Below are 49,349 nucleotides of genomic sequence, written 5' to 3'. Positions count from 1 at the left end.
TACTTAGGTTGACATTTATAGATGAAAGATAAAGAGACTTAAAAGCTGTGACTCTTTTGTTTTTTTAAAAATAAAATTCAATAAAATTTTACAAAATTTAAACTTGATGCAATTTTTAAAAAATAAAATTGTGTCAAGTTTCCATATAATGAAATTATCAAGAGAGAGAGGAAGATGGGGAAAGATGAAAAAGATCAAAAAAAATATTACAAATGTGGCACTTACAACAGGTCTTGTAGCTAGCGTATTTAATCCGATGTCGATTACACACAATGTTCATGCACAACCAGTTTCAAGAGTGGAGCAAGTATTATCAGCACTTACACCAGCTCAACGCGAGTCTATTAAACAATTAAAAGTTAGTGACAAGGAAGGGCTTCAAGTATCTCCTGACTTAGATCTAACAAGTGACGCTCCAACTTCTGTTATAGTTGAATTTAAGGACAAGCCAGCACAAACAGCGGTTATGGTAGCAGAAACAGAAGGAACTACAATTTCTGAAGCAGACGCACAAGCAAAAGTGGACACTTCACACGAATCGTTTAATCAAGACTTAAAAACGATTTTTAGTAAAGAGTTAAAAGAAAAGAAAAATCCTTACAAGATTAAGCGTTCTTACAAAAAAACATTTAATGGAGTTGCTTTGACACTCCCTGCTAATAAAGTAAAAGCATTGCTTAAATCTAGTGCCGTTCAAACAGTATGGAGTGATTTGAAAGTTCAACTAGATGATCCAACTACTAAAGAAGTAGTGTCCGGGCAACAAGCTGCAACTCACAATATGGTAACGTTCCCTGGTATTGAAAAACTTCATCAAGAAGGCTATACAGGAAAAGGCGTAAAGATTGGTATTCTTGATACTGGAATTGATTACAATCACCCAGACTTAAAAGGCGCGTTTAAAGGTGGTTACGACTTCGTTGATAATGACAATGACCCAATGGAAACAACATATGCAGATTGGAAGAAGTCTGGTTTACCTGAAACGGCTAATGGAGAAGCTTTTTATACTGAGCATGGAACGCATGTGGCTGGAATTATTGCCGGACAAGGAAAAAACAATGCAGACTATTCGGTAACAGGTGTTGCACCGGATGCTGATATTTATTCTTATCGTGTTCTAGGTCAATATGGATCTGGTTCAACTTCAGCAATATTAGCAGGTATTGATAAAGCAGTTTCAGACGGAATGGACATTATTAGCATGTCACTTGGAGCAAACTATAACGACCCATTATATCCTACGGCAATTGCAGTTAATAATGCCGTACTTTCAGGGGTAACAGCAGTCGTTGCAGCAGGGAATTCTGGAAATAAAATGTATACACTAGGTTCACCAGGAAATGCTCCATTAGCAATCACTGTTGGAGCAAGTGATACTTCTGTTACGATTCCACAATTTACTTCAACAGCGCATCTATCAACTGGGGATTCACCAACTGATCTGAAGCTAGCTGCCCAAGGATATTCTGATAATATAGCGGATTTTCAAGGTCAAACATTGAAAGTAGTAAACGTAGGATCTGGTTCAGATACTGCTTATTATAAACGTGACTCGAATGGTGGTTATACTATACCAATAGATGTAAATGGAAAAATTGTTATCGCACAACGTGGTAACCTAGGCATAGCTGATATCGTGAGTACAGCTAAAAAGCACGGAGCAAAGGCTGTATTTTTAACAAATACACCTGGAGATACATTACAAGATGTATTTTTAGGTAACACGTATGGATATATTCCAACGTTTTTACTAAACAACACTCAAGGTACTGCTATTACAAGTAAACTACTTCTAACAGAAGCTATGAAAGGAAATTCAATCGACTTTACATTCGGTAATATGAGTCAAACTGTAACAACAGGTAATAAACTAGCAGACTTTAGTTCGCGAGGTCCATCACGTGTCCTATATGATATTAAACCAGAAGTAACAGCACCAGGTGTCTCTGTATTCTCAACCGTACCTTCTTATATGCATAAAGATGATAATGGTAATGTTTTAACTGATTATAAAGATGCATATGAGCGCTTATCTGGCACTTCAATGGCTACGCCAAATGTATCTGGAGTAGCAGCATTGTTAAAGCAAGCTCATCCAGACATGACACCAGCAGATATTAAGTCATCTCTTATGAATACAGCTGATCCTTTAAATGATAAATATAGTGTATATGAAGTAGGGGCGGGTCTTGTAAATCCATACAAAGCCGTTCATGCACAAACGGAAATTCAAGTGAAAGACAAGACGAAGACGTATAGCGGTAATAGTAATTCAGAAGGTACGATTACGCTTGCAAGTAAAGGAATCAAAACAATTAAAAACATTACTGGTGCTTTAAGCTTTGGTGAACAAGCTATTGATGGCAAAAATCTGACAGATTCACGTTCAATGACTTTATTTAATAAAAGTTCAGAAGATAAAACTTTTGATGTAAAAGTTCAATTCCAGACATTGGATGGTCGATTTACAAATGACTCTAGAGCAGACCAAGATGCTGCAGCTAATGGCGTTACATTAGATGTTAAATCAACAGTTAAAGTGAAACGTTACAGCAGTGCGAATATGGATGCTATGATCAAAGTTCCTAAAACTGCAAAACTTGGAACGTATGAAGGGTATGTTGTCTATACAAATCAAATAAATCCTGATGAAACGTATAAAGTTCCGTTTGCTATTCATACAGTAAAAGAAGGAATTGATTATGTTAAGGGAGCTCCAGAAGCATTTACACTACCATATGAAGCGGGAAGTAATGCAACAAGATGGTCGATTGGCGTAAACTTTAAGCTAAACTCTCATATGCGTAACTTTGATTTCTTCCTTGTAGATCCAAAAACAAACGAAGAGATCGGTTACCTTGGTTCATCTGATGGAATGGGTGCGGATGAAAATATTGAATACTATTTCCAAGGTGTATTGAATAATGGTCAGTATTATCCGTTAACTGGAAATCCTGATAACCCAATTACATTTGATTATAAGGAAGTTGACCCAGGATTATGGAAAATTAGATTAGTAGGTACAAATGATAATGGTGAAACCTTCTCTAGTGATGCACCTGTTTATTATGGTGAGAAAGAGCCAAAGGTTACGATGAACTATGAAGCAGGTCAAATTGTTGAAACAGCTAATTCAACTGACAAAACTGTTTCAGTAACAGGTAATGCATTTGATAAAAACATTGCTGAAATGCAAGCAGCGGGCATTACTGCTTCACAAGGCGACAATAAAATGTATTATTATAATCCGAATAATTCGAATGAAATAAACATTCCTGTAGATCAAAATGGGAACTTCAATTCGACAATACCTCTGGCTACAGCTGGTCCAACAACATTGCCAATTACAGAGTATGACTTCTATGACAGAGATAAATCAACTGTAGAAAATTACGGAAGTTTTAGGGACGTATACTTTGTGAAAAAAGGTACTGCTTATACTTCAGCAATTGCTGATAAACAAAGAATCAACATGGGAGATTCAAATACAGTAACGTTCTCAACAAAAAATGTAACGACAAAAGTGAAAAAAGCTGAATACTCTTTCATATATCCAGCTAATTTCCTAGATGTTACGAGTGTCAAACCACACGGATCGTATAACGGAAACCTAGATGTTAAATATACAACAACACCTTTTAATGGTTCTTTCAATAAAATGACAATCACAGCAACAGCGCTTGGTGACCTTGCGACTACTGGAATTACTGGAGATACTTCTTTAGTAGACTTGACATTTAAAGCAAAAGACCAATACTACAAGGGTCCAATGACGTTTGAAGATCCAACAGGTACAACTAGATTCTTTAATGCTGTTTATACAAATGTGGATGATAGTACTGTAACAACTCAAGGAATTCAACCTTATTTCTATATTACTCCTACTTATTCTCTTATGAGGGGTTCAGTTCAGCCGGAAGGATTAGTTACAGGAATTGGTACTGCAGGAGTAATTGTTGCGAAAAAGATTGACTTTAATAAAGCTGGCTCAAAAATTAGTGTGAAATATTCAAATGGGAAAGAATATGGAGTATCTGATCCTTTAGGATATAGTGTAACTGCTCCAAATGGATTTACAACTAAATTACCGATTACAGATAAGCCGTTTACATTATCAATTGACGTACCAGGTCATTTCACATTCAAGAAAGATTTTACAATTGGCTTGAAAGAAGACGGTAAAGTTACCGCTGGATCTAAACCAGTTGATTATAGCTATATCCCTGGTGGAGATGTAAATAAAGATAATGTAATTGATGTAAAAGATGCTCTATACATCCAAACGTATTGGGGCACAAATAAGCGTGACGCAGATATCAACTATGATGGTGTAGTTGATGAGCAAGATATGCAGTATGTAATTAATAATTACTTTATGCAAAATCCATGGAATGACAATGCTGGGAAGCCAGTTAATAAATATAAAGGTGAAACTTTAGATGATGTTTTAACGGATCTTGGTTTAGAGTAATTGCACAAAAGATGTATAGTAAAAATCGGTGACGATCAAATATCGTTACCGATTTTTTTGTGTAAACTCATTATCATGAGCGTAGTGTAGGGGGATTCGCTGTTGAACTAGGACTAAGTAGACGGCAACTGGGGCTGCGGTCACTAGAACAGCAGGACAGGGGTATGTTCAAGGATCAGCTTCTATTACACTATTTAACAGTAAAATTCAATAAGAAAAAGTAATAAAAAAGTCTTTTCATTAATAATCAATTTGGAATATTTGTGACATCTGTAGGTTGCGGGCCAAAAGCCAAATGGTTGAAGGGATTGAGCTTCGAAATGTTAGTAAATCGAGAGGGCTGATGCCTTACGCATAGCAGAAAGCAACATTTACCTTTCGTTAAGGAAAGAAGGGTAAAGCCTCTCCGGTGTCAGAGACCATGGAATGTAACACATTGATAAAATCTTTAATACATATTCCTCAAAAGATTGCTCATTGATTTATGAGTGATCTTTTTTGACATGCTAAAAAAGTTATCAAACGCATTTTGATTGGATTTTACTTTCAAAAGGAATCAGGTATCAGTACAAAGGCACAATTAGGTCAAATCAAGAAGAATTCAATAGCACTTTAAAGGTCGATTTCCATACGTGGGAATCGACTTATTTGTTCCTTAAAAATGAACGGTGTCAAATCTTAGTGTCATATTAACGGAGTAATTTAAGATGAAATATGGTACGCAAGGGTTTCTACGTTGATACAAATAGAGAAATTAAAAGGAGGATAGTGTGATTAGGTTCTTACAAGGGCTGATTTTTGTTTAAAAATAGATTAGTAATGGGAAAGAAGTGGGTGTCCTGACCACTGATTACCATTTTTGAGAGTGCCTTGCTACAACAAGTCACCTAGAATAATTTCTTCTATTGATCTATTCATTTTACTTTTTACGCTTTAAATTCGTCCTTAAGGAAAGATCGGGAACTTAGAGGCTACAAAGGAAGCTTTAAATGGTCCAGAGTAAGTAGTAGTTTTCACGGTGTCCTGTGCTTTGAAAAAGTATCGGAAATACATAGTGGATGATCAGGTAGCATGGTCTATCGTTTCAATGCCACTGAAAATTTGAAGAAAGTTTAATTGAACAATTAGGAAAATTTTATACCAAGATGGCAAGTCCGTTAATCAGAATAATGCATTTTACACAGAAAATTGGCGAAGAAATAAAGGAAAGTGTTTTCTTCTACAACTACTATGGTAGTACGATATAAACTTCCATTCACTGTGGTGAATCTGAGGCTTGAGGATTCATGGATGGCTAATGTAGAAGGTTAGCTTAAGTATTATTTCATTTAACCATTTAAAATGCACCATTTTAAAGTCTATCAGCGGAACCTGTGTACTAATTTCTGTAGAATAGGTCCATTAGTGGTGCATTATTTAGAAAGTCAGCGGAACCTGTGTACTAATTTCTGTAGAATGGGTCTATTAGTGGTGCATTATTTGTAGAGTCAGCGGAACCTGTATACTAATTTCTGTAGAATGGGTCTATTAGTGGTGCATTATTTGTAGAGTCAGCGGAACCTGTATACCTAGGGAAACATTGGTACATCGACAGTTTTTTACTTTTCATGAGCTAATTTAATAAAATAATACATCGTTCTCTCAGTGATATTGTTGAATAAACAGCGGAACCTGTGTACGAGAAATGCACCACTGACACAGTTGTATCAGCGGAACCTGTTTAGTAATCTTTTAGAGAGAATCCTTGAAACGATTGATAGGACAGGGTTTCTTCTATTTTTATAAAAATTATCTTTTATCAAAATTGGTTCATTTTCTGCTTTTTTGGTGCAAAATCTCAGCGGAACCCGCATGGAAAAAATCTTTTCAACTTTTTCTAAACCTCTTGTGGCTCTAAGCTTCAAGAGGTTTATTTATTTTGGTGCATTTTGCTTAGAGAGCACACTTTTTCAAAAAACGATTTCGATATACTTATTTCAACAAATTATTCTAGCATTCTTATATATATTTAAAGGAGGTATACGCAATGGAAGTGCATGAATTAGATCATAAATTAAGAAGTGTTATTTCACCAGTTGAAATCATGCAATTCATGACCCATAACAGCCTGCATTTATATAAGAAAAAAGGATCTCGTGCGCCATTTGATAGAGTTGTAGCTTACGAGAAAGTTGAAAAGAATAATCCGTACCGTAAAGGGGCGGTATTCGTGTCGCCTTCTAAAGAAGACCTTATTAATGGTAAAGGCTATGTTGTTACTTCTTATGAAGCGTTGCAGGACCGTTATCAGCAATTGTCACACTGGACACCGAACACCTACCGAGGTGGTTCATATTACGATTTCAAAAATCGAGTGATTAAGGGGCACACACGTGAAAATCTTAAACAGATTAATGTCATTGGGTTTGACATCGACACTAAAAACGTCGATTTGTATGCCCTTTATTTAGGCTGTGAAGAATTAGGACTACCACGCCCAAATCTCTTATTGGAAACTCCAAGGGGATTTCAAGCTTTTTTTGTCCTGGACACTCCATTTTATATCCATATAAACAAAGATTACAAGGCAATCCGAATAGCAGAGCGTTTATCAGAAAATATACGGAAAGCATTAAGTAAGTATGTCCCAATTGATACAGCGTGTGTACCGTTTGGTTTTTATCGTATACCAAGAGAGGATAATACACTTGATTTTTACGAGGTACCGACAAGCACGAATCAATTGCTTTCATGGTCAAAAAAGTTTGATGAACAAGAAAATAGGTCCTTCTTGCGTGTTGTTTACAATAAGTATACATCTGCATTCGATCAAACGTCTTCAGACTGGTATCATGCACTTATCCGTGCAACGGATATTGAAAAAGGGCATCATGGAGCCAGCCGTAATAATGCTCTTCTGACGATGGCAATTGCCAATTATGCTAGTGAAAGAGAGTTTGAAGAGGCATATGATGAACTGGACCAATTTAATAGTAATTTAGAGCAACCTTTATCAAAAAGTGAATTTGAGCGTACATTAAAAAGTGCGTATTCTGGGAAGTATAAAGGTGCAAAACGTTCTTATGTTGAGGGGTTACTTGAATTATGGACAGATGGACAAGCTCAATTTTCTGGAAGAGAAGGTTGGTATAAGTTTAAAAAACCCCGCGAGGAGCGAGTACGTTCTCATTATAACGAATGGGAAGAAGATATCGTTGCCTTTTTAGATGCTAGGACAAGCCCCGAAAAGCCATTTTTAGAGGGCTCATTTAAGATGCTTGCTGAAACCTTCGGAATGGCAGTATCATCTCTAAAAGAAGTTCTGAAGCGTTCTAGTAAACTAAAAAAATATACAATTGGCCAAGGGCGGGGTGCGATCACGAAAGTGGCTAGCCGATCTATGCTCTTTAAAAGACTGTTACTACTACGTAAGGAACAAGTTAGAAATGCCCAATTAACATTTGCTGAGTTATTTCCTGAAGTCAATCTGTTTAAACATGCACTTGCCATACCGTCTGTAGAAGTTGATCTACTTTGGGAAGAGCTGAATCTGATTTATCGTTCTGGAGCATCTCCACCTGAACAAAATACCGGTTAGAATTATTAAGCCAGTCTGCCATTACATATCTATACTCTCCTTTTGTCCGGTGTTGGTTGCTTGATTTTACTTTTGGAGGTTCTTAGTTTTGGAAATTCTGTTTGGTTTTATTTTAAAGCGTAGAGTGAAGTACAGTTACTTTCGAAAAGATACTTCGAAGGGATAGTTTTAAGATTATAACTAGAATAGGTGAAGTCCGGTAAATGAAATTGTTAGTATTTCAGAGGAAGAAATTTAAGATATCCTATAATTTTTGGTCATGGCTATGCATGATTTTATTCATTGTTAATATGGATGGTTTGAGGTAAATAGATAGTTTTTATACTAATTAATTTAATTGTGTAAAAAGTGATCTGTATTACCAAATCAGAATTAATTTAGAACTATGTGGGGTTTTAAGCTAAGCTTTTGAGGCATTTACGTAGTTAAAAAGGAAATTTATAGGAGGTTCTTCTTACTTTAACTTTCTTTACATGGGCATAGGGAACGAATTTACTTGATTGGAATTGTCAAACAGATGTACGTATTGTAAAATGTTGGGAACTTAGAATTTTCGCAATTTATATAGCTTTCAATACGTAATCCTAAAGAAAACGAATGTTTGTATTCTTTGTGGTTAGGTTTTGAGAACTTTTCCACTCATACAAAGGCAGGATTGGCTCCTGTTTATATTCGTAACCAGCAGAAGACCTCGCCTATACAACGTAAACATAGCCGAGGTCTTCTGCTACTCTATAAAGCCGGAGCCAATCCAAGTATGAGTGGGATGGTTTAGTTAAAAATTTAAAGGGTAGTGTGAATGGAGGAGGGGAGTTTAAGTAAAAAGATAAGTGACTAAGTTCAAGGTCAAGAAATAAGTTCCAGTGAAAAAGAGAAGTCAAGATCATATGCAAGTTTACGATCCAAGTAGGTTAAAAAAAGTTTAAAAATGGTTGAGATGAAGTTAGAATGTCAAATGAATGATGTAGGTTTGCTGCTTGTTTTGAGAAAGGATTTGTGTATAAAAACTATTAAGGGAAGTATATGTAATCATTAGTTTATAGAGTGTAAAGATTAAAAGAATAATGAACTTTTCAATTAGCTATTTTAGTAGTTTGATATGGGACATTGTTCTAGGTATCTATTAATTTCTTATATGTAGTTGTGATTCAAATTGCGGTATGATTTGTCTTTTTTGCTAATGGAATTGGTAACGGGTTTGGTTAACTGTTAAACAGGAAAGTGGTTCCTATATTCTATGAAAAGGGGAATGTTTCCGATGTTGAAGTACACTTCGTTAAAAGAAAAGGATTTAGAATATCTTACGTTTATTTTGAGAAATGGTATGGTTACGGCAAAGCAGATGATGTTGAAATTTCAAGAACCAAATATTCACCGTGTTTATCGACGGTTAAGAAAATTAGAAGGCAAGAATTATGTAAAGCATGAAATGATTGCTCATAAAGTTGGAGTATATTTGGGGACATTAGATGCCCGAAATTTAACGAATGTTAGTGCAACGGTTCCAACAAAGGCCTCCATTTATACAATGCAGCATGATCTTCTTTTAACTGATTTGGTTCTCTATTATGAGTTTCAAGCTATGAAGCAGGGAGTTCAATTTAAATATCGTACTGAAAGAGAAATTCGGTATTCGATGATTGGACAAGGAGATAATCAGAGTAAATTAAAGGCTTACAATGCAAATAGGGACCGAATACCTGATGCTGTTTTCTTTTTCAAGGCAACTGACGGAAAAGTTACAACGACTTGGGTTGAATTGGAACTAAATAAGAAAGAACGAAAACGATATGATGAAAAGTTTAAGCTTTTAGATGCCATGCTTTCAAGTGAACGATCAGAAGACCAATCTTACGCGTATGATCAAGTGATTTACTTTGCAGATGATGTCAAAATACACAATGTAATCAATCAAGCAAAACAACGATTCATTAATGCGAATAAAATTTCCGTGCGTAAAATTCCTTCGGTTATCTTAGAAGAGCGTTGGGAAGAGGTGATGCCAAATGAATCCAATGCTGAAAAGCCAGGAACAATCTCAACAAACTGAAACGGACCGATTGATTGGTGAAATGGTGCTATATGTCTTAATCGGGATGATTGGGTTATTATTCTTTATTCCCGCCCTACTAGGAATGCTAATTTTTGCGATGATTCATCAATTCAAAAGGGCCTGGCTATCATATGTTGCTCTTTTGGTAGGGGTTTTGCTTCTTTTATGGCAATTTCAATCAGGAAAAATTCTTACCTATTTTGGCATCATTTCTGAAATGAATATCCCTTATCTATCAACTGGCCTTGAACGTTTTTTCAATAAAGGTCATTTCATTCATGCCAATACTTCTTCATATGTAATGTTAGTATCAATCGCGTTGTTATTTTCATTTGGTTTCTTCATCTTTGCAACGTTTTTTTGGAAAAAGAAAGTGAAAACCAAATCTGGTGAAGTACGAAAGCAAAAGGCAGCACAAAAGTATAAAGGATTACGTAAAAACAGGGTTAAATTTTTGGACAAGAAGCAACAAAACTATCGAGAAAAACCGTCAAAAGAAGTTTTTATAGGGTACACCGATTTTAAAGAACGTGTATCACTGAACTCCAACGAATTAAACTACCACATGCTTGCGACCGGAGGAACCGGTACAGGCAAAACGACGTTAATTGCTTCTTTAATGGAAGCGGCATTGCAGCAAGATAAACCAATTATCTTTGTTGATGGAAAAGGCGAACGAAAATCGATGCTTGAATTTAAATCGTTATGTGAAGCATATGGGAAAAACGTTTACCTATTTTCTGAAATGGACCACCTCACTTATAACCCCATCAAGAATGGAACTCCCACAGAAACAAGAGATAAATTAATGTCGCTTTTTTCCTTTTCTTCCGAAGGAGATGGCGCCTATTACACCGATATTGCTTCACGTTATCTACAGTTGGTCGTTAAACTCATCGATGAGGCAGGCGAACCAAGAGAGATTAAAACGATTGCAAAGTTAACCAATTTTAAGGAATTGAACGAATTCTTTAAAGAACACAGTACCCAAGAAGAAATTGAAGAAGAGGTCGAAGTTGAAGTAGATGAAGAAGTTGTAGTCGGAAAGATTGACCATGCTTCTTTAGATGACGATTTAAGCGGTTTTATCACTCTTTCTGAACCAAAGATTGAGACGGTCAAGAAAACGGTTGTGGAGAAGCATAGGCGTTCAATCACAAAACTTCAAGAGGAAATGAAACACATCAAAACCATTTTAGATCAAGAATTTCCTGAAGAGATTGTGGAAGGTTGTCTGACTCGTTTGAAAATGCAATTAGGTGAGTTGTTAGAATCTGATTTGGGTCATTTGTTTATCGAAAGTGAAAAAGGAATTGACCTTCAGAAGATTACAGATAACAACGATGTTGTCATCTTCAGTATTTCTGGAAGCAGGTATGCTGATTATATTCGAAAAATTGGGAAAATGATTATCTTGGACGTAAATAGTTTGGTTGCTTACCGACAAGTAAGAGGACGAAAATCAATTTTCGGTGTATATGACGAGTTTTCAGCTTATGCGGACCGCAGAATTGTAGATATTGTGAATAAATCACGTTCGGCAGGGTTTGAATGCATTATTTCGACTCAAACATTGTCTGATATTGATGCAGTTGACCCGATTATGACCGAACAAATCATATCCAACTGTAACATACTCGCCACTGGACGTGTCAATTCATCAAAGGATGCAGAACGGATTGCAAAAGTGTTTGGAACGTATTCTGATCAAGAAGTCACACAGCAGATCCAAAAGAAATACCCACATTTGAGCTATGAAGCAGAAATGGGTACGGTACGCAATGTCGAACGATTCAAAGCCAATCCAAGTGAAATTAAAAACTTGCAAATCGGTGAAATCTTCATTAATCGAAAAATGGTTGAGGAAGAAGAGCAAGATACCTATTTCCGTCGAGTGTATGTACGAAACGCATTAGACTTAGGAGGGATTCAATGAATGTTTTCGACGCTCTTAAAAAGAATATAGATCATGGCAGAAAAAGGGTCTTAAGAGATGAAAGACGTTTAAAATCCTCTCGATTGAATGGGAGGATGGCCTTTTCCATCCTATTTTGGTTGGGGCTAGTAGGTGTTATTTTCTTCTCCTTTCAATCATGGGCTCGGACTGGGTTTTTAAACAAGAAAGTAAATGGTTATCAGGATGAAGCAGCAGCGCAGATTGCCAGTTTACATGAAGTAGGCTTTGCGAATTCCCCAGCTGGCGAAGCGTATGCCAGTCAGTTTATTGATACCTATATCAATCTATCGAATGATAAAAATAAGCGAGAAAAACGAGCAAAAACACTTCAAAGTTTCCTTGCTGAAGGGTTAACGGTTGGACAGTTAGAGAATCTTTCAGCGTTTCAAGGAAAGCGAGTTTTAAAGAGTGCGAGTCTTTATGAGGTGAAGGATGTAAAAGAGGATGCAGCTAGTTACGTGTACCATATCAAATACGAGCTTTTCAACGTCACTCCAAAAAAAGAACAAGTAGAAGTGAAAAAGAAAAATGAAGTAGGGAAAGAAGAAGTTATAAAAGAAGAAAAAGTGGCAACGGTAGTTAAAGCATTGGGGTATAAAGAAGAAATGATTGTCGTCCGACTAGGAACTGATGGAAGTTCCTTCAACGTGATTGAGCAACCTTATTATCAAACACTTCCGAGTGGAACAAGACTTACGGCCATTCAAGATCAAACAGATCAAGCGAAAAAGAATGTACAGATAGAAGATGAACTAAAACAATTTTCCTCACAATTCTTCACTTCTTATACGACAAATTCCATCCAGGAAATGTCATATTTGATGGATAATCCTGAATCTCTTAAAGATCTTTACGAGTATAAGGGATTAGAAGATTTTGTAGTATATGATGGAGAAAAAGAAGGGCAATACATTGTAAAGACGCTTGTGCTCTTACAGGAAGTAAATACGGGACTACAAACGAAACACCCATTTACCCTTGTTGTAAGTAAAGAAAAAAATAAATTTTATGTTCATAAATTAAAACACACTTTAGGAGGATGATTTCCATGCTACCAGATATTACAGGTCTAACCGATTATGTTTCAAGTCAGGTTGCTGCGATCGTATTTATCATCATGATCGTCATGATTGTTCGAGCGTTCATCTCGCAACGATGGGGACAGTTCTTCTCAAGTTTTATTTTTGCGGTTATCTGTTATGTAATTGTCGCAAATCCTGGTGAATTTGAAAGTTTAGCAACGGCTATTTGGAAACAAGTTAAAAGTGGTGGTCTTCATTGAGATCACAAGCCTACAGTTACCGAAAATTCTTCAAATATCCTTTGAAAATTTGGAAAATCGGAAAAGGTGAGAAATCTCTTGTCTTCTCCAAAGGAATTGAAATCAGACAAATAATTGTCTCCGTTCTGATTTTTGGATTTTTCTTTCTTTTTAGAGGAAGTATTAATCAAGTTTTACCGACCCCTCTACAGCTGGCTTTTTACGCGGTGTTGCCGTGGATGATCGCTGGAGCAATTTGTCGGAGTAAATTAGATGGTAAACGGCTAGATCGCTTCTTTATTGGCTATTTTCGCTATGTATTTACGAAACGATTCAGCTATAGCAACGGAAAGTGCGTTTACCAGCTCCAAATGAAAAAAGCACAGTCTTATGATCGATTCCAATAAGGTGGTGGATCCATGATACAGTTTCCGATTCAATCTTATAAAGAAAATGTCATTTATACCCATGAAATGGAGGCCTGGTCTTACTATCGTTTACATGAAAATACTGTAGGCGTGAATGAAGAGGAAGCTGAAAATCATCTTGTTAACAGACTTCAGAGGCTCGCTTGGCAGTTTGCAGCCTTTGAGGAAATTGATTATAAAATCATTCCGATTCCAATTGATATTGATAAACGGTTGAATCGTCTAGAGCAGCAGTATGAAGGCAATTATGCCGAAATTGGAAAATACTATGCAAATCGTGCAAAAGATATTTTGCGTGAAGAAGCAAAGCATGTTGTGGAGTATAAATTCTTTGTCGGTGTTAAACTCAAACGTCGTGATCTTGATGAGAGTTTGATTCATACTTTTTCCTCTTCTTTTAAAAGTATGAACCGTTATTTACAAAAGCTTGCAGGTTTTGGCGGACAAGAGGTAGATGATGGTACTATCAGTCTATTTAAAGAATCCGAAGAAGAAGCTTTTGCAACGCTTCAAAACTATTTAGGGGCTTATCGAATAAAAGAAAATGAACTACGATATCTAATCCGTCATCAGTTTGTCAGAGGTCAGAAACCACCAAATGGAGAAGGGAGTATGTATAGCCTTACAGAAGGGATACTTGACCCAGGTAAGCCTGGATATGTTCATATTAAACAGTTAGATGATGAGTCCTGGTGTGCATTTCTTTCCGTTTCTGAATTTCCAATTGATGTAACCTATAAAGAATGGGCATATATATTTCAGTCGTACGACTTTCCAGTCGAACTAAATATGAGAACCATCTACAAGAAAATGAAGGATGATGTAAACCAGACCAATACCATCAAAAAGCGTTTCCGCGATCAAGATGCCCAATTAATCGAGGCAAACGAAGACGATGACAGTTTGATTAACACGGGGCGAGAGCTGTTACATGATTTAGAGAATCAAATAAAAAATCAAGGAAAACCACTTCTAAGAACGCACATCCATTTTGTCGTCTATGGCAGGACAAGAGAAGAAGTCCGAAAAAGAGCAAGAAGGCTAAAAATCGATTTTAAAGATCGACAAATTGAACTTGTACAGCCATTGGCCGATCAATTCCTTTTATTCCATCAGTCCATACCAGGAGCCAAGGTTATAGCAGAAGATTGGGAACAAATTTTGACGCCTGAATCATTTGCAGAGTCACTGTTTTCTCTTACACGAAAAATTGGGAATACGGTAGGGTTTTACTTAGGGAAAAACATATCACACGCGGGAGAAAGTCTTGAAAGCTCTCAGTCTCTCATATTTTACCACCCATTTCTTGCTCATTTAGGGTTAAAAGGGTCTAAATACTCTTCCCCTCATGTCACCATTTCAGGACCAACTGGGATGGGGAAATCGTATCTTTTGAAAGACATCTTATTAAATTCCGTCTTTTTCGGGGCAAAAGTCCTTATGACGGATCCCAAAGATGAAGTCGAAAAGAAATTTAAACAGGCACTTACCCCTGAAATGGACTATATAGCTCCATTTTTCAAAGAGTTGATTGAAAGCTTTAACTATATCACGCTATCGAGTGAAAAGAAGGATGCAGGGAAACTTGACCCACTTACTTTTCTTGAAGGAGAAGAAGCACAGGATGCAGCTGTAGGCGTTCTTGAATATTTATCTGAACTTCAATCGAATGAACGCAATGTTAAAACAGCTATCTATAAAGGTGTCCGTTATATTATGCAACAGGAGAGTAAGCCAGGCCTTTTAAAAGTCGTTCGCTACCTGCAGACATCTGACGATCAGGATGTTAAAAATGTAGGCGACTTACTTTACGAGATTGGCACAAATGGGATTGCGAAACTCATGTTTTCAGAAGGGAATGTGGAAGGGATCAGTCTAAGTGAACAAGTCAACATCTTACAGATTCAAAATTTAAATCTTCCAGACGAAGGAGAAAAGGCTGTCACGCGGGATGAACACATTGCCGTTGCACTGATGCAGCCATTAGCGAAATTCGCAACGAAATTTGCTCGAGATGATTCAGTCGTGAAATTAACAATTTTTGAAGAAGCGTGGATGCTCATGAATACAGGTGCTGGTGATCGACTGATTAACGAATTGTTACGGACTGGCCGTTCATTACGTTCCGCTGTTTACATCATTACACAGTCTACCTATGAATATAACAAACCACAAATCAAAGAAAATATCGGAACCAAATTTGCTTTTAAAGCAAAGACGACAGAGGAAGCAGCGAATATTATTGAATTTCTTGGCATGGAGGACAATAAAGCGAATCGAGATATGCTGAAAAACCTGACAGAAGGTCAGTGTATTGTAGAAGATATGTACGGTCGTACCGCCAAAATTCAAACAGATGTATTGTTTGACGAATGGATTCATGCCTTCAATACAAAAGAAAATGATCGAGGTAGAGCAGAAATTGAGGAGGCGTTTATCTAATGAAAAAACTATTAATCTTTTTTATTACTTTGATTGCACTTTTAGCAGGGTGCAATCAGAGTGTTTCTCCTGAGGATGTGGCAAAAGTAACTTATGAGTGGGAAAGAGCAACCCTTAAAGCTGATTACGAGAGAGAACAAAAACTTTTATTTAAAGAAGGAACCTACGAAATCCATAAAGAGAGTCCTGCTAGAAACAATAATCTAAAATACAAAGATATGAAAATTGAGGTTTTTTATGATAAGAAAAATAAAAGGTACTACAGTCTATTTAGCTATACAAATCCTGAGGCAGGAAACAAAGTAGATGACAGTTATGTTGTTCGTGAAAAAAATAGAGTGTTGAAAATAGATATAGAAGGAAGTAAAGATATAGACCAAGTGAAAGTAAGAAATAATTTTGAGCGGGAAGCTTGTATTCACTGCAAATAAGGAGGGATTAGATGAACTTCCTGAAATATGGCATAGGTTTATGTCTAGCACTATTGTTTCTTCTAGTTCCAGCAGCTTCACTTGCAGAAGGTCCTTCACCAATTGTTCAAAAAAAGGAAGAAATGGTTGGACGAGTGATATTAGAGAGTAAAGAGTATCCTCTAGATCACTATAAAATGGAAGCAGACATTGGGGATGGACTAAAGGACACTGGTGATAACGCATTGCATGCCATAAATCAGGGGATGTGGGGAATTAATAAGACAATTGCTAGCTTTACCCTTTATTCTATTAATCAGCTCATGTCATTCGATTTAATTAGTACCATTGTCAGCGAAGCAGGCATTATGAGTGAACGAATCTATCAAATTATGTCAGGGACTTTCTTATCGTTGTTTGTTGTTTTTATAGGAGGAGTCGCAGCATGGCGTTATTATGTTAATCAACAAGTCGGTTATGCAGTAAAGGCAATTCTTGGCGCTTTAGCTATTATGGTTCTCACCTTTTGGTTTTACTCTGATGCAACTGGAAATATCAAATGGTTGAATGATAGAGGAGCGGAACTTGAAGGTATTGCCAGCTCAGCAAACGTACTTGTCAGTTCAGACGAATTTGATACCAATGCTGCATATGACCCAAAAGAGGGAATTGCGGTCTTAGAGAATCAATTGTTTAACCTTATGGTAAAGCGTCCATATTTGCTTCTAAATTATGGTTCTACCAAAGAGAATGAAGTAATAAGTCAGGATCCAAACCGAGTAGATAAACTATTAGAAATCTTGCCTTACACAGAGGAAGGAAAAGAAAAAAGAAGTGACGTCGTAACAGATGAGTCTAAGAATGGTAACAAGCAAATGTCACCTGATTTTAGTGGGGAACGATTTGGATATTTAATCATCACGATCATTTCTACCATTGCTCTTTCGATTCCTGTGTTGTTATTAGGAATTTTTAAGTTTTTGCTTCAGATATGGTTTTTAGCATTAGTGATTTTCACGGCAATTCCACTTGTTCTTTCATTAATTCCTTCTTACAGTGAAAGTGCATTCAATCATGGCAAGAAGTTAGTCGGTGTGCTGATGATGAAGGCAGGGTTAGTACTTTTAATCGCCGTTATAACTGGAATTGTTACTTTACTTTATGAATCGGTCAAAGTCACTAATGGGGTAGAGGGTTATGCCTTTGTCGTCTTTCTAATCTGCATTACGATGTGGGGCTTATTTAAATATCGGACTGAACTATTTGAGGTTGCTTCTGCTGGAATGATACAGGGTCAGCAAGTCGTCGAAAGAGTGACAACCAACACATTTGACAAAATGGGTGATGCAGGCGAAAAAGGATTCACTGGAGTTAAAAGAATGGTAGGTAAGGCATATAGAAACCATCAAAGGAAAAAACGTCATGAAGAGCTCCTGGGGGAAGGTGAAAGGCGGAAAACTTATTCAAATGGTTCTGTGTCGAGTGGTGGACGATCAAATCACCGAAAAGCAGTGGGGGTAAATGCTCCGCAAAAACTAGGTTCACGTAAAAATCAAGAGCAACAAACTACTGGTAAAAGTATGAAAAATGCATCCGCAGGATTGTCAGAAAGAACAGCAGCCAAACGCTCAACAGGAACAAATCATCATCAACCTTCCTCTCATCGTAAGTCGTCAGGAAGAATGGAAGGTCAAAATGAGGTAGCAGCATCTAGAGAATCGGACAAATATCTTACTAAGTGGGAAGCTCAACAACAGATAAATAAAAGAAGGCAAAATCCATCAACTGAAAAGGTTAAGCGATCAGAAAGTAGAAAACCAAAACAACGAAAATGATGTTTGGGAAAAATGTTTTGACGCAGTTACATTTCGCTTCGTGCAGAGCAAATTGTTTATTTTTGCGTTAGAATTTCGTTTTAGAAAGGAGTGCCTATGCAAGGTGTTTTGAAGAAAGGTGCAAAAGTTACTGGAACCATTGCCGTTCTTAAAAACCCTCTCACCTGGATACTTGCAGGTATCCTCCTTCTTGTCACATCCATTTTCGGAGTTGCTTTATTTCTTTCTATTAGCTTAGGCGGAGAGAATCAATTTGAATCGGGCATGTCAGGTGAAGGAGCTAAAGGAACAGCAGTAGTATCAGCTGAAGTATTGCGATATGAACCACTCATACGTAAATATGCTGAGGAATATGGAATTGGTGAGTATGTGGAGCTTATTAAGGCTCTTATCCAGCAAGAGTCAGGAGGAAAACAGTTAGATGTGATGCAATCATCGGAGTCAATCGGACTACCTCCTGGAGCTATTATGGACCCTGACTATTCGATTCAAGTCGGAGTGAAATATTTTTCGGAAATGATGAAGCAAGCCAAAGGCGATATTCGCCTCGCATTGCAAGCTTATAACTTCGGAAATGGCTTTACTCCATATGCATTGGAGCGTGGAGGCTATTCCAAAGAAGTAGCTACCCAATTCAGTCTAATGATGGCTGAAAAGCTTGGCTGGTCTAGTTACGGTGATGTAAATTATGTGGAACATGTCCTTCGCTATTACCACACCGAAAATGGCAGCGTTGTGGTTGTGGGTAACAGTACCCAACGTTTTGATGTGGAGGAAGTCCATAATAAAATGAAAGAATTTCTTGGTCTTCCATATGTATGGGGTGGTAGAACACCAGCATCAGGAGGGTTTGACTGTTCAGGATTACTTGAATATGCTTTCGCACAAGTTGGAATTGATCTATACGGGACAGCCGAGTCACAATACAACAAAACTATCCCCGTTCCTGAAAATCAAATAAAGCCAGGTGATCTAGTTTTCTTCTCTACTTATAAGATAGGACCTTCTCATGTCGGAATGTATGTAGGAGATGGAAAGTTCATTAATGCAAATAGCAGCAACGGCACTTCCTATTCTTCCGTTGAAGAATGGAAGAAGTACTATCCTTTCTTAGGCTTCAGACGGATTCCATAATGGAGGTGAGAGGTTTATGGAACCAAATCAAAAGAAAAACGTCATCTTGCTAATGTTTGGGTTTATCGCTGCGGCTATCGTGATCGTATATGCGTTCAGTTTACGAACACAGTTGCAAGAAGTCATGGCCAACCAAAAAAACTATGAAGAGAAAATTGCTTCTTTAACCTCTATCCAAAATACGGACGCATTAGAGGTAAACCGAGCATTTCTAAAAAACTTCTTCACCTACAAAACGACTGCTGAACGATATCAAAACATTAAACCATTTATGACTGATCAGGGATATAAAGCAACACACCCATCAGGTCTGAAAATTCCGAATGGGGATCAATCGGTGAAATCCTCAATCGTAGGATTAAAGCCCTTTGAATACCAATCTTCAAAGACTGAAGCTGAGTTCTTTAATGAATTTAAGTTAAATACAGAATTTAATGATGTCAGTAATACAGAAACCGTCATTGTCAAAACGTCCTTGATTTATGTGAAAGACCAAGGCTGGAAGATTGATGATGTTGAGTTTGTCGGGCAGTTGACAGGACAGAAGTAATATCAATAAGAGTTTAGGATAGGTAGTTAGATTTATTTAATATCTGACAGGAGCAAGTTACTTCACAATAACCATTCGATATGTTAGAATTTTCAGAAATATAGATGTGATGAATTTTCAAATATGTTAATAGTTTCAATCGTGAGCCAAAGGGACAGATAATCTTGATAACTTTGAAAGGGAGGAATGAAGAATGGATGTCAAATTAACATCAAAGGAAGTCATTACTCAGATCCAGAAGTTACATAATGAAGGTAATTCTCTACGTAAAAAAGAGGTAAAACAATATTACCCTGATTTAATGCGGAGTGCTTTGTATTACTACCCAAGTTGGCAACATGCCTTAGATGAAAGTAAAATAAGCTAAAATATTTAATTTCTAACAAAACAAACGAATGACATGACTCTATTAAGTCATAACCACCAGTTTAACTGGTGGTTATGATTTCTTTTAATTTCATAAAAAATTGCTCTATTTTATTTGATATTTAATAAATAGATGCAAGAAAACATTTTTAGCATACAATAGCTCACATCATTAAAGAGAACAAGAAAGTTCTCCAAAATAGAAATATCAGTGAATCAGGTGGGGCGATGTACTATAGATATCTTTCAACTTGGATTTTGTTACATTTTCTCCTCCATAAAAACGGCTAAAATATTTAGTGGTTTATTCAAATCTTATTACTTTCTTTCGTAGTGTTGTATTTCATTTTGCTTCAGCATACTGGTACTTACATTGGCAAGATAAAATAAAACACATGTTAAAAACAGGAATGCACCTGAAGTATATTAATCAATACGAGCTACAAATGAAATATAATCGTTAAATATAGTCATAGTTTTTATTTTAGTAATTTTATAAATAGATTTCTTAAAAGTTTAAAATTAAATAAATTAATGGAAAATTTGGAGGGGTTACTTATATAATAAAATTATTCTCTGAATTTCTATTAAAATATATAATGTTATAAAAGAGATTTACATAATCTTATGAATATCCGAAGGTTAACCTTTTCTTCAAAGCCACACGCGTTTTTTTTTTGTACTTTTGTAGAGATATAAAGCAACATAGTAATTGCAATAATGTGAAAGACAATGAACTCTGAAATTATAAAGATTTGGAGGTGAATTATGGCAAATCGTAGGAAACAAAAATTATTTAAGCGTTATGGATTTAAGATATTCTTAAAAATCGCTATTTTGGTAGTCGTCATAGCAGTTTCTTTTTGGTTAAAACTTAAATGGGGAAATTCAATATTTTCGTTTATTCAGGAATATAAATGGATTATTCTCGTTATAATATCAGGTATTATTTTATATATCAGTTGGGCATTCTTTGAATTCTTCAAGAAATATCGGCAAAACTTGCGTAAAACATGGTACTTCTTTTTCATTGTAGGAATTGTGTTATTACTTAATCAGAATGGTTTTGAGATAAAAGAGTGGCAACGTTATACGTTAATAGCAGGAATGTTTATTTTTGTTGATTTAGCTCTTTTCTTAACTCCAGGACTAAAGAAATTTGCAGGGGCAGAAATGGAACCTATCAACGATATGGAAAGCGTGAATGAGGAAATGAAGAAGGTTATTTCAAGAACGCAAGGTAGGATTGAGCAGTTTATTAATATATTAGATGCAATTGATAGCTCCAGATTTAAGACTGAAAATTGGTCTGATATAGAATCATATCGAAGTAGTTTAGAAGATTTCCTTGCCGTATACGGAGACACTTGTAGGCAAGAAATTACTGTTTTCAATATGGATGATACAGTGCTTTTTAAACAGGAACTTACAGGGACACTTGGAATAAAACTGACGGATGATGAAATAAAGTCATTAAAAAATAATGATGTATTGCACTTTGACGCTAAAACAACATTAATTCCTTTTATGGCAAGAATATATCCTGTTGTGATTACTGTTGATTCTGAAAAAGATGTTCTTGACATTGATCCTGATAATCTAATCAGTCTATCTACAATACATAGTTGGCTTAAACAATAGTTTTTTCCTAATTTATAAAGTAGTAGAAGAAAAAGTGTAAGTCTGATAACATAATGGTAAATACATAAGCAAGGAGTGGTTTTATGGAAGAGAGAATAGTAGAAAAGAAGAATGAAAGTACAAGACAAAGACGTAGTGCTAAAGCAAGGTCTCCTTTTTTATTAGAAAAGTCTACTCGAACGGTTCCACGAACTTCTCCATCACTATATACAAAGGATTTATTTAAGAGAAGCGATAAAGCGGTTGAACGTTTGAAGCATAGTCGATATGAAAATTAGGTTTATGAGAGCAGAGCAGAAATGATTCTGCTCTTTTTGTTTAAAAAAATCATATTTAGACCATACAGAAAATATAGTTTAATAACCATTGTATGGGAGAGATAAATATGGCAGACAAAAGAAAGAAAAGTCCATACTTATTGGATAAGCCTTCAACAGCACCAAAGAGAGATAGAAGTAACAGTCAATTAATGAAGCTAAATGAAAAAATGAAAGAGAATATTCATAAATTAAAGAAAAGCAGATAGGACAATCCTTCTGCTATTTTTTTGTTTAGAGGATAACGAAAACTAATTTTTTACCTTAATAACTTCCTTACAATTAAATTCAACAAACGCAACTTTAAGTTCGCTTTGGAAATCAATTACCTTCCGAGTATACGGTATTTGTGATAAGTGCGGAAATGGAGCCTCATTTAGAAGGTCTTTTAATGGAACTCTTTACTTAAAAGTACATCATGTTTATAGATTGGAAGATGGGGTGAAAGATACTAAAATCTGTTATTTCCCTCATTGCCAATTCGGTTTGTACTTGTTTTATTTCATTGCTAAATGACATCTATTCTTCATTAGCATTTAGGATAGCAAGAATTTCTCTATCACTATCAATGAATTGATTAACGTATCCTAACTTTGTATAAACATTCTCCACTAATGATTGCATTGATTTGTTATATTTGACATATTTTTCTCAGTAATGAGTAATTGATTTTTCGGATAATTCTTTTTTATATTCATGAATATTTTATCAGCTACTTCTAGCTTGCTCTACGTTTGAGTGAATAGCTTCATATGCATTAAATTGTCATCTAATTAACACCAACATTAACAACAACAACATCATTGTCATCATTAACATATACTTTATTATCTTTGGCATTGTTGTTGTTTTTATTGTTTATATCAATATTTTTGTTGTCGTTATCATTTGGTAAGTTTTGTGAACTGGAGAATGAACGACTGATTATTAATATATTTAAAGCGCTTTGAAATTAAGAAATATAAAAAAAGGTCTAATACAATTTTAAGTTTGGAGGAAATATCTAGGTTTGGGCTTTTTTGTTTTTATAAAATGTTGAAAATTTACCTGTATTAGATAGTGATATTTTTTATGATGTTCTTAGGATTATTTCGCGAATATAGGAACAGTTTGAAAAACATTAAGCTTCTAAATTATTATTCGATTCACAAAACCTTTTTTAAAAAATTTAACTATAAAATAAACCCTTATACTTTATCACTAAAAGGTACATATTGTTTTTTTTTTTGAGTTTTCTAATAATTATTTGGTAAATGAGTAATTTAGTATACTCTGATTTTGTTTTTGTATACACAGTATTTTTTGTGGAAAGAATTAAGTTATATAGTTCGATAAGGAGTAACATTATGCAAACTAGAACAGAAAGACTTCATGGGAATATTACTAATGAGCTTTCAGAAAATATAGAACAAATCAAAATATATTTAGCACAAACCGAAGATTTGATATTAACTGAAATTAAGAGTAATAGCTTTAACTATGCCATTATGTATCTGGAAACGATGGTTAATAAAGAATCTCTTCAGTCATTTATTATTGAACCCTTATTAAAGGAAAATACAGGAGAAGAAGAAAATATAATTAAAGTATATGAAATGAAAAAGTCTTCTAAGATTTCGACTATAGGTGAAAGTTTACTGGATGGATTTTGTCTTATTTTAAGAGAGAATTGTTCCTTTGGTTTATTGGCAGCTGCTCCCGAAAGTCTTGGACGATCCATTCAGGAACCAGAAAATGAGCAAGTTATAAATGGTCCCCACGATGGATTTGTTGAAAGTTTAAATACAAATGTTTACTTATTGAGAAAAAGGATACGAAGCCATCAATTTAAAGTGAAATATTTTGTACTGGGTAACATCACAAATACGAAAGTAGCTATGGTATTTATAGACTCCCTTGCTAATAGATCGCTCGTCGAAGAGATTGAGAAAAGAATTTCATTGATTAATGTTGACCATCTTCAATCAACTGGATCTTTAGAGGAATTAATTGAAGAAAATCCTTTTACTCCTTTTCCGCAAATATTAAATACAGAAAGACCTGATAGAGCTGTTTCATATTTATTAGAAGGAAAAGTATGTATCATCGTAGACGGAAATCCCACAGTCGCAATCCTTCCAATAACTTTTTTTTCATTTTATCAATCTCCTGATGACTATAATCATCGTTGGTTAATTGGTTCTTTTTTTCGGATTGTTCGAGTTTTAAGTTTCATTATTGCGATTAGTTTGCCAGCTATATATATTGCTATTGTTTCTTATCATTCTGAAGTACTCCCTATGGGTATTTTATATTCTATTAGAGTCTCTTTAGAGTTTGTACCTTTTCCCCCACTAATAGAAGCTTTTACGATGCAAATTATCTTGGAACTATTGAAAGAAGCTGCTATACGATTACCTTCTCCAATAGCTCAGACCATCGGGATTGTTGGTGGTCTTGTAATTGGTACTGCAGTAGTAGAGGCTCATTTAGTTTCTAACACAATGATAGTTGTAATTGGATTAACTGCTATTGCATCTTTTGTAGCTCCTGTTAGCGAGATGGGGACAAGTGCTAGATTATTAGGTTTTCCTACTATGATTGCTGCCTCTATTTTTGGATTCTTTGGGATAACCTTGACTTTAATGTTTATATTTATGCATTTATGTAAATTACAAGCCTTCGGTATACCGTACTTTTCTCCTTTAGCACCATTTAGGAAGGAAGATTTAAAGGATATATTTATTAGATTACCTATATGGAAACTTAATACAAGACCTACGAATGCAAAACCTAAAAAGTTATTACAGCAAGGATCCTCTCGAGTGTGGAAGAGAAAATGATACCGAAAAACACGTCGATTTCAAGATTTCAGGCATATTTCTTTATAGTCCAAACCCAACTTGGTATTGGGATACTATCCTTACCAAATGCTGTACAAAGAATAGCTAAAGGAGACGGTTGGATTTCGAGCATCATAGCTGGTATAGCTGTTCAATTGACTTTGATAGTTTATATACTCTTACTTAGACGATATCCGAACAATACATATCCTGAAATTATCCAAAAAGTTTTTGGACGCTTTTTAGGAAAGTTTTGTAATATTTTTATTTTCCTTTATTTTATTCTTACAGGAAGTCTAGCTCTAAAACTATTTATAATATGTATAAATTTATGGTTATTACCATTAACACCTATATGGATTATTTCTATGGTTATCTTGATGGCATGTATCTATTTAACAATTAGTGAGTTAAGAGTGATAGCCAGGTTTTTTGTTTTAGCATCATTCCTTATTGGATTATTATTATTTTTATCTTTATTAACTTTCAACTTACCTAAAGATGTTCAATACATTCTTCCAATAGGGAGCTCAGGGATAAAACATATTTTTCTTGGTAGTCATAAATCGTTAGTCTCCATGTTAGGATTCGAAGGCATACTCTTTATATATCCATTTATTCAAAATAGAGAAAAAGGTGTATTTAAAACAGTTACATTAAGTAATTTATCAATAACAACGATTTACACATATTTTATATTCCTTTGTCTTATAAGTTTTGCCCCAGCTCAGCTACCTATGATAAGGGACCCTTTATTATTTTTATTTGAAGGACTATCTTATGAAATGATTGATCGGGTAGATTTACTTTTCTTATCTGTATGGATAGTGCCAATGTCTACTTCGGTTATCGCGTATTTATATTTTTCAGTGAAAAGTATTAGTAAAGTGAAGACATATAAAACAGTACTTTGGATTAATGGAGTATTAATTTATTGCATATCAATCCTTCCAATGGATGAAAAAAAAATAGATATCTTTAGTAAATTGGTTACTTATTTAAGTTATATAGTAGTATTTGCACTACCTTTTATACTGCTTTGTTTTTCCGTACTTATAAACAAATATAAAGCGAGTGAAAATACTTGAAAAGTGTTAGTATAACAATAATTATTTCCCTTATATTTCTATTAACAGGTTGTTGGGATCAGTCGCTACTAGTAAATAAAACATTTATAAATGGAATAAGTTTTGACTTAACAGAAGATGGAAAAATACTTTCATCAGTTAGAACTTTATCAATTCAAAATAAAGGTGGAGGTCAATTTGAGGTTAAGGACGAAGTAATTCAAGCTTCACGACAGAATATATCTGGTCTAAGTGTAGATATAAACAAAAGTGTACCGGGTCAAATAGATGCTAGTAAAGCGTATGTTATCTTAATAGGCGAAGAATTAGCCAAAAAAGGTATACATCCAATATTGGAAGCCTTTTATCGCAATAAAAATGCATATGTCTCATCTAAAGTAGTAATAGTAGAAGGAAAAGGTAGCGATATTCTGTCATTAAATCCTGAAACGAGTCCTATAGCTTTTGTTATATTAAAAGGATTACAAGCAGCAGAAAAATCTACAGAAATTTCAAATGAAAGTGTGTTTACTGCATGGCCTCAAATCGTTGATCCTGGTAAGGATATTGTATTACCTTACGTCACTACTGATAACAAAAATAAACTAATTATTGCTGGAGTTAAATTATTTAATGGTGATAAGTATACTGGAATTAGTTTATCAGAGGAAAAGAGTAGTTTATTATTACTTTTAATGAATCGATTAGATAAGTTTAGTCAGATGGCTATTGATCTTGACAAAAATCGCACAGTCTTATTTAAGACAGCAAATGTAAATAGAGATCTAAAATTAAAAGTAAATAAATCTACACGAAAAATAACAGGTAAATTAGATCTTAAATTAAATATTGATGTTTTAAACTACTCAAATAAACCTGGCGTGAAAATAAACATAGAAAAGCTTAATAATGAACTTGCATCCGAACTCACTAAACAATTAGAATTTGTAACTAATTCCCTCTTGAAAGCTAATTGCGATGCTTTAGGAATTGGAAGGATACTATCAAGTTCCTATCCGGAAATTTGGAAGAAAATTGATTGGGAAAAAGAATATAAAAATGTTCAATTTGACATAAAGGTTAAAGTTAACATTGAAAAAACAGGTTCAGTGTTTTAATGATAAAGTTTACAATTAAAAAAGACTGGTTCAAAAACAAAAATTATTATTCTTGAATCAGTCTTTTTATAATTTATTTTAGGAAAATTTTAATGAATGATCAAAATTAAGAGTTTTCATATAATGAGTTATCATTGTCTGCTATTCTATTTCATTTAGGACTCTATCCTATATTAAGATGTGTATTTATTAGCTGTATTTATTATAAGCCTGGGGAAATCGCTGGCGGAAAACATCATCTAGAAAATGGCACTTGTTCTGTCACATTTCATAGGAATATCAATGTATCTATAATATTTTGTATGTTCACTTTATGTTAGTTGAGAACCCTTTAGAATTTGCAAGGAAAGTAAGAATTGTTTTTAATCATCTTATTCGTTAGCCAAAAAAAGGGCTTTTAAGTAAAAAACTTAAAAGCCCTTTTATTACCTTTTACATAAATTTTCCTACTTTAGGAAAAATTATTTCTACATTCAAAAATGGAGGATGGTGAATAATGCTTAACTATAAACAAGTAAATAGTTCAGTAAGTAATAACCAGATTCCATTTCAAAGTGATCTGACTCGGACCTTAAGTATAGATATAAATGAAAATATTAAACGAATCAAATCAGATTTAGGTGATAGTTCTGATCTCATAATCAGACAGGAAACGATTGGAAGAAATATGGGTCATTCTTACGCAATCATTCGTATTGACGGAATTTCTAATGAAGAAGTTGTAAATGACGGTATTATTGAGAAAATTATTTGCTTAAATTTAAATAAGTTGCATTCGAATGCTAAATTTTCATTATTGGATTTGGAAAATGGATTAAAAGGTGTAATTTCAGTATCAAGGCATTATCTAGTTATACCAATCTTCTAACAGCCCTTCTTATAGGTGATACTATTATATTATTGAATCACGACTGTAATTTTTTAGTTGCTTGTACAAAAATGGTTCAATCGAGAGAGATAACTGAGCCTTCGACACAAACTATTATACGAGGTCCAAAAGATAGTTTTACTGAGAGTTTAAGGACAAACACGTCCCTGATTCGTAATCGAATTCAGCATACGGCACTTCGATTAGAAACATATAAAGTAGGAGAAGTTACGAGGACTGATGTAGAAATTATGTATATACAAGGTGTTGTTGATCAGGAACTCTTAAAAGAAGTAAAAAAAAGAATCAGTTCAATTAAAATTGATGCCGTTATTGATTCAAGTTATCTAGAGAAATATATCCATAATGATCAACAAACATTTTTCCCAACCTCGATATTTACTGAACGACCTGACGCTGCTGTTGGAAATTTATTAGAAGGTCGAATAATTCTTTTTATTGCTGGCAGTCCATTTGTAATGATATTACCAACAACTTTTATCCAATTTTTTCAATCTCCTGAAGATTACTATCAAAGTACTTATGTATCGACTTTTATAAGGGTGCTTCGATATATTTGCTTTTTAGCAGCTATGTTTGTCCCAGGGATTTATGTAGCGGTTACTTCATTTCATCAAGGAATTATTCCAACGGTTTTATTGGTAAACTTTGCTGCACAGCGTGAAGGAGTGCCATTACCTGTAATTGTAGAAGCAATAGTAATGGAAATAGTATTTGAGTTATTACAAGAAGCTGGTGTTCGAATGCCAAGATTAATTGGACAAACACTTTCAATAGTCGGTGCTTTAATATTAGGACAAGCAGCCGTTCAAGCTGGGTTTATATCAAATTCCATGATTATTATTGTTGCGGTTACTGCAATAGCCAGTTTCGCTATACCATACTACAATATGTCGATTGTAGCGAGGCTTTTTCGATATTTAATATTAATGGCTGGAGCATATATTGGTTTGATTGGAATATTAATAGTGAGCATGATAATTTAGCATGATAATTTTGTTCCATTTATGCAGTCTTCGTTCATTTAGCGAGCCATATTTTGCCCCTTTTGCTCCATTTCGATTTAAAAGTCAACGGGATAATATTTTAGTTCTGCCTCCTGGAGGGATTTCTAATCCTGTTAAAGAACAAAGTAAAGGCGAATAAATCGGTAAAACCAAAAAAGACACACCATAACTAAATATAAATAGGGGTGTTTCTTTTTTTGAAAAGGAACAATAAGCTCAACAGTTTCTCCTCTTTTTAATACAAATTCCTCATCATGGATAGGGCGAACCATAGATATTTTGGCTGTACTAGCAACCGTTTTTGGCATTGTCCCATCAATAGTCTTTGGTGTACAGCAAATTTCTGGAGGATTAAGTTATCTATTTCCATCATTTAGACTACACTTGTTACTCAACTGTTATTGATGTGTGTCTAATTTCTACAAAGGAGAGATTAAATGGAACACGGTTTGTTAGAAATTTCAAATATAATAATAGGAGAATTCTTAATATTGCTTCTATTTGGAGTGATATCATGGTTGATTGCAAATAAATTTAATAAACCATACACAATATTTCTTGTCATTATTGGTTTAGTCATTGGTTTATTGAATATTGATTTTTTAGATAAAATTGCTGATTTATTTACAAATAGTGAGACCTTTTCGTTGATTGTACTTGGTCTTTTTTTACCCTCTCTTCTAGGTGAGGCGTCGATGAAGTTTGAATATAGAGAAATTAAAAAATACAAGAATGAAATCTTAAGTTTAGCTCTTTTAGGTACACTCTTAACGTTTGTACTTGTTGCAGTGGCATTGATTTTTATTTGTAGGTTACCAGTAGTAGTATCCTTTACAATTGCTTCTCTTATGTGTGCAACTGATCCTATTTCGGTAATGGGTATGTTTAAAACATACAGTGTAAAGAAAAGTATGGCAGCTAGTTTAGAAGGCGAAAGTCTGTTTAATGATGGAATAGCAGTTGTATTTTTTAAAATATCTACCGTATTCCTATTAAGTTATATAAACATGGGTATATCAGGAATTTGGGCGGGTATTTTTTTATTCTTTAAAGTTGTTCTGATTGGAACTGTTATAGGATTAGGTTTAGGTTTTTTAGCTTCATACATGATTAGTTTCGTAGACAATTATCCTCTTGAAACAATGGTATCTTTTTTACTTTTTTATGGAAGTTATCTTATTTCTGAGCATTTTCATGGGAGTGGAGTAATCGCAGTTGTTGTTGGAGGCATTGTATTTGGGAACTATGGAAAGAAAATCGGAATGAGCTCGGTGACAGAGGATTACATAGCAAGTTTTTGGGACATCGTTTCGTTTGTAGGAAATACAATTTTATTCCTACTCATTGGTCTAGTAGTTTATCGTTTAGACGTACTAGAAAATTGGAAGGTTTCGTTAGTAACGATCATGATTGTATTAATTGCTAGAACAATTGCTGTATATATTAGTCTGTTAAAAATTAAAACTTTTACAAAACATGAAAAGTTCCTTATTAATTGGGGAGGATTAAAAGGAGCTTTGTCAATTGCACTGGCACTAACTTTACCTGCCGATTTTCCGTATAGAGAAAATATCTTGTTAATTGTATATGCGAATGTAGTGTTTTCATTGTTAGTACAAGGTTTGAGTATCCCTAAAGTCATTATGTATTTAAAAGATAAAGAACAAGCTGGACAGTAATAGAGAAAGATTTATTTTCAAAAAACCGGGAGTAATATGAATTGCATGTTATGCATATTTAGTTAAAAGATTGGGATATTTGGAGAGGAGTAATCAATTGGATATATTCAAAAAAACAAGCAAATTTGCTTGTTTCTTTAAAAATTTGTTAGTTTATTCTAATCCATTTATATTTGGTCGCCATTCTTTTTCTACTAATTTGCCATTTTTCCAAGTTTGTATCCAACTATCGTTATAATTTATGCCATATGATATATCAATTTGATTATCAAGATCTACGTTATGGCAGGCAAAATAGTAATTAATTGCTTCATCTTTTTCCGTACCGACATAGATAATATCTTCTTTTTTAAATCCTTTTCCAAAAACTAAATAAATTGTTTCCATGTAGCACCTCTATCTAATTATTAGATTTACTTTTGATATGACGTAAAGTATTAATTTGGAAATATTCACAAAGAATTATAATTTTAATTATGATTACATCTATTTTAATATTAGATGATATACTAGAAGAAATACATATGTTTTTAAAGGAGGAGTCTGTCAAACAAGGGAGTATTATGCCTTGGGGACAGGCTTTTTTTGTTTTGGTTTAAGCACATTGCGATTTGTTAATTCGATTCGGAGGTAAAAAGATTTCTTCAAATTATTATATTTGAATCTGAAATTGTTTATTCAGTTGCAAAAAGGTTAAATTAAGATAAACATAATATAAGTTTCGGGGGAGAAAGATATGGAACATTTAGAACATGGATATAATTGGAGATATTATGCAACTATTGTAGTCTTTTTACTTGCATATGCTTTTATTATAACTGAAAAATTGAATAGAGCGTTAATTGCATTATTAGGGGCAGGCATAATAGTGGGTATTGGAGCAGTTGATTTGCATTCAGCATTAACAACTCATATTGAATGGGAAACTATTACGCTTTTAATTGGAATGATGATCATAGTATATATTACAAGTAAATCTGGGCTATTTGAATATATAGCGATAAAGACAGCTAAAATCTCAAAAGGACAACCAATACTTATACTAATTTCATTGTCATTATTAACAGCAATTTGTTCAGCATTTCTTGACAACGTAACAACGATCTTATTAATCGTTCCAATTACATTATCTATAACTAAAATTTTAAAAGTTGATCCAAGACCATTTTTAATCCTTGAAGTGATTTATTCAAATATGGGTGGAACAGCGACATTGATTGGTGATCCTCCTAATATTATGATTGGTTCAGCTAATAAACATTTATCATTTAATTCTTTTTTTATTAATTTAGCACCTATTATTGGAATCATTGTTCTGGCAACAACAATCATTATTTATTTTATTTATCGAAAAAAGTTAGTAACAACCTCAGACCAAATTAAAACATTGATGTCAATCAATGAAACAGAGTATATAAAAGATAAATCTCTATTAATAAAATCGCTCATCGTACTTGGTATAACTTTATTAGGATTTATCCTTCACTCTATTTTACATTTAGATGCAGCGCTTGTAGCAATGGTGGGCGCAACAATATTAATGATCATTGGTGTGAAAGAACATGACCTAGAGGAGGTATTTGCGAATATTGAATGGGTGACTATTTTTTTCTTCGCCGGTCTATTTGTACTTGTCGGTGGATTAGTAGATATTGGACTAATTGGATCATTAGCTAAAAAAGTCTTGGAATTAACAAATGGAAATATTCACATAGCTGCACCTCTAATATTATGGGTGTCAGGAATTGCATCGGCTACAATCGATAATATACCTTTTGTTGCAACCATGATACCTTTAATTCAAGATTTATCCGTAGGGATGGGTCTTTCACCAGATGCTCCGCAAATTGAAGTGTTATGGTGGTCACTTGCATTAGGGGCTTGTCTTGGCGGAAATGGAACATTAATAGGTGCTTCTGCAAATGTTGTAGCAGCAGGAATTGCATCAAGAGAAGGACACAAGTTTGGATATTGGGATTTCTTGAAGATAGGTCTTCCAATCACATTATTTTCACTTCTTTTATCCAACTTATATCTATATGTTAAATTTCTAATGTAAATCAATTAATTTACGAATATTTTATGTAATTGCTCAAATGCTACGAATAAACTGTAATTTAAATTTAAAGTCTACTATATTAAAAGAAAATATAATTAGGAAGTATTTTAATTAAGATTTTTAAGAGAAGGGTTTATAAGATGAGCATTCTTATTAATAAGAATGGTCATCTTTAAATGAAAGGAGCAAGGTAACGGTGAAAAAACAATTTGCAGTATTTGGTTTAGGTCGATTTGGAGGAAGTTTAGTTAAAGCATTTTCAGAATTAGGTGTGGATGTATTAGCCGTTGATTTAGATTTAGAGAAAGTTAATGACTATACAGAATATGCGACTCATGTTGTACAAGCTAATGGAATTGACGAATTAACTTTAAAAACATTAGGTATACGAAATTTTGATCATGTTTTTGTTTCGTTTGGAAACAACATAGAAGGAAGTATACTAACATCGCTCTTATTAAAAGAGTTAGGTATACCGCAAGTATGGGCAAAAGCACAAAATGATTATCACCAAAGGGTTTTGGAAAAAATTGGTGTAGATCGTGTAATACATCCCGAGAGAGATATGGCGAAACGAATTGCTCGTCACATTGTCACTGACAAGATGGTTGACTATTTTGAGCTATCCAAAAACCATAGCATTGTAGAGATTCGTGCAACGGAAAAAATACATAACAAAACACTAGTGGAATTAGATGTTCGGGCTAAGTACGGTTGTAATATAGTTGGATTCCAACGAAACGACGAAATGATTGTTTCTTCATTAAGGGATTATAAAATTCATAAAGACGATATTTTAATAGTCATTGGACACAATGATGATATCAGAAGGTTTGAGGAAGAAGGCGTATAAGAATGAAAAGGAAGGCAGATATTTCGCCTTACCAATTACTAATATTGGTATTTGGTTGCTTTGTTACTTTAGGAACAATTTTACTCAAGTTACCTTTTGCAACTACTAAGTCTATCAGTTGGATTGATGCTCTATTTACAGCTACCTCGGCTAGCACAGTTACTGGATTAGGAGTAGTGGATACCGAAAAAACGTTTACTCTTTTTGGAGAATTGGTCATAACCTTTCTCATTCAATTTGGCGGATTAGGTATCATGTCTTTTGCAATTTTGGTCTTTATAATGTTGGGGAAAAAAATTGGAATTAAAGAACGGATTCTTGTACAACAGGCACTAAATCAAAACTCGATCGGTGGAGTGATAAAATTAGTTAAGAACTTATTTATCATATCATTTCTAGTTGAGTTTATTGCGATGATATTTCTTTCAATTAGATGGGTACCAGAATATGGTTTTGGAAGAGGCGTCTATTTAAGCTTTTTCCATGCCATTTCTGCGTATAATAACGCGGGATTTTCATTGTTTTCGGATAACTTAATAAGGTATGTAGGAGATCCACTTATAAATATCGTCGTTTCTTTATTATTTATTATTGGTGGAATTGGATTTACAGTGTTAGCTGATATATGGCAAAAGAAGAGCTTTAAAAAGTTAAGTTTGCATTCTAAAATTATGCTAGTTGGGACATTACTTCTAAATTTTATTGCCATGTTCTTTATTTTTACGTTAGAGTACAATAATCCAAATACACTTGGAGGGTTACATTCTCTGTCGGATAAGCTATGGGCTTCCTATTTTCAAGCAACAAGCCCAAGAACAGCGGGTTTTAATTCAGTAGATATTAGTCAACTTGACCATTCTACGATTTTCTTAATGATTATTCTAATGTTTGTTGGAGCAGGAAGTGGTTCAACTGGAGGGGGCATCAAGTTAACAACCTTTATGGTCATCATTCTAGGTGTCATTTCATTTTTAAAAGGAAGACGAGAGATTGAAATTGCCAATCGCTCAATCAGTGAGAATTTTATCTTTCGTTCATTGGCCATTTCTACAATTGCACTTATCTTTATTAGTATAGCTGTATTTATTCTTAGCATAACGGAAAAGGCAGATTTTATTAAAATTTTGTTTGAGGTAATTTCTGCTTTTGGTACGGTTGGTTTATCGATGGGATTTACAGCTAGTTTATCAGTCATCGGTAAATTAATAATTGTTTTTATTATGTTTTTAGGCAAAATTGGTCCTCTAACACTTGCGTTGTCATTAGCCAAACCTGTGAATTCAAGAATTAAATATCCCAATGAAGATATTTTAACTGGTTAAAAGAGAAATTGTATTAATAAGTAAATAATATGAGATGCCTGTCACAAGTGAGCAAATCTGTTCAATTGTAAACAGGCACTTTTAATTTTTAGGTATAGATTAAATATATAGATCCTTATTTTTGTAACTTAGTAACATTACATAGCAGCTTAGTCAATCCGATGTTTGCTGTGCTTAAGGACTATCATATACTAAACGTAAATATTAAACGTAAAAAGGTGGTGAATAAATTGAAAATCATCATTGAAGAATTACCTGATTGCAGTGAAACAGAAATAACTATTACATGTAAAGAATTGACACAAGAGTGTTATAAAAATAGTTTCTTCTATGCGTGCACTGGAACAGAAGTACTTGGAACCTTAAAGGGGTAAATATGTCCTAAGTAAAGAACTCTCAAAAAAGCTTATAAAACAAGCCAATGAAATCACAAATCTCTACTAAAAGCTAATTGTGATGCTTTAGGAATTTGAGGAAAGATAGCAAGGACACGTCCAAAAATTTGAAGAAAAATTGATTGGATAAAAGAATATAGAAATATTCAATATTAAATATATATTAAAGTGAAAATAGATAAAACTGGAACTGTGTATTAAGAACACTGTTTTAGCTAAAAAAGACAAACTTATAAAAGTTTGTCTTTTTTTATTTTGGTTTTCATTTAGATCCTTATGAAGTTGTTTTCTTTATTTTTCACTTAGGATGCAAATGTATATCGGTACTTTTAAAACACAATTAAATGATTTGAATTTTCTAAATAATTTTACTTTTATATAATAATTGTAATTTTCAGGTTATTACAATAAGATAATTTTAAGTAGAAGTAAAGAGTCTTTTCTACACAATATGGATATATTCTCTTGAAGAGAATGTTATCAATTAATAGTTTTTTCTACTTCATTGTAAAACGGAGGAATGTCATGGATACGCAAGTACTTATATCGATTTCTATTTACTTTATTTTTATGTTAGCTATTGGTGTATACGCTTATAAAAAATCTACTAATAGCCTATCTGAGTATATGCTAGGAGACCGTGGTCTTGGACCAGCAGTTACTGCGCTATCAGCTGGTGCAGCTGATATGAGTGGCTGGATGTTGATGGGATTACCTGGAGCAATGTATGCGACTGGAATTTCTTCTGTATGGATTGCCATTGGACTTACGGTTGGGGCATATTTTAACTATTTACTTTTAGCGCCTAGACTAAGAGTTTTTACAGAGGTTGCAGACAATTCGATTACAATCCCAAATTACTTTGAAAAAAGATTCCAAGATACAAGTAGAATATTAAGAATCGCTTCAGCAATTGTTATTATTATTTTCTTTACATTGTATTGCTCAGCTGGACTTGTATCTGGAGGTACATTATTTGAATCCGCATTCGGAATCGATTATAAAATTGGGCTGTTTGTAACGGCAGGAGTTGTAATTGCTTATACATTATTCGGAGGCTTCTTGGCTGTTAGTTTAACAGATTTTGTTCAAGGTTTAATTATGTTTATTGCTCTTATAATGGTTCCTTTGGTAGCTTTTACGAATTTAGGTGGTGTAAAACCTGTATTTGATGAGATACAACATATTGATCCAAAATTATTAAATATCTTCACGGGAACTTCCTTCGTTGGTATTGTTTCATTACTTGCCTGGGGATTAGGTTATTTTGGACAACCACATATTATTGTACGCTTTATGGCAATATCGACTGTAAAAGAATTAAAACCAGCTCGACGAATCGGAATGAGTTGGATGCTTTTTACAATCGTAGGTGCGACACTTACAGGACTTGTAGGTATTGCTTATATATCTATTAACAATTTAACGTTAAAGGATCCTGAAACAATCTTTATCTTTTTCTCAAATACTTTATTTCATCCTTTAATTACGGGTTTCTTGTTATCTGCTATTTTAGCAGCTATTATGAGTACAATTTCTTCACAGCTTTTAGTAACATCAAGTGCATTAACTGAGGATTTATATCGTATTTTTGGTAAACAAAATGCTACGGAGAAAGAGCTTGTACGTGTTGGGCGTTTAGCTGTTTTAATCGTTGCACTTGTATCGCTCTTATTGTCATTAAAACCAAATGATACGATTCTAAACCTTGTAGGTAATGCTTGGGCAGGCTTCGGAGCTGCATTTGGACCAGCAATTTTATTAAGTTTATTCTGGAAACGAATGACTCGCTGGGGAGCACTTGCGGGTATGATTGTAGGAGCTTTAACGGTTATTATTTGGATTAGTGTAGATGCTATTAAACAAACGATTAATTTATACGAAATGGTACCAGGATTCTTTTTTAGCTTATTAGCTGTTATCATAGTTAGTTTGCTAACTTCGAATCAAAGTCAAAAAATAGAAGAACAATTTGAAGAAATGGAAAAAAGACTAGCATAGAATTTGTTAGTAGAGTGGTAATTTCATAAGAAATTTAAAACAGAGAAACCAAATTGTGGTTTTTCTGTTTTTTTTAGGAACTGATAAAGAGGGATAGTAAAGAATCTCGTAGGTTTAAATGTTTCAAAAGACATTAATTCTTTTGTTTGATGGAGCTGTTTCCACTCTTTTTACATTTTTTTCTTTGAAAGCAGATCTTAATTTTGGATTCCAATATTCTGCTATTCTTCCTTCTGATTCAATGTATACATCAAACGATATTTTATTACCTTTAACATTGGGCTTTATTTTACTCTTTATACCTTTCACTTGAAATCAAATAAGATCAAGCTAAGATACAAAAAAAGAAATAGGAACAAGCCCTATAGAATATAGGGATAAGGCTGTTTAGATAGTATACCTTTTATTTAAGTGTCTATTTAACAAGGGTAAGACAAATAGGAATCAGGGGTTTTAATTTTATTATACTAATTTTAAATTTTATTATATTTTATTTTTGTTTTAATAAACTGGATCAAATGTTTTTCTATTTTTGATGGAGCTCTATTCTTAGTCTGAATGATACCAAGAGTCACATTAACTGGTTCATAGTTAATAATTTCAAGCTCAACAATTTTGCCTTCTAAAACATATGGGTTACTTTTAGAAGCGAAATCAGGTGCAAAGCTAATAGCTAGTCCATTTGAGATTAATCGTGATAGTTCTTCAGTTTGATTTGATGAAAATAATATGTTCATTTGTCCATAAGAACGCTGAAAGTTTTGAATAAACAATTTTATATAATCACCATTATATAAGACAATATCTTGCTGCAGGATTTCTTCTGGAGTTATTGTTTTTTTTATTGCGAACGGTGAATCACTACTTATATAAACCTTCATTCTTCCTTCAAGGATTGGTTCGAAATTTAATGTCTCCATATTTTTTAATATATCCTTGTATATGCAGATAAGGCCAATTTCAGCTTTATTCTGTTGAATCGATTCAACTGTCAGTTCACTTATATTTTCTGAAATTTCTATTGATAAATTTGAATATAAGCTTTTATATTCCATTAATGGTTTCAATAAATAAGTAAAAAAAGCAGGAATCATAGACACTCTCAGATTTCCAGAATGTATATCTAAAATTTTTCTAGTTTCTTCAATCATTTCTTCATATTTTAATAAAACTTCATTTGCCTTTTTTACAATTTTCGTACCTTTGTATGTTTGAACGAGCCCATTACGAGAGCGATCGAAAATTTTTACACCTAATTTATTCTCTATTTTTTTAATATCCTGACTAATACCAGACTGGCTTATATGAAGATTCTTGCTAGCTTTTGATAAAGACCCTGTATTAGCAACTTCAGAAAGAATCTTTAGTTTTTGAATGTGCATAGGATGACCACCTTTTTATATAGATTATTAGATTAGAAGTTAGTTTAAATAATAAAAAAATATGTCCTCTTTTTTTAGATATTAGTAATTTGAACAAGGTATTACAAACCTTAATTTTAATAAGTATTGCTGAAGTTATCCAATAAATTCGGATAATTCAAAATTTTAAAATTAAAAAAACCCTTATAAACAAAACTACTTTCATTTTATCTTATATTCTACAAATTGCACATATTTTGTAAGCGTTTTCTCTGGTGGGTAGTTTGTAAAGAGCCAGGTCATTTTAATTAATTGCAAAAAGTTGTGAAACGTTTAGTGTGAAAAAACCAGCAACCGGGGAAGTTATCCAAAGTAGCTAAAGCAGGAAAAAAAGATACTAAAGCTGCAATTGCTTCAGCTCGTAAAGCTTTGATTCAGGAGTGCAATTGATACTGGATTACAAAATAGCCCCGACTCAATTTATTTAATTTGGATGACTCCAATATATTTGATATGAAGCCCTTAAGAGTATCACTTGAGAATAGTTTTGGGAATAAGCGTTGGTGAATGCTCAAAACGAATAGTTGTGCCTTCTATGAATCTTGAAACAGGAGAAGTTCATGTATATAAAACGGCACATAATAAAAGATTTAGAAATGACTATAAAGAAAAGATTGTTGATATAGCACCTGCTACTTCGGCAGCTAGATTCGATAATATTCACCAGTGTTACATTTTCGGTAATTAAGATTATATAAGTTTACCAATCCTTTATTCTTTCGGTAATTAGGTTTGGTAAGCGATATGTTAAACCAAAGAACTTCCATTAAAGTATAAAAATTAAGCGTAACGAAAAAGCAGCAGTGGCCATACCAGCCATACCTCCTGTTATAAAAATCAAATTTAGTAGAAATGAAATCCCTACGATTATTAAACAAAGAGGATGCACTAATTTTTACAATCACACCTTAACTATTCAATGACTAATATTAGTAGTTTTTTAGTTCAGATATAGACTTAAAAAACTTACGTTCCATTGCCCCTCAGTTGCCATTTGCCGGTTCTAGACTAAATTCTAGCTTAAAAAGAAGACTTTGGTGTTATTGATCTTAATCAAAAAACTGAATAAAACATGAGGAAACGAGAAGCGTTCAATCTTAAGTACACAGAAGCAAGATGTTGAAGATATCATCATATTCAACATATATATTAACAACAACATTATTGTTAATATTAACATATGTTCTGTTTTATATAATATCGTTGTTGTTTTTATTGTTTATATCAATGTTCTTATCGTCTTTAACTTTATCATTTGAAAAGTTTTGTGAACAGGAGAATGAACGATTGAAAAGGATTAAGGTAGGCTCTGTTAAAAAGATAATGATGGCAATTTTAGCTTGGAGAGATTCCAAGCTATTTTTTAATTTAGTGAATAGACCTTGCTTAGTTTAGCAATTTATTGTTTTTACAACTAATATTGCATGTACTTACTAAAAAAGTAAAAGTGCTATTCCACATATTTTTGTCACACAAAAAAATACTACTTTGTACATGTCTGAATTTTCTTGATTTTAATAATCTATTAATAGAAGCTAGTTTGATAGAATGGTAATGAAAATCAGAAAAGCTGGCACATAGGTTTAAAGCTACAACTCAACTGCGAAAGTTGAGTTAATCATTTTTTCTTCGCCATTTTGTATGACTGGTTGATAGGGCAAATGTAGTATTCTGAAAATTACATCTATTATATTTTTGCAAATTTCTTCACTATTTTATAAGAACTTCTATTTTTCCCCCAAATTCGAGCTTATTTTTCATTACAAAATACAACAAATTTCATCAAAAGAAGATTAAAAAAACAACGAAAAGACTATTTTTTCTACAATAAATTTTATTAAATGACAATTTATTTCAAAAAAATATAAACAATTAGGCCTTTTGTATTAACGACTAAGTCTTAAATTTCCCCAATTTACTCAACCTCCATTATTTTCAATAATGGTATTAACATGGGTAGTATGTAATGGAGCCGTACAAAATTTAATGAGAACTAAAAGCTGTTCATCACAATTAAATCAAAGTAATGTTATTCATTCACATTTACAAATGTAATAAAGAGACAAGGGAGTTAAAAAATGGGGAAAAAATCGTACAATAACAAGATTGTCAAAAGTCTAACAGTAGTTGCTCTTTCTTCTAGTTTTATTTTAGGATCACTTAGCCACTTAAATCTTACAAAAGCCGCAGGTTATTCAAAGGTTGAGGATATACTTGCGAAGTTAACTCCACAACAAAGAGCCGCACTTAAAGATCTTTCAACTAATGAAGAAACAGGTCTTCAAATTTCATCTAATATTGACCAAACTTCAACTAAACAAACATCAGTAATCGTACAGTTTGCAAATCAACCTACAAAAGTTGCTCAAATCCAAGCGAGCCTTCAAGGGCAATCTTTAACTGAAACCGAAGCAACGAAATTGATTAATCAAGATCATGAAACGTTTAATCAAGTTGTTGGACAAGTATTAGTTGACGAGAATAATAAGAAGGTAGAATACAAGGTTAATCGTTCATATAAAAATGCGTTTAACGGTGTTTCGATGAGCCTTCCAGCTAATCAAATAAAAAATCTATTAAAATCAAAAGCAGTTAAAACAGTGTGGAGTAATGAAACATTTTCAATTGAGCCACCTACTGCAGAAGAAAATAATACAATAAAAGCTGATGAGGCAAAGGTTGGAAACTATACTCCTTATGATGGCTTAGATCGTTTACATGCTGAAGGTTTCACTGGTAAAGGAATTAAAGTAGGGATTTTAGATACAGGGATTGATTATCACCATCCAGATTTAAAGGACGCATTTAAAGGTGGATATGATTTCGTTGACAATGATAATGATCCAATGGAAACAACGTATGCTGATTGGAAGAAGTCAGGAAAACCAGAAATAAGCAACTCCTCACCTTACTACACAGAGCATGGTACACATGTTGCTGGTATTATTGGTGGTCGTGGTAAAGCGGATAATGAGTATAAAATGGTAGGCGCGGCACCTGAGGCCGATATTTATTCTTATCGTGTACTTGGACCATATGGTAGCGGAACAACTGATGCCATTATTGCTGGATTGGATCGAGCAGTGAGTGACGGTATGGACGTTATTAATATGTCTTTAGGTAACTCGTTAAATGATCCATTATATGCGACTTCAGTTGCTGTTAATAATGCTGTTTTAAGTGGTGTTACGACTGTTGTTGCAGCTGGTAATAGTGGAGATAAAAATTATACTTTAGGTTCACCTGCAGCGTCTGCATTAGCATTAACAGTTGGAGCATCAACAATTTCACTTGATGTATACCAATACGCAGGCGTACAAAATGGTGTTAATTACACAGCAAGACAATTAGCAAGAAATTATTCTGATGATCTTACACAGTTAAAAGGTAAGACATATCAACTTGTTGATGTTGGTCTAGCTGGAACAGCATCAGACTTTAACGGGAAAGATTTAAATGGCAAAATTGCTTTCATCAAACGTGGAACATATGCATTAATTGACAAAATCAAAAATGCAAAAACAAGAGGTGCTGTCGGAGTACTTATGTATAACGATGAAGCAAACCAAGCGGAGGGTGCAATTCAGTCTTTCTTAGGTGAATCAGTTGATGCAGTACCTACATTTTCAGTTTCAAATAATGAAGGTAAAGCAATCTTAGCAGCGATTCAAGCAGGAAATTCAAGCTTCTCATTCGGAGATTATACAAAAGTACAAACAGCAAGTGATGATTTAGCAGGATTCAGTTCAAGAGGTCCTTCTCGAGTGAACTATGATATTAAACCAGAAGTAACTGCACCAGGTGTTGCAATTATGTCAACTGTTCCGTTTTATGTGAACAATAAAACGGTAGATGGAACTCACCCTGAAGATTACAAATATGCATATGAGCGCTTATCTGGTACGTCAATGGCTACACCTTTTGTAGCTGGTGTATCAGCATTATTACTACAGTCGAACAAAGATTTGCAACCAGCAGATATCAAATCAATTTTAATGAATACAGCAGATCCTTTATCTAAAGCTTACAGTGTATTTGAAATAGGAAGCGGACGAGTTGATGCTTATGAAGCAATTCATTCTAATGTTGAATTACAGGTAAATGATCAAACTCCGACAGTTAATGAAAAAGGTAAACTAAAAACGATTAAAGAATTAACTGGTGGCATGAGCTTCGGTTCATACGGATTCGATGACCAAGATATTGCTGATGACCGTACGGTTACTTTGAAAAATCGAAGTGAAAAAGCAAAAACATTTAATGTAAATGTTAAATTCCAAACAGGATTAAGAGGTTCATTAGATGCTGCGAAAAATAATGTGACACTATCTGGACCAACTACAGTTAAAGTAAATGGAATTAGCTCTAAAAACATTAAGTTTAATTTAACTATTCCAAAGACAGCTGAAAAAGGAACATACGAAGGATATATCGTTTTAACAAATGCGGCTGATCCAACAGAAACTTACCAAATTCCGTTTGGTGGTCGAGTAGTAAATGAAGGTTTTGATACACTTACGATCGCTAATCCAATGTATTCTGGAGATACAACTTGGCCAGAACAAACATATCCAGGCATGTCATTTAGTTTTTCAGAAAAATCACATTTGAGATATATTGACGTTGTCGTTCAAGATGCAACAACTGGTGAAGATGTAGGATACCTTGGAACGTTCGATGGTTTTGGAGTAGATGAAAACACAGTTTACAATATTGCATATGCATTCCAAGGTGCTTATTTCCCATTCACGGGTGATCAGAAAAATCCTATTTCTAATTCAATTGTTATAGCAAAAACAGGTCACTATAAATTAAGACTAATAGGAACAAATGATCAAGGGAAAACATTCTCTAAATCAGCAGATTTTATGTATGAAAAGGGTGCACCAATTATGACTTCAAGCTTTGATAAGTTAGATCAAAAGGTTATTGAATATAAAGATAGTCAATTTGATTCAAACGGTGAATATTTATATGACTTTAATATTAATTTAAATGATCCTGAGACAAACGAAGCTAATAAATTTGAAATTCCGGTAGATCAATCAAGTAATCAAATTGTTTCCCAGTACGATAGTCCATACTTTGCAGAACCTGTAAATACGGATAAAAATGGAAATTATCATGATCAAATTTTAGTTAAAAAGAGAACAACTCCATTAAAAGTTCAGTTTTATGGAATGGATGCTGCTAGAAACTTTACTTCAGATGCTACGGCAATGCAAAGAATCGTTTTTGTTTCTGATAGTTATCCATATTATTACTTAAAAGCAAATAAACAAACTGCTGCAACTGGTGATACAATCAATTACTCACTTCGTTCGAATAATATTAAAAACTTAAAAACAGCAAAGATTACAATTCCAGTATTAATGGTAGATAACAAAGAGTTAGCTACAATTAAAAATGTTGTTGTAAGTGATGCAGTTAAGCAATATGGTGATGCACAAGTAAGTGTTACTAACACTAACGATGGATATACTTCAGCATATACAATTACATTTAATTATTTAGGAAATAAAACTTTACCTGAAGATCTGCAACTAGTTAATTTCGATCTAGTTTCAGCTAACCGTTATTGGAAAAACTTTCCTGTAAACTGGTATAATATGGAATTCACTGGAGCGACAATTGACCAATCAGATGTTGTTACAAATAGCGTTTATACTTATATGGAAGCTATGGATTTAAAACAAACTTACTCAAGATTAGAGGGTAATATGAAAGTAGAAGGCACGATTGATCCTGCTTCTAACCAAACGAATTGGGCTTTAAACCAACAAAATATTGGCGCAAAAATTACTGTTACTTCTTATGATGGAAATGTTACCAATGGATTCTTTACAAACAAAAATGGTAGTTACGCTGTAGATGGACTAAAACCTGATGCTAAACCTTATACAATAAAAGTTGATGTACCAGGCCATTTTACAATGACTAAATCATTATTGTTGTCAGATGAAGTTCGAGGAGAGCAACTTGGAAAGAGACTAGGTTTTAACTTAGCTCAAGCGGCAGCTGGAGATACGAATAAAGATAATGTCATTGATATTTTAGATGCACTAAATATCCAAACGTTTTGGGGCACGAATAAAACAAGTGCTGATTTGAACTTCGATGGAGTTGTAAATAAAAAAGATATGGACTATGTAATTAAAAACTACGGATTACAAAATAGTACTGTTCCAAATCCGCCTAAAGCTAAGACTGCTTATAAAGGTGTAACGTTAGATGATGTTTTAACTCAATTAGGTTTAAAATAAAATATGAGTAAGAGAAGCCATTCATTTGGCTTCTTGCAATTGCGTTAGTTGATTTCCCTGAACCGCTTTTGGATAAAATAGAATGAAAAAAGAAGTGCATTATTCCATCATCGGAGTAATGCATTTTTTTATAAATATGATGTCTTCAAGCGGTTAATATCTTCTTTCGGTGGTAAGCCAAAGAAACGAGAATATTCACGACTAAATTGAGATGCGCTCTCGTAGCCAACACGAAACGCAGCTTCAATGGCATCTGTTGACTCAGCTAATAGAATGCGGCGATCTTCCTGTAGCCTTAGTTGTTTTTGGAATTGAATAGGGCTCATTGCTGTTACTTCCTTAAAGTGTCTATGAAGTGAAGAAACGCTCATATTTGCAATTTCCGCAAGCGCTTCAATACGAAAAGGCTGGTTATAGTTAGTGATGATATGATCGACAACGTCGCTGATTTGATTAGTTGAACTTCCTTCTATTGCCATTTGCCCGAGAATTACTCCGTGCTGTCCTTGTAAAATTTTATAAATGATTTGAGTGCTAAATATGGATTTTCAAAAGATGCTTCTGTGACTATTCCGGTAATAGGCAAGTTAACAGAAGCAATTAGGTAATCGGCTGGACTATATACATAATGCTCCTGTGCCAATACTACTTCCTTCTTACCTTGAACGATCATACACAAGGAATGTTTATAAACTCCATAATTTGGTCCAGTAACATTAGAATAACGAGACAAAAATAAAGAAGGAATAGCAGCCGGATGAGACCCATTCTGGCCTGTGTACCTCTCTATGAATTGAACGAGATCATCTCGGAATATTTCTATTAGATCAGACATAAATACCTCCTAAATTGCTAATCTTTTCTAGTTCATTTTAATATACATTGCTTTGAAATATAAGTGATTTGAGAGAATTAGGCAATCATTTGATAAGAATTGGATAACGGTAGCTTATTCATTTATTGCATAATAAGAATAAGAAAACGATATAACCGTTGCACAAATTCTAAACAAATTTTTAACATATTACATCATAGATGAATTGCATCACAGTAAAATGGAGTAAAACAGGAGGAACTTATATGAAAAAAGTTATATTAAACAATGGTGTTGAGATGCCTATATTAGGCTTTGGTGTTTTTCAAATGCAAGATGAAAATGAATGTGAACAAGCAGTTTATGACGCTATTATAGCAGGTTACCGCTTGATTGATACAGCAGCTTCTTATCTAAATGAAGAAGCAGTCGGCAGAGCAATCAAACGAAGCGGTGTACCTAGAGAAGAGCTGTTTATTACGACAAAACTTTGGGTTCAGGATACTGGTTATGAGAGTACAAAGAAGGCATTCGTTAAATCATTGGAAAGGCTACAATTGGATTATTTGGACTTATATTTAATTCATCAGCCGTTTGGTGATGTATACGGTTCTTGGCGTGCTATGGAGGAATTGTATAGTGAAGGAAAAATCAAGGCGATTGGAGTAAGTAACTTCCATCCAGATCGCCTGATTGATTTAATCATTCATAATGAAGTTGTACCTGCGGTTAACCAAGTTGAAACACATGTTTTCAACCAACAAATAGATAGTGCTAAGTTCATGGTAGAAAATAATGTGCAGATCGAGTCATGGGGACCATTTGCTGAAGGTAAAAATAACATGTTTCAAAATGAAGTTTTAGCTTCGATTGCTGGAAAGCACAACAAATCCGTTGCCCAAGTTATCTTACGTTGGTTGACACAAAGAGGGGTTGTTGCGATACCAAAGTCAGTGCGTAAGGAAAGAATCATCGAAAATTTCAACATCTTTGACTTTGAATTAAACCAAGAAGATATGGGTGAAATTGCGGCATTAGATACTAAGGAAAGCTTGTTCTTTTCTCACAGGGATCCGGAAATGGTGAAATGGATCGGTAATCGTAAACTTGATATTTAAAGGTTAACTATTATTTGAAGAGAGGATAATTTACATTTGCTCTGTTTCTTTAACAGAGTACTATTTATAGAGCATTCAACTGGTCAATTTTCTGTAGCAATTTCGGTTCAAAAAGTAAATATTGATGTAAAAGTAACTGTTACTGATAAAGCAGGAAATGTAAATAGTCAGACAATTAAGGTGGTAAAATAATGAATGCGATGTGTTAAGAAACGAGTTTTCTTATTGCATCGTATTTTTTTGTGGGGGAGAAGACAAGGGTGCCGCAAATAAATAACCAAAATCTGCATCTAGCCTCCTCATTTAGATAAAAAACAATCAATACGAACAACAAATCAAAAGCCTTCTTCCACAAATCAAATTAATTCTTCATAGAATATGGCCTACGATATTCCACACATTTCCTTCTGAAATTTTGTCATACAAAATAAATAGAACGTTTTATATTTCTATATATTCCCAATTTTGATGAGCTATAGGGATTCCAGAGAATTGCTTTCATACCTGATCTATTTCTAGTAGAGTCACTTCGATGCGATTCATTGGACTTTTGTCACCAACTCAACAAAAAAGTTCAGATACGCATATAAACTGTCCCAAAAAAATTACGATAGTATTCTTCAGTATTTGAAGACAACTGTAGTTTATTACAACAAAAAATACAAACATAGTACCAGTCGGAAATAAATGTTGAATGGTCGGAAACTTATTTTGTAAGGTCTTATTCTTAAAATGACGGATATATTTCTAATAAGCAGGTGAACAATTTTTTTCATGGTGAACTTTTGTTAAGGGGTGTAGTAGTAAATGAGCCAAGATCATTATACGGAAAATATGCTGATGAAAGTAGCCTGGTACTACTATAAAGAGAACTTAACTCAAAATGAGATCGCTGGTTTACTAGAATTATCGAGGGCCAAGGTTGTTAGGATGTTGGAGCGGGCTAGGTCTGAAGGAATCGTACAATTCCATATTAAAGGAATTGGTAAAAATGGTTTAAGTATCGAAAAAGAATTCAAGGAAGCCTTTAATCTAAAAAACGCCTATATTATACCATCCCCTCTAAATAAAGTGGATTTGAGCGATTCTTTATCAAAGGCTGCTGCTCAGTATTTACAGAACAAACTGCAGTCGAATGATATGGTTGGCTTAGGTTGGGGAAGAGCCGTTTCCAGAACGATTCAATACTTGACAATTGAACCCATTAGTCATATTTCAGTTGTAACCTTAACTGGGGGAGTTCATTACTATCTCCATAATCGTCGCCAAAAAGAGAGCGGTTTGGAAAAGTTCCATGATATACATGTAATTCCTGCTCCATTTTTAGCTTCAACCGAAGAAATGGCAGAAAGATTCTTATCAGAACCCTCAATAAAGGACATTCTCGAGTTGGCTAAATTCACAAAATATATCATTGTTGGTATTGGCGGTATTGATCCCGATGCCACCATTATTCAGGAAGAAAAAATGACCATGAACGAACTGACATTTATTAAACATCAGAATGCAGTCGGCGATATTTTAGGTCAATTTTACGATCGAAATGGCAAAATACTTGATTTGCCACATCATAAAAGGTTAATCGGAACGGACTTGAAGAGTCTAAGAGACTTAAATGTTATAGCCGTGGCTAGTGGAGAGAAAAAAATTGATGCCATCTACGGAGCTTTAAAAGGAAAGTTTATTACGACGTTAATAACAGATGAAGCTACAGCTATTTCATTACTCAATATGGAGGTGAAATAAATTAATGGCGTACATTCTGGCATTTGATGCTGGTACTGGTAGTATTCGCGCTGTTTTGTTTGATCAATTAGGAAATCAAGTTGGATTTTCACAAATAGAATGGGAGCATTTATCAAATGAAAAGTATCCAGGATCTATGGATTTTGATTGGGAAACAAACTGGAAGTTAGTCGTTCAGTGTGTAAAGACTGTTATTGAAGAAACAGGAGTTGACGCAAAAAATATAAAAGCGATAAGTGCTACCAGTATGAGGGAAGGAATTGTCCTTTATGATGAGACGGGTAAGGAGATTTGGGCTTGTGCAAATGTGGATGCTCGAGCTTCGGATGA

Annotated in this window: 37 protein-coding genes and 2 pseudogenes; 35 read left to right on the top strand and 4 right to left on the bottom strand. The window is 33.9% G+C overall.

All coding sequences use genetic code 11. The annotated features are described in order from the left end of the window. Nucleotides 1–184 precede the first annotated feature (184 nt). From CN601_RS02925 to CN601_RS02825, 24 genes and pseudogenes are all read left to right on the top strand, one after another. On the top strand, nucleotides 185–4,474 hold the full coding sequence (locus CN601_RS02925) for a S8 family serine peptidase (protein ID WP_179865419.1): 4,290 nt from the start codon (nucleotides 185–187) through the stop codon (nucleotides 4,472–4,474). Nucleotides 4,475–6,500: 2,026 nt separating this feature from the next. After that, nucleotides 6,501–8,051: a primase C-terminal domain-containing protein gene (locus tag CN601_RS02920; RefSeq protein WP_098169994.1), complete on the top strand. Its 1,551-nt coding sequence runs from the start codon at nucleotides 6,501–6,503 to the stop codon at nucleotides 8,049–8,051. A 1,258-nt stretch (nucleotides 8,052–9,309) separates the two neighbouring features. After that, complete coding sequence (locus tag CN601_RS02915) at nucleotides 9,310–10,101, top strand: hypothetical protein (RefSeq protein WP_098169993.1); 792 nt, start codon at nucleotides 9,310–9,312, stop codon at nucleotides 10,099–10,101. Continuing rightward, nucleotides 10,058–12,040 (top strand): type IV secretion system DNA-binding domain-containing protein, encoded by a 1,983-nt coding sequence (locus CN601_RS02910; RefSeq protein ID WP_098169992.1) that lies wholly within the window; start codon nucleotides 10,058–10,060, stop codon nucleotides 12,038–12,040. The genes CN601_RS02915 and CN601_RS02910 overlap by 44 nt, the downstream gene beginning before the upstream one ends. Further along, the gene (locus CN601_RS02905; protein WP_098169991.1) at nucleotides 12,037–13,104 is read left to right on the top strand and encodes a conjugal transfer protein; all 1,068 of its coding nucleotides are present in this window, start codon (nucleotides 12,037–12,039) and stop codon (nucleotides 13,102–13,104) included. Before CN601_RS02910 ends, CN601_RS02905 begins: the two co-directional genes overlap by 4 nt. Nucleotides 13,105–13,109: 5 nt before the next feature. Beyond that, complete coding sequence (locus tag CN601_RS02900; RefSeq protein WP_098169990.1) at nucleotides 13,110–13,343, top strand: TcpD family membrane protein; 234 nt, start codon at nucleotides 13,110–13,112, stop codon at nucleotides 13,341–13,343. Beyond that, nucleotides 13,340–13,729, top strand: a complete 390-nt coding sequence (locus CN601_RS02895) for a TcpE family conjugal transfer membrane protein (protein ID WP_098169989.1) — start codon at nucleotides 13,340–13,342, stop codon at nucleotides 13,727–13,729. The genes CN601_RS02900 and CN601_RS02895 overlap by 4 nt, the downstream gene beginning before the upstream one ends. A 12-nt stretch (nucleotides 13,730–13,741) precedes the next feature. Continuing rightward, complete coding sequence (locus CN601_RS02890) at nucleotides 13,742–16,192, top strand: ATP-binding protein (RefSeq protein ID WP_098169988.1); 2,451 nt, start codon at nucleotides 13,742–13,744, stop codon at nucleotides 16,190–16,192. Next, nucleotides 16,192–16,623 (top strand): membrane lipoprotein lipid attachment site-containing protein, encoded by a 432-nt coding sequence (locus tag CN601_RS02885; RefSeq protein ID WP_098169987.1) that lies wholly within the window; start codon nucleotides 16,192–16,194, stop codon nucleotides 16,621–16,623. The genes CN601_RS02890 and CN601_RS02885 overlap by 1 nt, the downstream gene beginning before the upstream one ends. A gap of 11 nt (nucleotides 16,624–16,634) precedes the next feature. Then, nucleotides 16,635–18,437 (top strand): CD3337/EF1877 family mobilome membrane protein, encoded by a 1,803-nt coding sequence (locus CN601_RS02880; protein WP_098169986.1) that lies wholly within the window; start codon nucleotides 16,635–16,637, stop codon nucleotides 18,435–18,437. A 96-nt stretch (nucleotides 18,438–18,533) separates the two neighbouring features. Then, nucleotides 18,534–19,571 (top strand): bifunctional lytic transglycosylase/C40 family peptidase, encoded by a 1,038-nt coding sequence (locus CN601_RS02875; protein ID WP_098169985.1) that lies wholly within the window; start codon nucleotides 18,534–18,536, stop codon nucleotides 19,569–19,571. Between the two features lie 16 nt (nucleotides 19,572–19,587). Beyond that, nucleotides 19,588–20,121, top strand: a complete 534-nt coding sequence (locus CN601_RS02870; RefSeq protein WP_098169984.1) for a hypothetical protein — start codon at nucleotides 19,588–19,590, stop codon at nucleotides 20,119–20,121. Nucleotides 20,122–20,314: 193 nt separating this feature from the next. Beyond that, nucleotides 20,315–20,488 (top strand): hypothetical protein, encoded by a 174-nt coding sequence (locus tag CN601_RS26770; protein ID WP_179865416.1) that lies wholly within the window; start codon nucleotides 20,315–20,317, stop codon nucleotides 20,486–20,488. Between the two features lie 767 nt (nucleotides 20,489–21,255). Continuing rightward, on the top strand, nucleotides 21,256–22,128 hold the full coding sequence (locus CN601_RS02865) for a type II toxin-antitoxin system SpoIISA family toxin (protein ID WP_098169983.1): 873 nt from the start codon (nucleotides 21,256–21,258) through the stop codon (nucleotides 22,126–22,128). An 83-nt stretch (nucleotides 22,129–22,211) separates the two neighbouring features. Beyond that, on the top strand, nucleotides 22,212–22,406 hold the full coding sequence (locus CN601_RS02860; RefSeq protein WP_098119130.1) for a hypothetical protein: 195 nt from the start codon (nucleotides 22,212–22,214) through the stop codon (nucleotides 22,404–22,406). 107 nt (nucleotides 22,407–22,513) lie between these two features. Then, nucleotides 22,514–22,654, top strand: coding sequence for a hypothetical protein (locus CN601_RS26765; protein ID WP_179865415.1), 141 nt, complete (start codon nucleotides 22,514–22,516; stop codon nucleotides 22,652–22,654). 1,137 nt (nucleotides 22,655–23,791) lie between these two features. Beyond that, a complete protein-coding gene (locus CN601_RS02855; protein ID WP_098169982.1) occupies nucleotides 23,792–25,267 on the top strand; it encodes a spore germination protein in 1,476 nt (491 codons plus the stop codon). Further along, nucleotides 25,264–26,355 carry a GerAB/ArcD/ProY family transporter gene (locus tag CN601_RS02850; protein ID WP_098169981.1) on the top strand — a complete coding sequence of 364 codons (1,092 nt, stop codon included), beginning with the start codon at nucleotides 25,264–25,266 and terminating at the stop codon, nucleotides 26,353–26,355. The genes CN601_RS02855 and CN601_RS02850 overlap by 4 nt, the downstream gene beginning before the upstream one ends. Continuing rightward, on the top strand, nucleotides 26,352–27,452 hold the full coding sequence (locus tag CN601_RS02845; protein ID WP_098169980.1) for a Ger(x)C family spore germination protein: 1,101 nt from the start codon (nucleotides 26,352–26,354) through the stop codon (nucleotides 27,450–27,452). Before CN601_RS02850 ends, CN601_RS02845 begins: the two co-directional genes overlap by 4 nt. A gap of 496 nt (nucleotides 27,453–27,948) precedes the next feature. Continuing rightward, the gene (locus CN601_RS02840) at nucleotides 27,949–28,320 is read left to right on the top strand and encodes a spore germination protein (protein WP_098169979.1); all 372 of its coding nucleotides are present in this window, start codon (nucleotides 27,949–27,951) and stop codon (nucleotides 28,318–28,320) included. Then, nucleotides 28,239–29,327 (top strand): spore germination protein, encoded by a 1,089-nt coding sequence (locus CN601_RS02835; RefSeq protein ID WP_098169978.1) that lies wholly within the window; start codon nucleotides 28,239–28,241, stop codon nucleotides 29,325–29,327. The genes CN601_RS02840 and CN601_RS02835 overlap by 82 nt, the downstream gene beginning before the upstream one ends. 1 nt (nucleotide 29,328) lies before the next feature. Then, nucleotides 29,329–29,487, top strand: coding sequence for a spore germination protein (locus CN601_RS27975; protein WP_142317296.1), 159 nt, complete (start codon nucleotides 29,329–29,331; stop codon nucleotides 29,485–29,487). A gap of 68 nt (nucleotides 29,488–29,555) precedes the next feature. Continuing rightward, nucleotides 29,556–29,761: pseudogene (locus CN601_RS02830) on the top strand (BCCT family transporter); the annotation flags it as partial. Nucleotides 29,762–29,785: 24 nt separating this feature from the next. Continuing rightward, the gene (locus CN601_RS02825) at nucleotides 29,786–31,027 is read left to right on the top strand and encodes a cation:proton antiporter (protein ID WP_098169977.1); all 1,242 of its coding nucleotides are present in this window, start codon (nucleotides 29,786–29,788) and stop codon (nucleotides 31,025–31,027) included. 153 nt (nucleotides 31,028–31,180) lie between these two features. On the opposite strand, the gene CN601_RS02820 is transcribed toward CN601_RS02825, so the two are convergent. Next, nucleotides 31,181–31,414 carry a hypothetical protein gene (locus CN601_RS02820; protein ID WP_098121287.1) on the bottom strand — a complete coding sequence of 78 codons (234 nt, stop codon included), beginning with the start codon at nucleotides 31,412–31,414 and terminating at the stop codon, nucleotides 31,181–31,183. 349 nt (nucleotides 31,415–31,763) lie between these two features. On the opposite strand from CN601_RS02820, the gene CN601_RS02815 reads away from it, so the two are divergent. From CN601_RS02815 to putP, 5 genes are all read left to right on the top strand, one after another. After that, entirely contained in the window at nucleotides 31,764–33,086 is a 1,323-nt protein-coding gene (locus CN601_RS02815) for an ArsB/NhaD family transporter (protein WP_098169976.1), read from the top strand. Nucleotides 33,087–33,282: 196 nt separating this feature from the next. Beyond that, nucleotides 33,283–33,939, top strand: coding sequence for a potassium channel family protein (locus CN601_RS02810; protein WP_098169975.1), 657 nt, complete (start codon nucleotides 33,283–33,285; stop codon nucleotides 33,937–33,939). A 2-nt stretch (nucleotides 33,940–33,941) separates the two neighbouring features. Next, nucleotides 33,942–35,261, top strand: a complete 1,320-nt coding sequence (locus tag CN601_RS02805; protein WP_098169974.1) for a TrkH family potassium uptake protein — start codon at nucleotides 33,942–33,944, stop codon at nucleotides 35,259–35,261. A 230-nt stretch (nucleotides 35,262–35,491) separates the two neighbouring features. Then, the gene (locus CN601_RS26760) at nucleotides 35,492–35,635 is read left to right on the top strand and encodes a hypothetical protein (RefSeq protein WP_179865414.1); all 144 of its coding nucleotides are present in this window, start codon (nucleotides 35,492–35,494) and stop codon (nucleotides 35,633–35,635) included. A gap of 546 nt (nucleotides 35,636–36,181) precedes the next feature. Next, a complete protein-coding gene (gene putP / locus CN601_RS02800; RefSeq protein WP_098169973.1) occupies nucleotides 36,182–37,657 on the top strand; it encodes a sodium/proline symporter PutP in 1,476 nt (491 codons plus the stop codon). 123 nt (nucleotides 37,658–37,780) lie between these two features. Here putP and CN601_RS26465 read toward each other — a convergent pair whose 3' ends face one another. Next, nucleotides 37,781–37,966: a Ger(x)C family spore germination C-terminal domain-containing protein gene (locus CN601_RS26465; RefSeq protein WP_142317295.1), complete on the bottom strand. Its 186-nt coding sequence runs from the start codon at nucleotides 37,964–37,966 to the stop codon at nucleotides 37,781–37,783. Nucleotides 37,967–38,130: 164 nt separating this feature from the next. Then, nucleotides 38,131–39,039, bottom strand: a complete 909-nt coding sequence (locus tag CN601_RS02790; RefSeq protein WP_098169971.1) for a LysR family transcriptional regulator — start codon at nucleotides 39,037–39,039, stop codon at nucleotides 38,131–38,133. Between the two features lie 514 nt (nucleotides 39,040–39,553). On the opposite strand from CN601_RS02790, the gene CN601_RS02785 reads away from it, so the two are divergent. Both CN601_RS02785 and CN601_RS02780 read left to right on the top strand, forming a co-directional pair. Beyond that, a complete protein-coding gene (locus CN601_RS02785; protein WP_098169970.1) occupies nucleotides 39,554–39,766 on the top strand; it encodes a patatin-like phospholipase domain-containing protein in 213 nt (70 codons plus the stop codon). A gap of 1,390 nt (nucleotides 39,767–41,156) precedes the next feature. Next, the gene (locus CN601_RS02780) at nucleotides 41,157–45,341 is read left to right on the top strand and encodes a S8 family serine peptidase (RefSeq protein WP_098169969.1); all 4,185 of its coding nucleotides are present in this window, start codon (nucleotides 41,157–41,159) and stop codon (nucleotides 45,339–45,341) included. A 128-nt stretch (nucleotides 45,342–45,469) separates the two neighbouring features. Here CN601_RS02780 and CN601_RS02775 read toward each other — a convergent pair. After that, nucleotides 45,470–46,176 (bottom strand): annotated as a pseudogene (locus tag CN601_RS02775) (AraC family transcriptional regulator). A gap of 245 nt (nucleotides 46,177–46,421) precedes the next feature. On the opposite strand from CN601_RS02775, the gene CN601_RS02770 reads away from it, so the two are divergent. From CN601_RS02770 to CN601_RS02760, 4 genes are all read left to right on the top strand, one after another. After that, complete coding sequence (locus CN601_RS02770; RefSeq protein WP_098169968.1) at nucleotides 46,422–47,273, top strand: aldo/keto reductase; 852 nt, start codon at nucleotides 46,422–46,424, stop codon at nucleotides 47,271–47,273. Between the two features lie 36 nt (nucleotides 47,274–47,309). Then, nucleotides 47,310–47,465, top strand: coding sequence for a hypothetical protein (locus tag CN601_RS26755; protein ID WP_179865413.1), 156 nt, complete (start codon nucleotides 47,310–47,312; stop codon nucleotides 47,463–47,465). A gap of 615 nt (nucleotides 47,466–48,080) precedes the next feature. Further along, nucleotides 48,081–49,019 (top strand): sugar-binding transcriptional regulator, encoded by a 939-nt coding sequence (locus CN601_RS02765; protein ID WP_098169967.1) that lies wholly within the window; start codon nucleotides 48,081–48,083, stop codon nucleotides 49,017–49,019. A gap of 4 nt (nucleotides 49,020–49,023) precedes the next feature. Beyond that, nucleotides 49,024–49,349: FGGY family carbohydrate kinase (locus CN601_RS02760; RefSeq protein ID WP_257131593.1), on the top strand; the 326-nt coding region annotated here is incomplete at its 3' end.

Origin of the sequence: Bacillus sp. AFS017336, from assembly GCF_002555445.1 — a bacterium.
In the GTDB taxonomy this organism is placed as follows: Bacteria; Bacillota; Bacilli; order Bacillales; family Bacillaceae_G; genus Gottfriedia.
The sequence above is the reverse complement of the archived record's forward strand: the minus strand, read 5'-3'. Positions and strand labels throughout refer to the sequence as shown.

Coding starts and splice junctions, on each gene's coding strand:
- CN601_RS02925 (WP_179865419.1), top strand. CDS start 185: ATGAAAAAGATCAAAAAAAATATTACAAATGTGGCACTTACAACAGGT.
- CN601_RS02920 (WP_098169994.1), top strand. CDS start 6,501: ATGGAAGTGCATGAATTAGATCATAAATTAAGAAGTGTTATTTCACCA.
- CN601_RS02915 (WP_098169993.1), top strand. CDS start 9,310: ATGTTGAAGTACACTTCGTTAAAAGAAAAGGATTTAGAATATCTTACG.
- CN601_RS02910 (WP_098169992.1), top strand. CDS start 10,058: ATGAATCCAATGCTGAAAAGCCAGGAACAATCTCAACAAACTGAAACG.
- CN601_RS02905 (WP_098169991.1), top strand. CDS start 12,037: ATGAATGTTTTCGACGCTCTTAAAAAGAATATAGATCATGGCAGAAAA.
- CN601_RS02900 (WP_098169990.1), top strand. CDS start 13,110: ATGCTACCAGATATTACAGGTCTAACCGATTATGTTTCAAGTCAGGTT.
- CN601_RS02890 (WP_098169988.1), top strand. CDS start 13,742: ATGATACAGTTTCCGATTCAATCTTATAAAGAAAATGTCATTTATACC.
- CN601_RS02885 (WP_098169987.1), top strand. CDS start 16,192: ATGAAAAAACTATTAATCTTTTTTATTACTTTGATTGCACTTTTAGCA.
- CN601_RS02880 (WP_098169986.1), top strand. CDS start 16,635: ATGAACTTCCTGAAATATGGCATAGGTTTATGTCTAGCACTATTGTTT.
- CN601_RS02875 (WP_098169985.1), top strand. CDS start 18,534: ATGCAAGGTGTTTTGAAGAAAGGTGCAAAAGTTACTGGAACCATTGCC.
- CN601_RS02870 (WP_098169984.1), top strand. CDS start 19,588: ATGGAACCAAATCAAAAGAAAAACGTCATCTTGCTAATGTTTGGGTTT.
- CN601_RS26770 (WP_179865416.1), top strand. CDS start 20,315: ATGGATGTCAAATTAACATCAAAGGAAGTCATTACTCAGATCCAGAAG.
- CN601_RS02865 (WP_098169983.1), top strand. CDS start 21,256: ATGGCAAATCGTAGGAAACAAAAATTATTTAAGCGTTATGGATTTAAG.
- CN601_RS02860 (WP_098119130.1), top strand. CDS start 22,212: ATGGAAGAGAGAATAGTAGAAAAGAAGAATGAAAGTACAAGACAAAGA.
- CN601_RS26765 (WP_179865415.1), top strand. CDS start 22,514: ATGGCAGACAAAAGAAAGAAAAGTCCATACTTATTGGATAAGCCTTCA.
- CN601_RS02855 (WP_098169982.1), top strand. CDS start 23,792: ATGCAAACTAGAACAGAAAGACTTCATGGGAATATTACTAATGAGCTT.
- CN601_RS02850 (WP_098169981.1), top strand. CDS start 25,264: ATGATACCGAAAAACACGTCGATTTCAAGATTTCAGGCATATTTCTTT.
- CN601_RS02840 (WP_098169979.1), top strand. CDS start 27,949: ATGCTTAACTATAAACAAGTAAATAGTTCAGTAAGTAATAACCAGATT.
- CN601_RS27975 (WP_142317296.1), top strand. CDS start 29,329: ATGATAATTTTGTTCCATTTATGCAGTCTTCGTTCATTTAGCGAGCCA.
- CN601_RS02825 (WP_098169977.1), top strand. CDS start 29,786: ATGGAACACGGTTTGTTAGAAATTTCAAATATAATAATAGGAGAATTC.
- CN601_RS02820 (WP_098121287.1), bottom strand. CDS start 31,414: ATGGAAACAATTTATTTAGTTTTTGGAAAAGGATTTAAAAAAGAAGAT.
- CN601_RS02815 (WP_098169976.1), top strand. CDS start 31,764: ATGGAACATTTAGAACATGGATATAATTGGAGATATTATGCAACTATT.
- CN601_RS02805 (WP_098169974.1), top strand. CDS start 33,942: ATGAAAAGGAAGGCAGATATTTCGCCTTACCAATTACTAATATTGGTA.
- putP (WP_098169973.1), top strand. CDS start 36,182: ATGGATACGCAAGTACTTATATCGATTTCTATTTACTTTATTTTTATG.
- CN601_RS02790 (WP_098169971.1), bottom strand. CDS start 39,039: ATGCACATTCAAAAACTAAAGATTCTTTCTGAAGTTGCTAATACAGGG.
- CN601_RS02780 (WP_098169969.1), top strand. CDS start 41,157: ATGGGGAAAAAATCGTACAATAACAAGATTGTCAAAAGTCTAACAGTA.
- CN601_RS02770 (WP_098169968.1), top strand. CDS start 46,422: ATGAAAAAAGTTATATTAAACAATGGTGTTGAGATGCCTATATTAGGC.
- CN601_RS02765 (WP_098169967.1), top strand. CDS start 48,081: ATGAGCCAAGATCATTATACGGAAAATATGCTGATGAAAGTAGCCTGG.